Origin of the sequence: Amycolatopsis sp. NPDC004079, from assembly GCF_040610415.1 — a bacterium.
Taxonomy (GTDB): Bacteria; Actinomycetota; Actinomycetes; order Mycobacteriales; family Pseudonocardiaceae; genus Amycolatopsis; species Amycolatopsis halotolerans.
This window is the reverse complement of the sequence record NZ_JBEXMH010000012.1, coordinates 111,372-166,746: the sequence shown is the minus strand read 5'-3', so window position 1 is coordinate 166,746 and position 55,375 is coordinate 111,372. Positions and strand designations below refer to the sequence as shown.

General features: G+C 69.6%; 58 protein-coding genes and 2 riboswitches (2 of these 60 only partly in view). Of the genes, 31 read left to right on the top strand and 27 right to left on the bottom strand.

Features of this window, described 5'->3' with window-relative positions; translation table 11 throughout:
• A protein-coding gene (locus ABZX37_RS15945; protein ID WP_354740035.1) for a nitrate- and nitrite sensing domain-containing protein crosses the window boundary here: on the bottom strand, positions 1–537 show its start. It extends 2,181 nt beyond the left edge of the window; 537 of the gene's 2,718 nt are visible here — the first part of the coding sequence; its start codon is at positions 535–537; the stop codon falls past the left edge of the window.
• 259 nt (positions 538–796) lie between these two features.
• Between ABZX37_RS15945 and ABZX37_RS15940 the strand changes: the two genes are divergently transcribed.
• Positions 797–1,693 carry an ABC transporter substrate-binding protein gene (locus ABZX37_RS15940; RefSeq protein ID WP_354740033.1) on the top strand — a complete coding sequence of 299 codons (897 nt, stop codon included), beginning with the start codon at positions 797–799 and terminating at the stop codon, positions 1,691–1,693.
• 3 nt (positions 1,694–1,696) lie between these two features.
• Here ABZX37_RS15940 and ABZX37_RS15935 read toward each other — a convergent pair whose 3' ends face one another.
• Positions 1,697–2,317: a hypothetical protein gene (locus ABZX37_RS15935; RefSeq protein ID WP_354740031.1), complete on the bottom strand. Its 621-nt coding sequence runs from the start codon at positions 2,315–2,317 to the stop codon at positions 1,697–1,699.
• Positions 2,318–2,395: 78 nt separating this feature from the next.
• Between ABZX37_RS15935 and ABZX37_RS15930 the strand changes: the two genes are divergently transcribed.
• On the top strand, positions 2,396–4,042 hold the full coding sequence (locus ABZX37_RS15930; RefSeq protein ID WP_354740029.1) for a DNA repair helicase XPB: 1,647 nt from the start codon (positions 2,396–2,398) through the stop codon (positions 4,040–4,042).
• A 1-nt stretch (position 4,043) separates the two neighbouring features.
• On the opposite strand, the gene ABZX37_RS15925 is transcribed toward ABZX37_RS15930, so the two are convergent.
• Together ABZX37_RS15925 and ABZX37_RS15920 are read right to left on the bottom strand one after the other, a co-directional pair.
• Complete coding sequence (locus ABZX37_RS15925; RefSeq protein WP_354740027.1) at positions 4,044–4,688, bottom strand: response regulator transcription factor; 645 nt, start codon at positions 4,686–4,688, stop codon at positions 4,044–4,046.
• On the bottom strand, positions 4,679–5,806 hold the full coding sequence (locus ABZX37_RS15920; RefSeq protein WP_354740025.1) for a histidine kinase: 1,128 nt from the start codon (positions 5,804–5,806) through the stop codon (positions 4,679–4,681). The genes ABZX37_RS15925 and ABZX37_RS15920 overlap by 10 nt, the downstream gene beginning before the upstream one ends.
• 336 nt (positions 5,807–6,142) lie before the next feature.
• Between ABZX37_RS15920 and ABZX37_RS15915 the strand changes: the two genes are divergently transcribed.
• From ABZX37_RS15915 to ABZX37_RS15905, 3 genes are all read left to right on the top strand, one after another.
• Positions 6,143–6,784 carry a DedA family protein gene (locus tag ABZX37_RS15915; protein ID WP_354740023.1) on the top strand — a complete coding sequence of 214 codons (642 nt, stop codon included), beginning with the start codon at positions 6,143–6,145 and terminating at the stop codon, positions 6,782–6,784.
• Positions 6,785–6,917: 133 nt separating this feature from the next.
• Positions 6,918–7,679, top strand: a complete 762-nt coding sequence (locus ABZX37_RS15910) for a DUF4253 domain-containing protein (protein ID WP_354740021.1) — start codon at positions 6,918–6,920, stop codon at positions 7,677–7,679.
• Between the two features lie 946 nt (positions 7,680–8,625).
• Positions 8,626–9,477, top strand: coding sequence for a DUF72 domain-containing protein (locus tag ABZX37_RS15905; RefSeq protein ID WP_354740019.1), 852 nt, complete (start codon positions 8,626–8,628; stop codon positions 9,475–9,477).
• 572 nt (positions 9,478–10,049) lie between these two features.
• Here the strand turns inward: ABZX37_RS15905 and ABZX37_RS15900 are convergent.
• Positions 10,050–12,836, bottom strand: a complete 2,787-nt coding sequence (locus tag ABZX37_RS15900; RefSeq protein WP_354740017.1) for a BTAD domain-containing putative transcriptional regulator — start codon at positions 12,834–12,836, stop codon at positions 10,050–10,052.
• Positions 12,837–12,904: 68 nt separating this feature from the next.
• Between ABZX37_RS15900 and ABZX37_RS15895 the strand changes: the two genes are divergently transcribed.
• Together ABZX37_RS15895 and ABZX37_RS15890 are read left to right on the top strand one after the other, a co-directional pair.
• Positions 12,905–13,843: an o-succinylbenzoate synthase gene (locus ABZX37_RS15895; protein ID WP_354740015.1), complete on the top strand. Its 939-nt coding sequence runs from the start codon at positions 12,905–12,907 to the stop codon at positions 13,841–13,843.
• A gap of 85 nt (positions 13,844–13,928) precedes the next feature.
• Complete coding sequence (locus ABZX37_RS15890) at positions 13,929–14,138, top strand: PspC domain-containing protein (RefSeq protein ID WP_037807882.1); 210 nt, start codon at positions 13,929–13,931, stop codon at positions 14,136–14,138.
• A 94-nt stretch (positions 14,139–14,232) separates the two neighbouring features.
• On the opposite strand, the gene groL is transcribed toward ABZX37_RS15890, so the two are convergent.
• From groL to ABZX37_RS15870, 4 genes are all read right to left on the bottom strand, one after another.
• On the bottom strand, positions 14,233–15,861 hold the full coding sequence (gene groL, locus ABZX37_RS15885; protein WP_354740013.1) for a chaperonin GroEL: 1,629 nt from the start codon (positions 15,859–15,861) through the stop codon (positions 14,233–14,235).
• A 267-nt stretch (positions 15,862–16,128) separates the two neighbouring features.
• On the bottom strand, positions 16,129–17,895 hold the full coding sequence (locus tag ABZX37_RS15880; RefSeq protein WP_354740011.1) for a serine/threonine-protein kinase: 1,767 nt from the start codon (positions 17,893–17,895) through the stop codon (positions 16,129–16,131).
• Between the two features lie 71 nt (positions 17,896–17,966).
• A complete protein-coding gene (locus ABZX37_RS15875; RefSeq protein WP_009083993.1) occupies positions 17,967–18,170 on the bottom strand; it encodes a cold-shock protein in 204 nt (67 codons plus the stop codon).
• A 105-nt stretch (positions 18,171–18,275) separates the two neighbouring features.
• A complete protein-coding gene (locus ABZX37_RS15870) occupies positions 18,276–18,887 on the bottom strand; it encodes an AIM24 family protein (RefSeq protein ID WP_354740009.1) in 612 nt (203 codons plus the stop codon).
• Positions 18,888–19,021: 134 nt separating this feature from the next.
• Between ABZX37_RS15870 and glp the strand changes: the two genes are divergently transcribed.
• Positions 19,022–20,215, top strand: coding sequence for a gephyrin-like molybdotransferase Glp (gene glp, locus ABZX37_RS15865; protein WP_354740007.1), 1,194 nt, complete (start codon positions 19,022–19,024; stop codon positions 20,213–20,215).
• Between the two features lie 230 nt (positions 20,216–20,445).
• On the opposite strand, the gene cpt is transcribed toward glp, so the two are convergent.
• The 3 genes from cpt to ABZX37_RS15850 form a co-directional block, all read right to left on the bottom strand.
• Positions 20,446–20,964 carry a chloramphenicol phosphotransferase CPT gene (cpt, locus tag ABZX37_RS15860; protein WP_354740005.1) on the bottom strand — a complete coding sequence of 173 codons (519 nt, stop codon included), beginning with the start codon at positions 20,962–20,964 and terminating at the stop codon, positions 20,446–20,448.
• Between the two features lie 213 nt (positions 20,965–21,177).
• Positions 21,178–22,374, bottom strand: a complete 1,197-nt coding sequence (locus ABZX37_RS15855) for an MFS transporter (protein WP_354740003.1) — start codon at positions 22,372–22,374, stop codon at positions 21,178–21,180.
• 59 nt (positions 22,375–22,433) lie between these two features.
• Positions 22,434–22,979, bottom strand: coding sequence for a helix-turn-helix domain-containing protein (locus ABZX37_RS15850; RefSeq protein WP_354740001.1), 546 nt, complete (start codon positions 22,977–22,979; stop codon positions 22,434–22,436).
• 61 nt (positions 22,980–23,040) lie between these two features.
• Here ABZX37_RS15850 and ABZX37_RS15845 point away from each other — a divergent pair, with 61 nt between their 5' ends.
• From ABZX37_RS15845 to pssA, 3 genes are all read left to right on the top strand, one after another.
• Positions 23,041–23,331: a GlsB/YeaQ/YmgE family stress response membrane protein gene (locus ABZX37_RS15845; protein WP_116200394.1), complete on the top strand. Its 291-nt coding sequence runs from the start codon at positions 23,041–23,043 to the stop codon at positions 23,329–23,331.
• 441 nt (positions 23,332–23,772) lie between these two features.
• Positions 23,773–24,486: a phosphatidylserine decarboxylase gene (locus ABZX37_RS15840; RefSeq protein ID WP_354739999.1), complete on the top strand. Its 714-nt coding sequence runs from the start codon at positions 23,773–23,775 to the stop codon at positions 24,484–24,486.
• Between the two features lie 2 nt (positions 24,487–24,488).
• Positions 24,489–25,457: a CDP-diacylglycerol--serine O-phosphatidyltransferase gene (gene pssA, locus ABZX37_RS15835; RefSeq protein WP_354739997.1), complete on the top strand. Its 969-nt coding sequence runs from the start codon at positions 24,489–24,491 to the stop codon at positions 25,455–25,457.
• A 2-nt stretch (positions 25,458–25,459) separates the two neighbouring features.
• Here the strand turns inward: pssA and ABZX37_RS15830 are convergent, their stop codons facing one another.
• On the bottom strand, positions 25,460–26,095 hold the full coding sequence (locus ABZX37_RS15830) for a TetR/AcrR family transcriptional regulator C-terminal domain-containing protein (RefSeq protein ID WP_354739995.1): 636 nt from the start codon (positions 26,093–26,095) through the stop codon (positions 25,460–25,462).
• Positions 26,096–26,179: 84 nt separating this feature from the next.
• On the opposite strand from ABZX37_RS15830, the gene ABZX37_RS15825 reads away from it, so the two are divergent.
• From ABZX37_RS15825 to ABZX37_RS15815, 3 genes are read left to right on the top strand one after another with little or no spacing between them, the layout of a single operon-like run.
• Positions 26,180–26,788: a nitroreductase family protein gene (locus ABZX37_RS15825; protein WP_354739993.1), complete on the top strand. Its 609-nt coding sequence runs from the start codon at positions 26,180–26,182 to the stop codon at positions 26,786–26,788.
• Between the two features lie 41 nt (positions 26,789–26,829).
• The gene (locus ABZX37_RS15820) at positions 26,830–27,696 is read left to right on the top strand and encodes an alpha/beta fold hydrolase (protein WP_354739991.1); all 867 of its coding nucleotides are present in this window, start codon (positions 26,830–26,832) and stop codon (positions 27,694–27,696) included.
• A 51-nt stretch (positions 27,697–27,747) separates the two neighbouring features.
• A complete protein-coding gene (locus ABZX37_RS15815) occupies positions 27,748–30,036 on the top strand; it encodes an AAA family ATPase (RefSeq protein ID WP_354739989.1) in 2,289 nt (762 codons plus the stop codon).
• A 282-nt stretch (positions 30,037–30,318) separates the two neighbouring features.
• Here the strand turns inward: ABZX37_RS15815 and ABZX37_RS15810 are convergent, their stop codons facing one another.
• A complete protein-coding gene (locus ABZX37_RS15810) occupies positions 30,319–30,984 on the bottom strand; it encodes a LytR C-terminal domain-containing protein (RefSeq protein ID WP_354739987.1) in 666 nt (221 codons plus the stop codon).
• Positions 30,981–31,289, bottom strand: coding sequence for a DUF3263 domain-containing protein (locus ABZX37_RS15805; RefSeq protein ID WP_037807914.1), 309 nt, complete (start codon positions 31,287–31,289; stop codon positions 30,981–30,983). The genes ABZX37_RS15810 and ABZX37_RS15805 overlap by 4 nt, the downstream gene beginning before the upstream one ends.
• A 139-nt stretch (positions 31,290–31,428) precedes the next feature.
• Here ABZX37_RS15805 and ABZX37_RS15800 point away from each other — a divergent pair, with 139 nt between their 5' ends.
• The 4 genes from ABZX37_RS15800 (at position 31,429) to ABZX37_RS15785 (ending at position 34,943) form a co-directional block, all read left to right on the top strand.
• A complete protein-coding gene (locus tag ABZX37_RS15800) occupies positions 31,429–31,995 on the top strand; it encodes a peptide deformylase (protein WP_354739985.1) in 567 nt (188 codons plus the stop codon).
• A gap of 137 nt (positions 31,996–32,132) precedes the next feature.
• Positions 32,133–32,265: riboswitch (TPP riboswitch) on the top strand.
• The gene (gene thiC, locus ABZX37_RS15795; RefSeq protein ID WP_354739983.1) at positions 32,259–33,902 is read left to right on the top strand and encodes a phosphomethylpyrimidine synthase ThiC; all 1,644 of its coding nucleotides are present in this window, start codon (positions 32,259–32,261) and stop codon (positions 33,900–33,902) included. It overlaps the preceding riboswitch by 7 nt.
• Positions 33,899–34,723, top strand: coding sequence for a bifunctional hydroxymethylpyrimidine kinase/phosphomethylpyrimidine kinase (thiD, locus tag ABZX37_RS15790; RefSeq protein ID WP_354739981.1), 825 nt, complete (start codon positions 33,899–33,901; stop codon positions 34,721–34,723). Before thiC ends, thiD (ABZX37_RS15790) begins: the two co-directional genes overlap by 4 nt.
• A gap of 16 nt (positions 34,724–34,739) precedes the next feature.
• Entirely contained in the window at positions 34,740–34,943 is a 204-nt protein-coding gene (locus ABZX37_RS15785) for a hypothetical protein (RefSeq protein ID WP_354739979.1), read from the top strand.
• On the opposite strand, the gene ABZX37_RS15780 is transcribed toward ABZX37_RS15785, so the two are convergent.
• Positions 34,940–35,923 (bottom strand): phosphatidylinositol-specific phospholipase C domain-containing protein, encoded by a 984-nt coding sequence (locus tag ABZX37_RS15780; RefSeq protein WP_354740064.1) that lies wholly within the window; start codon positions 35,921–35,923, stop codon positions 34,940–34,942. The genes ABZX37_RS15785 and ABZX37_RS15780 overlap by 4 nt on opposite strands.
• A 136-nt stretch (positions 35,924–36,059) precedes the next feature.
• Between ABZX37_RS15780 and thiD (ABZX37_RS15775) the strand changes: the two genes are divergently transcribed.
• The gene (gene thiD / locus ABZX37_RS15775) at positions 36,060–36,893 is read left to right on the top strand and encodes a bifunctional hydroxymethylpyrimidine kinase/phosphomethylpyrimidine kinase (RefSeq protein ID WP_354739977.1); all 834 of its coding nucleotides are present in this window, start codon (positions 36,060–36,062) and stop codon (positions 36,891–36,893) included.
• Here the strand turns inward: thiD (ABZX37_RS15775) and ABZX37_RS15770 are convergent.
• On the bottom strand, positions 36,890–37,321 hold the full coding sequence (locus tag ABZX37_RS15770) for a MarR family transcriptional regulator (RefSeq protein WP_037718524.1): 432 nt from the start codon (positions 37,319–37,321) through the stop codon (positions 36,890–36,892). The genes thiD (ABZX37_RS15775) and ABZX37_RS15770 overlap by 4 nt on opposite strands.
• Positions 37,322–37,464: 143 nt before the next feature.
• Positions 37,465–38,088 (bottom strand): helix-turn-helix domain-containing protein, encoded by a 624-nt coding sequence (locus ABZX37_RS15765; protein ID WP_354739975.1) that lies wholly within the window; start codon positions 38,086–38,088, stop codon positions 37,465–37,467.
• A 57-nt stretch (positions 38,089–38,145) separates the two neighbouring features.
• On the opposite strand from ABZX37_RS15765, the gene ABZX37_RS15760 reads away from it, so the two are divergent.
• Positions 38,146–39,087, top strand: a complete 942-nt coding sequence (locus ABZX37_RS15760) for an NAD(P)-dependent alcohol dehydrogenase (protein ID WP_354739973.1) — start codon at positions 38,146–38,148, stop codon at positions 39,085–39,087.
• A 1-nt stretch (position 39,088) separates the two neighbouring features.
• On the opposite strand, the gene ABZX37_RS15755 is transcribed toward ABZX37_RS15760, so the two are convergent.
• From ABZX37_RS15755 to thiO, 3 genes are all read right to left on the bottom strand, one after another.
• On the bottom strand, positions 39,089–39,841 hold the full coding sequence (locus ABZX37_RS15755) for a thiazole synthase (protein ID WP_354739971.1): 753 nt from the start codon (positions 39,839–39,841) through the stop codon (positions 39,089–39,091).
• A gap of 2 nt (positions 39,842–39,843) precedes the next feature.
• Positions 39,844–40,044: a sulfur carrier protein ThiS gene (thiS, locus tag ABZX37_RS15750; RefSeq protein ID WP_344265038.1), complete on the bottom strand. Its 201-nt coding sequence runs from the start codon at positions 40,042–40,044 to the stop codon at positions 39,844–39,846.
• On the bottom strand, positions 40,044–41,132 hold the full coding sequence (thiO, locus tag ABZX37_RS15745) for a glycine oxidase ThiO (RefSeq protein ID WP_354739969.1): 1,089 nt from the start codon (positions 41,130–41,132) through the stop codon (positions 40,044–40,046). The genes thiS and thiO overlap by 1 nt, the downstream gene beginning before the upstream one ends.
• Positions 41,129–41,234: riboswitch (TPP riboswitch) on the bottom strand. Its footprint overlaps the gene before it by 4 nt.
• Positions 41,235–41,264: 30 nt before the next feature.
• Here thiO and thiE point away from each other — a divergent pair.
• A complete protein-coding gene (gene thiE / locus ABZX37_RS15740) occupies positions 41,265–41,930 on the top strand; it encodes a thiamine phosphate synthase (protein ID WP_354739967.1) in 666 nt (221 codons plus the stop codon).
• Positions 41,931–41,999: 69 nt separating this feature from the next.
• Here thiE and ABZX37_RS15735 read toward each other — a convergent pair whose 3' ends face one another.
• Entirely contained in the window at positions 42,000–42,803 is an 804-nt protein-coding gene (locus ABZX37_RS15735) for a hypothetical protein (RefSeq protein WP_354739965.1), read from the bottom strand.
• A 151-nt stretch (positions 42,804–42,954) separates the two neighbouring features.
• Between ABZX37_RS15735 and ABZX37_RS15730 the strand changes: the two genes are divergently transcribed.
• The gene (locus tag ABZX37_RS15730) at positions 42,955–43,899 is read left to right on the top strand and encodes a threonine/serine dehydratase (RefSeq protein WP_354739963.1); all 945 of its coding nucleotides are present in this window, start codon (positions 42,955–42,957) and stop codon (positions 43,897–43,899) included.
• Between the two features lie 109 nt (positions 43,900–44,008).
• Here ABZX37_RS15730 and ABZX37_RS15725 read toward each other — a convergent pair whose 3' ends face one another.
• A complete protein-coding gene (locus ABZX37_RS15725) occupies positions 44,009–44,689 on the bottom strand; it encodes an SDR family NAD(P)-dependent oxidoreductase (protein ID WP_354739961.1) in 681 nt (226 codons plus the stop codon).
• A gap of 80 nt (positions 44,690–44,769) precedes the next feature.
• Here ABZX37_RS15725 and ABZX37_RS15720 point away from each other — a divergent pair, with 80 nt between their 5' ends.
• Complete coding sequence (locus ABZX37_RS15720; protein WP_354739960.1) at positions 44,770–45,198, top strand: MarR family transcriptional regulator; 429 nt, start codon at positions 44,770–44,772, stop codon at positions 45,196–45,198.
• Here the strand turns inward: ABZX37_RS15720 and ABZX37_RS15715 are convergent.
• From ABZX37_RS15715 to ABZX37_RS15705, 3 genes are read right to left on the bottom strand one after another with little or no spacing between them, the layout of a single operon-like run.
• Positions 45,175–45,942 (bottom strand): NAD(P)-binding domain-containing protein, encoded by a 768-nt coding sequence (locus tag ABZX37_RS15715; protein WP_354739958.1) that lies wholly within the window; start codon positions 45,940–45,942, stop codon positions 45,175–45,177. The genes ABZX37_RS15720 and ABZX37_RS15715 overlap by 24 nt on opposite strands.
• Before the next feature lie 18 nt (positions 45,943–45,960).
• Positions 45,961–47,460, bottom strand: a complete 1,500-nt coding sequence (locus tag ABZX37_RS15710) for an MFS transporter (protein ID WP_354739956.1) — start codon at positions 47,458–47,460, stop codon at positions 45,961–45,963.
• A gap of 4 nt (positions 47,461–47,464) precedes the next feature.
• Complete coding sequence (locus tag ABZX37_RS15705) at positions 47,465–48,214, bottom strand: GntR family transcriptional regulator (RefSeq protein ID WP_009084055.1); 750 nt, start codon at positions 48,212–48,214, stop codon at positions 47,465–47,467.
• Between the two features lie 155 nt (positions 48,215–48,369).
• On the opposite strand from ABZX37_RS15705, the gene ABZX37_RS15700 reads away from it, so the two are divergent.
• Positions 48,370–49,413, top strand: a complete 1,044-nt coding sequence (locus ABZX37_RS15700; RefSeq protein WP_354739954.1) for an SIS domain-containing protein — start codon at positions 48,370–48,372, stop codon at positions 49,411–49,413.
• Positions 49,410–50,372, top strand: a complete 963-nt coding sequence (locus ABZX37_RS15695) for a BadF/BadG/BcrA/BcrD ATPase family protein (RefSeq protein ID WP_354739952.1) — start codon at positions 49,410–49,412, stop codon at positions 50,370–50,372. Before ABZX37_RS15700 ends, ABZX37_RS15695 begins: the two co-directional genes overlap by 4 nt.
• Positions 50,373–50,462: 90 nt before the next feature.
• Here the strand turns inward: ABZX37_RS15695 and ABZX37_RS15690 are convergent, their stop codons facing one another.
• Complete coding sequence (locus ABZX37_RS15690; protein ID WP_354739950.1) at positions 50,463–51,146, bottom strand: DUF3159 domain-containing protein; 684 nt, start codon at positions 51,144–51,146, stop codon at positions 50,463–50,465.
• Positions 51,147–51,422: 276 nt separating this feature from the next.
• Between ABZX37_RS15690 and ABZX37_RS15685 the strand changes: the two genes are divergently transcribed.
• The 6 genes from ABZX37_RS15685 to ABZX37_RS15660 all read left to right on the top strand — a co-directional run.
• The gene (locus ABZX37_RS15685) at positions 51,423–52,262 is read left to right on the top strand and encodes an SGNH/GDSL hydrolase family protein (protein WP_354739948.1); all 840 of its coding nucleotides are present in this window, start codon (positions 51,423–51,425) and stop codon (positions 52,260–52,262) included.
• Between the two features lie 148 nt (positions 52,263–52,410).
• Entirely contained in the window at positions 52,411–53,139 is a 729-nt protein-coding gene (locus ABZX37_RS15680; protein WP_354739946.1) for an OmpA family protein, read from the top strand.
• A 6-nt stretch (positions 53,140–53,145) separates the two neighbouring features.
• Positions 53,146–53,592 (top strand): LapA family protein, encoded by a 447-nt coding sequence (locus ABZX37_RS15675; RefSeq protein ID WP_354739944.1) that lies wholly within the window; start codon positions 53,146–53,148, stop codon positions 53,590–53,592.
• A 71-nt stretch (positions 53,593–53,663) separates the two neighbouring features.
• Positions 53,664–54,140: a hypothetical protein gene (locus ABZX37_RS15670; RefSeq protein ID WP_344265085.1), complete on the top strand. Its 477-nt coding sequence runs from the start codon at positions 53,664–53,666 to the stop codon at positions 54,138–54,140.
• Positions 54,137–55,021 carry a hypothetical protein gene (locus ABZX37_RS15665; RefSeq protein ID WP_067580198.1) on the top strand — a complete coding sequence of 295 codons (885 nt, stop codon included), beginning with the start codon at positions 54,137–54,139 and terminating at the stop codon, positions 55,019–55,021. The genes ABZX37_RS15670 and ABZX37_RS15665 overlap by 4 nt, the downstream gene beginning before the upstream one ends.
• Positions 55,022–55,262: 241 nt before the next feature.
• Positions 55,263–55,375, top strand: the 5' end (the start) of a protein-coding gene (locus ABZX37_RS15660; RefSeq protein WP_354739942.1) for a hypothetical protein. Its footprint extends 583 nt past the window's final position; the window shows 113 of its 696 coding nt (coding positions 1–113); the start codon lies at positions 55,263–55,265; its stop codon lies beyond the right edge, outside the window.

Sequence of the window (55,375 nt, the reverse complement as noted above, 5' to 3'; positions counted from 1 at the left end):
GAGGCCGGAGATGAGCTCGCTGTAGGAGCGCAGCACCGCGTCGGCCGGATACGCCGAGTGTTCGGCCGAGTACCGAAGGCCGCCAAGCACTCGCAGCCGGTCGTCGCTCTGCTGCAGATCGCCCGCCGCGGAATCGTCGAGCCGCGATTTGCTGTCGGCGAGCGACCGCTCGAACGCGCCGATCGCCAGGTCGACCCGGGTGCGCTGGCCGACGAGGACGTCGGTGGCCCCCTTTCGGTCGCCCGCGACGAACCGGACCGTGACGTCGCGTTCCCGCTGCAGCTGGTGCACGACCTCGGCGACCGTCGTGTCGACCCGGCAGCGGGCGGCGAACTCGGCGAGCTGGCGGGCGTCGCGCAGGTCGCTGTTGACCCGCAGGCCGACCAGCACGACCACGGCGAGCGCGGGGATCAGCAGGACGACGAAGAGCTTGGTGCGCAGCCGCCAGTTCCGCAGCCGCCAGCCGCCGCCGACCGGGCGCGAGGCAGCCGGATCCGTCGCGTCACCCGAACGGGGACGGTCGTCGCGACGGGTCACCTGTGCTTCCTTTTCCGCCGCGGGAACCTCTGCCCACGGACGTCCTCGGGCTCCGGCCGAAAACTACCAAGCGGTAGCTTCCGGCGAAAAGATCGGGAAGCCACCCTGGCGGGGGCACAGCCCTGCGGGCGATCGTATGGGCAGCGGCCCATACGATCCAGCACGAGGCAGAGATTCTCCCGGCAGGGGATGGCGAGTGAAAGCGACCGGTCTGAGGTTTGCGCTGGTGGCGACGTTGTTCGCACTCAGCGGTTGTTCCATGTTCGGATCCAGTGACGCCGGACAAGCTCAACCGCCGGAACGCGCGACGCTGCGGGTCGGCGTCGCGAGCCCGATCGACACCGCCCCGCTGCGCATCGCGGTCGCGGCCGGAAAGTTCCGCCAGGCCGGGTTGAACGTCCAACTGGTGGAACTCGGCGACAGCGACGGCGTGGAAAAATTGAAAGCCGGACAGGTCGATGTGACGTTCGGCAGCGACGTGTCCCTGTTCCGCGCCGCGGGATCGGGCACCGCGCTGCAACTGCAAGGCGAGGCGTACACCTTCGGCCGCACGACTATCGCGCTCGTCACGCTGCCCGGTTCCGACTACACCGAACCGACCGCGAAGAAGTCGCCGACGATCGCCGTGGACTCCCCCGACGACATCGGCGCGCTCACCGCGCGGGCAGTCCTCGGCACGGCGGGCGTCGACAAATCGAAGATCCAGTTCACGACCCGGCCGTTCGCGCAGATGCCCGCCGCGCTGCAGTCCGGCGACGCGGACGCGGCGCTGATGGTGGAGCCGTACATCACCCGCGCGGAGAAAGAGCTGGGCGCGCAGGTCCTCGCGGACGGCTCGACCGGCGCGACCCTCGACTTCCCGGCGTCGGGCTACGCCGCGACCGGTCAGTTCGCCGCCGCGAACCCGCGCACGCTGACGGCGTTCCGGAACGTCCTCACCCAGGCCCAGCTCGCCGCGTCCGACTCGGCGAAGGTGCGCGACGCGCTGCCGTCGTTCTCCGACATCGACCAGACCACCGCCGCGCTGATCTCGCTCGGCAGCTACCCGACCACGCTGTCGGCGACCCGGTTGCAGCGCGTAGCCGACCTCATGCACAGCTCCGGGCAGCTCGCCAACCGGCTGGACGTGGCGGCGATGCTGCCGAACGCGTTGTAAGCGTCAGATGCTCGCCCCGGTCGGCTGCAGGCAGATCGTGCGCACCGGCGGCCCCGCGTAGACCAGCGACAAGTCCTTGTCACCGCAGCTCGACGCCGACTTCGCGCCGTCGTGCACGACCGCGCGCGCTTCCGCCTTGGGGTCGTCGCACGCGACCTTGCCGACCTTCGATTCGTCCGAAACGTCGCGCACGCATTCGCCGGACACGACGTTCAACGCGAGGCACAGCGTCTGGGTCGGCCTGCCGCTGGTGCGGGACGACGACGAGTACAGCTCGAACCGCACGTAGTCCTCGCCGCGGCAGGAGGCCCGGCCCTTGACGACGGTGTCGACGCGGTAGGTGGCGGCCCGCTCCGAGCAGTCCGCGCCGGTGTAGGTCTGCGTCTCCGAGCCCAGCGACGAGAGGTAGAGGCAGCTGCCCGCGACCGGCGGTCCCGCCGAACGCGCGATCGCGGCGAACCCGAACGCGCCGAGCGTCCCGAGCCCGAGCGCCACGACGACGAGCCCGGCGAAGAGCGCTTTCTGCTTGCCCGACACCCGTTTCGGGCCGCCCTGGACCGGCAGCCGCGGGGGCGCCTGGTACGGGTTCGCGGCCGGCGGCACGCCGAACGGTGGTGTGGTCACTGGGTCCCCTCCCGCGGCTTCGTCCTGTCATCTTGGCATCCCCGGGCCGCGGTCTGAGAGGGAACGTATAAAGGAGAGGTGACTGATGGCCCCCTGATCGTCCAGTCCGACAAAACGGTGCTGCTCGAGGTCGACAATCCGCGTGCCGGCGACGCGCGGATCGCCATCGCGCCGTTCGCCGAACTGGAACGAGCGCCCGAGCACGTGCACACCTACCGGATCACGCCGCTCGCGTTGTGGAACGCGCGCGCCGCCGGGCACGACGCGGAACAGGTGGTGGACGCGCTCACCACGTATTCGCGCTTCCCGGTGCCGCAGCCGCTGCTGATCGACGTCGTGGACGTGATGGGCCGGTTCGGGCGGCTGCAGATCGCCAACGACCCCGCGCACGGCCTGGTCATGACCACGACCGACCGCGCGGTGCTGGAAGAGGTCTCGCGCAACAAGAAGATCAGCCCGATGCTGGGCTCGCGGATCGACGACGACACGGTGGTCGTGCACCCGTCCGAACGCGGGCGGCTCAAGCAGGCGCTGCTGAAGGTCGGCTGGCCCGCCGAGGACCTCGCCGGGTACGTGGACGGCGAAGCGCACCCGATCGACCTCGCCGAGGACGACTGGCACCTGCGCGACTACCAGCGGCAGGCGGCGGAAGCGTTCTGGGCGGGCGGTTCCGGCGTCGTCGTGCTGCCGTGCGGCGCGGGCAAGACGCTGGTCGGCGCGGCCGCGATGGCGCACGCCAAGGCGACCACGCTGATCCTGGTCACCAACACCGTCGCCGGGCGGCAGTGGAAGCGCGAACTGGTCGCGCGCACGTCGCTCACCGAGGACGAGATCGGCGAGTACTCCGGGGAGAAGAAGGAGATCCGGCCGGTCACCATCGCGACGTACCAGGTGGTCACGCGCAAGACGAAGGGCGAGTACCGGCACCTCGACCTGTTCGATTCGCGCGACTGGGGCCTGGTCGTCTACGACGAGGTGCACCTGCTGCCGGCGCCGGTGTTCCGGATGACGGCGGACCTGCAGTCGCGGCGACGGCTCGGGCTGACCGCCACGCTGGTGCGCGAGGACGGCCGCGAGGGCGACGTGTTCTCGCTGATCGGCCCGAAGCGGTACGACGTGCCGTGGCGCGACATCGAGGCACAGGGCTGGATCGCGCCCGCGGAATGCACCGAGGTGCGGGTGACGCTGACCGAGTCCGAGCGCCTGCAGTACGCCACCGCGGACTCCGACGAGCGGTACAAGCTCGCCGCGACGGCGATGACGAAGATCCCGGTGATCCGGTCCATTGTGGACAAACACGCGGGCGAGCCGACCCTGGTGATCGGCGCGTACCTCGACCAGCTGGAGATGCTGGGCGCGGAACTGGAAGCCCCGGTCATCCAGGGCGCGACGCGGAACAAGGAGCGGGAGGAACTCTTCGACAAGTTCCGCCGCGGCGAACTGCGCACGCTGGTGGTGTCGAAGGTGGCGAACTTCTCGATCGACCTGCCGGAAGCGTCGGTGGCGATCCAGGTGTCGGGCACGTTCGGCTCGCGGCAGGAGGAAGCACAACGCCTTGGCCGGCTGTTGCGTCCCAAGGGCGACGGACGGCAGGCGCACTTCTATTCGATCGTCTCGCGGGACACAGTGGACACGGAGTACGCGGCGCACCGGCAGCGGTTCCTCGCCGAGCAGGGGTACGCGTACCACATCGTCGACGCGGAGGACCTGCGCCGACCGCTGTGAGTTACGAACCGAGGTAACGGAGAACGGCCAGCACGCGGCGGCTGTACCCCTTCGCTTGCGGCAGGTCGAGCTTGTCGAAGATCGCGTTCACGTGCTTCTCCACGGCGCTCTGCGAGACGTACAGCAGCGTCGCGATGCTCGCGTTCGTGTGGCCCTGCGCCATTTTCTCCAGCACGTCGCGCTCGCGCGGGGTCAGCCGGGCGAGCGCGTCCTCGTGCGAGGTGCGGGCGACCAGCCTGCGCACCACCTCCGGGTCGAATGCCGCGCCACCGGCGCCGACCCGGTCCAGTGCGTCGAGGAAGTCGCCGACCTGCGCTACGCGGTCTTTGAGCAGGTAGCCGACTCGGCCGCCGTCGCCGCCGATGAGCTTGGCCGCGTAGCGTTTCTCGACGTACTGGGACAGCACGAGCACCCCGGTATCCGGCCAGCGTTCGCGGATTTCGAGGGCGGCGCGCAGCCCCTCGTCGGTGTGGGTCGGCGGCATGCGGACGTCCGTGACGACCACGTCAGGCTGGTGTTCGGCGGTCGCTTCGAGGAGCTTCTCGCCGTCACCCACCGCGGCGACTACCTCGTGCCCTTCCTCCGCCAGCAGCCTTACGAGGCCTTCTCTGAGCAAGGCAGCGTCCTCGGCCAGGATCACTCGCACGGCAACGTCACCCGCACCGTTGTCGGCCCGTTTACCGGACTCTGCAAGGAAAAATCGCCGTCCATTGCCGCCACTCGCCTTGTCAGCCCGGACAATCCGCCGCTCTCGCTCATGGTCGCGCCGCCGCAACCGTCGTCAGTGATCTCAGCGACGATCTTGGTTTCTTCACCGCGGACATCGATAGTGACCTTGTTCGCGCTGGCATGCTTGGCCGCGTTGGTGACCGATTCGGAAGCCACGAAGTAGACCACCGTCGCCACTTCCGGCGAGGGCTCGTCGAGCGCGTAACGAAGGTCGACCGGGATCGTGGCGCGCTCGGCCAATGACTCCAGCGCGGCCTCAAGACCGCTTTCGTCGAGCGCGATCGGGTACACGCGCCAGCTCACCTCTCGCAGCTCGCGCAACGCTTCCTGCGATTCTTCGTGCGCCTGCCGGACCAGCTCAGCCGCCCTCTCCGCGTCGCCCGCCCGACGCGCGCGGCCGAGCAGCACTCCGAGCGCGACCAGCCTTTGCTGCACCCCGTCGTGCAAATCCCGCTCGATGCGACGACGCTCGCCGTTGACCGCCTCGACCACTTCGCTCCGGGTCGTCGCCAGCTCGGACACCCTGCGCCGCAACAGTTCCTGGCCGCTGGGTCCGAAGAACCGCCTCGCCAGCCGCCGATCGAGTGCGGCTACGCCGATCAGACCCTGTCCACAAAGGAATACCGCGATCGCGCCGAGGGCCAGGACCGGGAGCCAGTCCAGGAGAGTCCCGTCCGGGGTTCCGCCAGGTGCCCTCCCGGTGACCAGTTGGGCGAAGTAGATCGCGCCAGCCGCTGCGCCCGCGCCGATGCACACCCACACGCCCAGCGCGAGAAGCCCGGTGAGACTGCGCGGAACGAGGTACTGCAGGGCACGGCGACCGTCGTAGTCGTCGCCGTTGCTGGCGTCGAAGAATCGCTGCAGGCGAGCGCGTTCGATCTCGGCGAGCCTTCGTCCGCCGCGGAGCACCTTCGGCCGTGCTTTTGGGATGGCGAGGAGCGGTGCGGAGAGGACCACGTACGGCACCTCGATGAGCGCCGTCAGGGCACCTAGGCCGACGCCCGCCGTTCGGCGCAGCACTCGCGGTCTGTTCACGTTGATCAGGCTAGCCAGCCTGTTGGGGGCGGAGTACTGCGGTTTTCCGCACTTCTCCCGGTCGGCAGGAGCGATGCGTCGATGCCTTGGTCCTTCGTCTCCGCGAGCCCGCACGACGCGACACCGGTGATCCAGCCACATCCGCCAGGCCAACCGGCCCGCCGCGTACTGCGGCTTCCCGCGTTCTCCGGGCGAGCGCAATGCGTCGATGCCGCTGCCTCCACCCCACCAGCCCTGCTGCGGTTTTCCGCATTTCTCCCGGTGGCCGACAGCAATGTGGTGCGCCCCTTGCCTTTCTACCTTCGACAACGTCGCATTCGAAGTGAAAGGACTCCCGTGAACCTCTTGCTAGCCGCCCCCGCCGAACCCCTCACCGGACTCGCGGGCTGGGCCGTCGGCCTCATGGACTCCCTCGGCGGGATCGGCGCCGCGATCGTCGTCGGCCTGGACAACCTGTTCCCGCCGATCCCGAGCGAACTCGTCCTCCCGCTGGCCGGTTTCTCCGCGAGCCGCGGCACCTTCAGCCTGGCCGGAGCCCTCTTCTGGACAACACTGGGCTCGCTGGCCGGAGCAGTGCTCGTCTACTGGCTAGGCGCCCTCCTCGGCCGCGACCGATGCCGCGCCCTGCTCAGCCGCCTGCCCCTGATGAACGCCGCCGACTTCGACCGGACCGAAACGTGGTTCACCCGGCACGGCGGCAAGGCGGTGTTCCTAGGCCGGATGGTGCCGATCTTCCGCAGCCTGATCTCCCTGCCAGCAGGCGTCGAACGCATGCCGTTCGGCCGATTCCTGCTGCTCACGACGGCGGGCAGCCTGCTCTGGAACACAGCGTTCGTCCTGGCCGGCTACCTGCTCGGCGAGAGCTGGTCGCTGGTGGACCGGTACGCGTCGGTGTTCCAGTACGTCGTACTGGCCGCAGTGGCGATCGCCATCGCCCTGTTCGTGACGGTCCGGGTGCGCCGCGTCTCCCGGCGCTGACTCTTTCTTCCCCTCGACCTGGGGTTTCTTCAGGTTCACTCGAACGGATGAGCGAGTGGCGCCCTGGAAATTGTCGGTGGTTCGAACTACTGTTCGATATGCAGGCACCGAACACCAGTTCGAGGGGAAGCTCATGACGATCGCACCGTTCCGCCCCGGCGTCGGGGCACCGCCGGTCCAGACCTTGCCGCCAGGGCGCTGGCACGGGCGTATCTGGGTGTCGGAGGAGCCGCTCACGCGGCCGCAGCGGTACCTGAGCTGTGTCGCCGAGTTCGAGCGCTCCGGGCTGTGGCCCGTGCTGATCCCGCCCGACCAGCGCTTCACCGCCCGCGGCGAAGACTGGCTGGACGACCGCGGCCGCCTCGCTCCCGCCGGCCACCGCGTCGGCAACGCCGACCCAGCCGAAGTCCTGGCCCGCTGGTGGGACGGTTCCTGCTGCGACGGAGCCTGCCTGCGCCCGTTCGGCACCCGCTTCCCCGGGTTGGCGAAACGCTCGCACCGCCGCTCAGACCCACTGGCCGAAGCAGGCAACACCGGCTCGATCCTGGCCGCCCGCACACCCCACCGGCTGGGCCTGGTGCAAGCCGACCGTCCAGCCGACGTTCCCGCTCTCATCGGCTGGACGGGAATGATCAAGTCGACGGATCAGGTCGCGGAACTGTCGGCAGTCCTCCGCAGCTGGGAAGACCGCTTCGGCGCGACCTTGGTGACGCTCGGCTTCGACACGCTGGAGCTGTCAGTGTCCGCCCCGCCCCGCACCCACGCCCGGGCGCTGACGGTGGCCGCCGAGCACCGGGCCTTCAGCCTCCCGACGTACCTCGCCCAGCCGGGAAACCTGCGGGAGTACGCGACTTCGTTGGTGCAGAGCCGCAGGTGGAGGTTCTCGTGGGCTTGAGGGAGTGAGGGACCGGGGTGCCGGGGGTGCCGGGCGGGGATGGTTTGCCGAGCGGGGCGGCCAGCCGGGCCAGGCAGTTTCCGCCAGGCCGTGCCGGGGGTGCCGGACGGGATGGCTTGCCGGGTGGGGGCGGCCTGCCGAGCGGGGCGGCCAGCCGGGCCAGGCAGTTTCCGCCAGGCCGTGCCGAGGGTGCCGGACGGGATGGCTTGCCGGGTGGGGGCGGCCTGCCGAGCGGGGTGGCCAGGCGGTTTCCGCCGGGCCGTGCCGGGGCGCCGGACGGGATGGCTTGCCGGGTGAGGCGGCCAGCCGAGCGGGGCGGCCAGCCGGGCCAGGCGGCTTCCGCCAGGCCGTGCCGAGGGTGCCGGATGGGATGGTTTTGCCGGGCGGGGCGGCTTCCACCGGGCCGCGCCGGGGCTGGGCGGCTGGCACTTGCGTCAGCACAGTCGGCAGGTTCGAAGAACCACGGCGCAGGCAGGACTTGGCTCGCCGACGGGGGAAGCGATGCCCGTCGCGCTCCTGCCGCCCCACAATGCCGCTCCGCCCTGCCGCTCCACCCCGCAGCTCCGCCCTGCGGCCCCGCCCCGCCGCTCCGCCCTGCCCCAGCGCCAGCGCCAGCGCCAGCATCCTCGCCCCGCACCGCGCTTCCGCCGCCCCGTCGCGTCGTATTTCCGTGTCGCCCCTCGGACTTCGCCTCATCGACCAGAGCCCTCCCCGCGTTCTCCCTTCCCTGCCGCGGTAATGGCCACCATCCGCCCATCCGCCCATGCGCCTTCGACGTCCCCTCCGCGTCCCGTCCCGACGGCCAGGCAACGGAGTCAACCCCATGAGACCCACGTCCCTTCGCTCAGGACGCATGTCCCAATTCTTAGCCCACCTGTCCGGAAAACGGCCGCGCGGAAGGGTTTACCGCAACCGTCCGCACGGGAATCCTCGGCGGCGAAAGGCGGTGAGCGAGATCGGCCAGATCCGAGTGGGCACGTCCGGCTGGCGATACCCGCCGTGGCGCGGCGCGTTTTATCCCTCCGGCCTTCCGCAGCGACGCGAACTCGAGTACCTCTCCCGCCGGACGAACGCTGTCGAGATCAACGGGTCCTTCTACTCACTGCAATGCCCCGAGCGATACCGCGCCTGGCACGCCGAAACCCCGGCCGAGTTCCTGTTCGCGGTCAAGGGCGGTCGGTTCATCACCCATCTCAAGCAGTTGCGCGACGTCGAAACCGCGCTCGCCAACTTCTACGCCTCCGGCGTCCTCGCGCTCGCCGACAAACTGGGCCCGTTCCTCTGGCAACTCCCGCCACGACTGGCCTTCGACCCCGACCGAGTCTCCACGTTTCTCGGCCAGCTCCCGCGCACCACCAGCGAAGCCGCCGCGCTCGGAGCGAAGCACGACGACAAGCTCAAGTCCGACGCCTTCCTGGAACCAGGACCCGATCGACCAGTCCGGCACGCGCTCGAAGTGCGCCACCCGAGCTTCACCACAACTGAAGCGATGGACCTGCTCAAAAAACACCGAGTCGCGCTGGTGACCGCCGACGCCGCCGCGCCGTGGCCGTACCGGGAGGACCAGACCACTGACTTCAGTTACGTCCGGTTGCACGGCTCGGAAGACCTCTACACCAGCAGTTACTCCGATTCAGCCCTGCGCGCCTGGGCCGCCAAGATCACCGAATGGCACGACGGCGGCTGCCGGGACGTGCACGTCTACTTCGACAATGACAGCAAAGTCGCCGCCCCGCACAACGCCGTCACGCTGACCCGCCTGCTCGACCTCCCCACCGAAACCGACCAGGCACAGTGAGCGGACAGTGAGCGCACTTCGGTTGGGTGGTGATACGGGCCGCCGGTGGTCTTCGTGCTGCCGCTGGGGGTCGGCACGCGGACCACCGCGCCCGGCTGCCCTCCGGTGCCCAACGGGGGAACCGTTCCGCCGAACGGCCGAAGCCATCCCCGCACCAAGTCGGCCAGCCGCGGCCACGCGTTGGGATGGTTCAACCAGTCCCGCGCCGCATCGGCACGGCCGGAACTAACCCGCACCACGCCAGCGAACACTGGCCGCGCTCGATCCGGACCGTGCAGCCACAACCCCGCGCCACGGCAATGCAGCCAAGCTAACGCCTTGCCGCTCCAGATAGCTGCGCCCTCGCCCGGTCCGCGCAGCCGACAGCCCGTGCCACGGCAACGCAGCCGAAGCCACTCCCCGCGCAGAGCCCGCCAGTTGCGCTCGAACTCTGTGTGCGCCGGGATGATCCGGGCAAACTGCTCGCAACCAGCAGTCCCGAGCGGCCGCGGTGCCGACGCGTCAAACCGGCCGACTCCACTCGAACCACATCAGGATGATTCAGCCGCCCCACCGCAGCGACAAGGCCGGAACTACCCCCGCACCAACCCAGCCAACTGTGCCCGCACCCGGTCCGCGTCCGGGTGGTCCAACCGGGTCAGCAACCGCACCGCGCGCAGCCAGCAGTCTCGGGCGGCGGCGGTTCGGCCGTAGCGCAAGTGCGCCGTCCCCAGTTCCGACAGGACGTCCGCGGCCTCGTATTCCTCGTCCATCGCGAAGAACATGTCGACCGCTTCCGACAGGCACTCGATTCCTTCCACATGCCGACCCAGGCCCAGCAGCGCGCGGGCGCGGGCGGCCAGTGAGAAGCGGCCCTGCGGCAGGTCGTCCGGCGGGACCAGTGCCAGTGCCTCGTCCGCCAGCGACAGCGCTTGCGGATAGTCGCCCATCATCGCGCACAGGTCGCCCAAAGCGCGCAAAACGTTCGCCTCCACCGAGGTGAAACCCAGTTCCCGGGTGATTTCCAGCGAACGCAGGCCATGCCGGTAGGCCTCCGGGAAATCTTCGATGCTCTGCGCGGTCATCGCCAGGTTGTAGCGCGCCCGCGCCTCCCCCGGCAGTGAGCCCAACTCCAGCTGCACGGTCAGTGCCTGCTCCAGATATTCGCGCGCCAGCCCGTAGTTCCGGGCGACTCCTTCGATCACGCCCAGTCCATTGAGGATTGCCGCTTCGCCGGGTCGTTCGCCGGAATTTCGCGCTGCCCGCAGGCCGATCTCGAAGACGTAGCGCCATTCGTCCACCCGGGCGCGTCCGGCGAAATAGGTGAACAGCGACCAGGCCAGCCGCCAGCATTGCGCGTATCGGCCGATCCGGAACGACCACTGGATCACCGAGATCAGATTCCCGTGTTCTTCGCTGAACCAGGCCAAAGCACGGTGGAAGTCCGAGAATTCCGGTGCGCCGTCCTCAAGAACGGGGCCGATTTCGTCCAGCAGCTGGTTCGGGCGCATCGCCAAACCCGCGTTCCGTGCCGACGCGATGAACCAGTCGAGCAGCCGCGAGCTGGCTTCCGCGCGCTCGGCGTCGTCGTCCTCCTGCTCCGACAATTCGTTCGCATACGCGCGGATCAGGTCGTGGAACTGGTACCGGCCCGGTTTCGGCTGGATGAGCAGGTGAGTCGAGACCAGGGTGTCGAGAGCGCCGCGAGTCTCCTTTTCGGACCGTCCGCTGAGTGCGACTGCCATGCCCAGTGACAGATCTGGGCCAGCCGACAGGGCCAGCAATCGCAGAAGCCGGGCTGCGGCTGGGCACAGAACCCGATAGGAGTAAGAGAAAACTGTGCGGATGTTCGTTTCGTCGCCGTCGCCCAGGTCGAACGTGCTCAACCGGCCAGCGTCCGAAGGCAACGCTGCTACGAACTCGTCCAGCGGCAGCCGGGGGAACTGGGCCGCGCGGACGGCGAGGATTCGGATCGCCAGCGGGAGTCCGCCGCAATACCGCACGAACCGACCAGCCGCGGCCGGGTCCTCGTGCACCCGTTCGACGCCGATGGCCGACGCGAGAAGCTCTACCGCCTCTTCGCTGTCCAATTCGGACAGTGCGATCCGCCGGGCGCCGTGTGTCGCGACCAGTCCGCGCAGTTGCCAGCGGCTCGTCACTACGACCAGGCATCCGGGGCCAGGCAGCAGTGAACGCACTTGTTCGGTGCTGTTCGCGTTGTCCAGCACTACCAACAGCCGTCGGCCGGTGGTGTAGGTGCGCCAGGTAGCCGCGCGTTCGTCCAAACCGGACGGGATCCGGTCGGCGGGGACGCCCAGTGCGATGAGCATTGTCTCCAGCGCGGCGATCGGCGGCACCGGTGCGCCTGGGCCGTAGCCACGCAGGTCCAGGAATACCTGGCCGCCGGTGAAACGGTCCGCGATCTGATGTGCGAAGTGGACAGACAGGGTTGTTTTCCCTTGTCCGCCCATGCCTTCCACTGAGGCGATCGGCGTGGAGGTGCCGTCGTCCAGGGCTTCCGGAAGCAACGCGCGCAGGGCTTTCAAATCAGCCGCCCGACCGGCGAACGCGCCGAGGTCGGCCGGAAGCTGGTGCGGCACATGAGGTTCCAGAGGAGTCCGGAATCTTGTGCCCTGGTCGCCGCCCAGCACTAGCCGGTGTGCGCGCTGCAGTCCGGCACCGGGATCCAGGCCCAGCTCCTCGGCGAGAAGGCCGCTGATCCGCCGGTAGACGTCCAAAGCTTCGGCTTGCCGTCCGGAGCGGAGCAGCGCGTACATCAGCTGCTCGTGCGGCCGTTCGCGCAGCGGATGTTCGCGCGTCAGACGCTCCAGCTCAGGCACGACGGTGTCGTACTCGCCGACGGTCACCAGCGTCTCGGCCCACAGCTCACGCACCCGCGTGCGTTCCTCCGCAAGCTGCCCGACCTCGTCCCGGTGCAGCGCGTCCGACTCCACGTTCTGCAGCGCCGTACCCCGCCACTGTCCCAACGCGTCCTCGAAGTACCCCGCCGCGCGCCGATGTTCGCCTCGTTCCGCCGCACTGCGGCCGCGCGCCGCGAACTGCCGGAACCTGCCGAGGTCCACCGCGTTCTCGTCGACTTCCAACAGGTAGCCGCCGCGTTCGGTGCGGATCGCCGCGCCGTCGCCGAGCGCCCGGCGCAGCCGCAGGACATACGTCTGCAGCGCGCCCTTCGACCGCCGCTGGTCGTCGCCCCACAGCCAGTGGCTGAGCACGTCGACCGACACCAGCCGATTCGCCCGCAGCAGCAGTCCGGCGAGCACGATCAGCGGGCGGCTGCCGCCCAGCGGCACCACCTGGTCCCCGGCCAGCACCTCGGCCGGGCCGAGCACCCGGAAGTCGAGGCCGTCCACACGTTCCATTGTGGCGTTGAGACGGCCCCCGCGGCACCTCGGTTCCCGTCACCGCGGCGATGGCATGATCGGCAGTCATGCAGGTTTACGCGCTCCCGCTGCACACCCGGTTCCGGGACATCACCGTCCGTGAAGGACTGTTGCTCCGCGGTCCCGCCGGCTGGGGCGAGTTCTGCCCGTTCGCTGACTATTCGGACACCGAGAGCGTGCCCTGGCTCGCCGCCGCGCTCGAAGCGAGCGAAGAAGGCTGGCCCGCGCCGGTCCGCGACCGTATTGAGGTGAACACGACAGTCCCGATCGTGTCGCCGGAACGCGCGTTCGAACTAGTCCGCGCCTCCGGTTGCCGCACGGCGAAGGTCAAGGTCGCCGACAAACGCGCGACGCTCGCCGAGGACTGCGCGCGCATCGAAGCGGTGCGCGACGCCCTGGGTCCGTCCGGCGCGATCCGGGTCGACGCCAACACCGCGTGGGACGTCGACACCGCCGTGCACGCGCTCGGCGAACTGGACCGCGCGGCCGGTGGACTGGAGTACGCCGAGCAGCCCTGCCCCACGATCGACGACCTCGCCGCCGTCCGGCGTCGCGTGTCGGTGCGGATCGCGGCCGACGAGTCGATCCGCCGCGCGGAAGATCCGCTGAAGGTCGCCGTCGCCGGGGCCGCCGACATCGCCGTGCTCAAGGTCGCGCCGCTCGGCGGAGTGCGCCGGGCACTGGAGGTCGCGGAGGCGTGCGGGCTGCCGTGTGTCGTGTCGTCGGCAGTCGAGACAAGCGTCGGGCTGGCCGCCGGGCTCGCGCTCGCCGGGGCGTTGCTGGAGCTGGACTTCGCCTGCGGACTCGGCACGATGTCGTTGCTGCGCGGGGATGTCTGCACCGAAACACTGTCCCCTGTGGACGGTTACCTGCCGGTGCTGCGCCAAGCCCCGGAACCCGACGCGTACGCCGGATTCGCGGCGTCGTCCGAGGTGGAATCGGCGTGGCTGGACCGGTTCGAGCGGGTCCGCCGGATCAGCGGGTAAGGGAGACTTCAGGGTCGCGGCCCCGGGACTATCTCCGGGGCGATCCCGGATGTGCGGCGGGCCCCGGTCGCGGAGTATTGCTGGCATGACGGACAACGTGCAGGCCGCACCGGCCAAGAAGATCTTCCGCAGCCGCTCCGACCGCATGCTCACCGGCGTGTGCGGCGGATGGGCCAACTACCTCAACGTCGACCCCTCGATGGTGCGCATCGCCGCGGTCGCCGGGGCCGTGCTGTCGGCCGGGGTGATCCTCCCGGTCTACGCCGCCGCGGCCGTGCTGACGCCCGAAGACTGATCGCCCGGCGGCGTGCCCCGGGAGCTAGTGCGGAAACGAGCGAAGCCCGGCCCACCGCGAGGGTGAACCGGGCTTCGCCGGAAAGCAGCCGAACTCAGAAGTCCATGCCACCCATGCCGCCGGTCGGGTCGGCCGGAGCGGCAGCAGCCTTCTCCGGCTTGTCCGCGACGACAGCCTCGGTGGTCAGGAACAGCGCCGCGATGGAAGCGGCGTTCTGCAGCGCGGAGCGGGTGACCTTCGTCGGGTCCGGCACGCCGGCCGCGAGCAGGTCCTCGTACTCGCCGGTGGCGGCGTTCAGGCCGTGGCCCTGCGGGAGGGACTTGACCTTCTCCGCCACGACGCCGCCCTCGAGGCCGGCGTTGATCGCGATCTGCTTGAGCGGAGCCTCGACGGCGACCTTGACGATGTTCGCGCCAGTGGCCTCGTCACCGGTCAGCTTCAGGCCCGCGAAAGCGGCCTCGGCAGCCTGGATCAGGGCCACGCCGCCGCCGGCGACGATGCCCTCTTCCACAGCGGCCTTGGCGTTGCGCACCGCGTCCTCGATGCGGTGCTTGCGCTCCTTCAGCTCGACCTCGGTCGCGGCGCCGGCCTTGATGACGGCCACGCCGCCGGCCAGCTTCGCGAGCCGCTCCTGCAGCTTCTCGCGGTCGTAGTCCGAGTCGGAGTTCTCGATCTCCGCGCGGATCTGGTTGACGCGACCCTGGATCTGGTCGGCGTCGCCCGCACCCTCGACGATGGTGGTCTCGTCACGGGTGATGACGGCCTTGCGGGCGCGGCCCAGCAGCGACAGGTCCGCGTTCTCCAGCTTGAGGCCGACGTCCTCGGAGATGACCTGGCCGCCGGTCAGGATCGCGATGTCCTGCAGGATCGCCTTGCGGCGGTCGCCGAAGCCCGGGGCCTTGACGGCGACGGACTTGAAGGTGCCGCGGATCTTGTTGACGACCAGGGTCGCCAGGGCTTCGCCCTCGACGTCCTCGGCGATGATCAGCAGCGGCTTGCCGGACTGGATGACCTTCTCCAGCAGCGGCAGGACGTCCTTGACGTTGGAGATCTTGGAACCGAAGAGCAGGACGTACGGGTCCTCCAGCTCGGCTTCCTGGCGCTCCGGGTCGGTCACGAAGTAACCGGACACGTAGCCCTTGTCGAAGCGCATGCCCTCGGTGAGCTCCAGCTCGAGCCCGAAGGTGTTGCTCTCCTCGACGGTGACGACGCCTTCCTTGCCGACCTTGTCCAGCGCCTCGGCGATCAGCTCGCCGATGGTGCGGTCAGCGGCCGAGATCGAGGCGGTAGCAGCGATCTGCTCCTTGGTCTCGATCTGGACGGCGGCCTTGTGCAGCTGCTCGGTGATGGCCTCGACGGCCGCCTCGATGCCCCGCTTGAGCGAGATCGGGTCGGCGCCGGCCGCGACGTTGCGCAGGCCCTCGCGCACGAGCGCCTGGGCGAGCACGGTGGCGGTGGTGGTGCCGTCGCCCGCTACGTCGTCAGTCTTCTTGGCAACTTCCTTGACGAGCTCGGCCCCGATCTTCTCCCACGGGTCCTCGAGCTCGATCTCCTTGGCGATGGAGACACCGTCGTTGGTGATCGTCGGCGCGCCCCACTTCTTTTCGAGCACGACGTTCCGGCCCCGCGGGCCGAGGGTCACCTTGACGGCTTCGGCGAGGGTGTTCAAGCCGCGCTCAAGACCGCGGCGGGCGTCCTCGTCGAACGCGATCAGTTTGGCCATTGCGGTGTGGTCCTCCGGTATTGGGCGCCACCGCCGCGCTGTCTCCAGCGGCGGCAGCAGGACACGTCCTCGGCCAGGCTCGGTGCCCGCGACGGACGACTGACCGGTGGGTCAGCCTCACCGTCCCGACCTTCAGGCAGGCGGTCGGTGACCGCTCGCCTAGCACTCGACGGCGTCGAGTGCCAATGCCGTGTTTAGCACTCTCCGGGGTCGAGTGCAAGGAGCGCAGGTCAGCGTCGGTGCTCTTCGAAGAGCAGGTCGGCCGCGTCAGTGGCTCGGCTGGATGTGGATCGACGACGGCGGCGGGCGCAGCGACGACGGACCGGCGGACTTCGAGCCGCCCGGGCCGACCGGGATGTTGGGCGCCGACGACGTCGGGGCGGTGCCGCCGTTGCCGTTGTCGTCCCCGCCGAAGAGGAAGATCGCGCCGACGACCAGTCCGGCCACGACGAGCACGCCCAGCGCGATCCACAGCCACCTCAGGCCGCCGCTCTTGGACTGCTTCTCGAACGCGCCCGCGCCGCCCGCCGGGGACGGCGGGCGCAGCCGCATCGGGTCGCCGAAGGCCTGGGTCGGGTGGTTCTGCTGGCCGGGGTAGCCGGGCTGGTTCGGGTAGCCGCCGTAGCCGGGCGGGGGGCCTTGCTGAGGTTGCTGACCTGGCTGACCTGGCTGGCCCGGGTAGCCGTAGCCGGGCGGGGGACCTGCCGGGGCTTGGCCGGGGTAGCCCTGCTGGCCTGGCTGGGGCTGGCTTGGCTGGGGCTGACCGGGCTGCGGCTGGCCGAGTTGTCCGGGCTGCGGCTGACCCGGCTGGGGCTGGCCGGGCTGTGCTGGATAACCGGGCGGGGGCTGGTTGCCGTAACCGGCGGGGCCGCCGTAGCCGCCCTGGGCGGCGTATCCGGGCTGGCCGGGCTGGGCCCACGCGCCGGGAACGGCCTGGCCGCCGGGCGCACCCGGTGCGCCGACGCCGGGAGCGCCAGGACCTTGTCCCGCAGCCCCGGGGCCTCCCGGCTGCGCGACTGGCCCGCCAGGACCGGCCGGTCCACCGGTGCCAGGTCCACCAGCACCGGGACCACCAGCTCCGCCCGGACCGCCGGGAACACCGGGTCCGGCCGCACCGCCAGGTCCTTGCTGCATGCCCGCCTCCGGAAGTCCGTTCGGCCGGGCGGGGCCCGGCGGGGTGTCCGAGGTCGCGAGCGGGCCGAGCGCCACCCTGGCCGCGGCGATCATCGCGACGCAGTTGGGGTAGCGGTCGTTCGGGCTTTTCGCCATGCCCTTGCGGATGACCTCGTCCACGGCGGCCGGGAGCGCGACCACGCTCGCCACCGACGGCGGCTCGCCGCCGAGGTGGCCCTTGATGACGGCGGGGACGTCGCCGCGGAACGGCGGGTTGCCGGTCAGGCAGGCGAACAGCACGCAGGTGAGGGCGTACTGGTCGGTGCGGCCGTCGAGCGGTTCGCCGCGCAGGTGTTCCGGGGCGGCGTAGGTGGGCGAGCCGAGGAAGTCGCCGCCGCGGGTGCGGTGGCCGGTGGCGCCGCGGCGGGTGAGGCCGAAGTCGGCGACGTAGACGTGCTCGCGCGAGGTCTCGCGGCTGGTGACGAGGACGTTGGCCGGTTTGACGTCGAGGTGCACGAGGCCGTGGTTGTGCAGGGTGTCGAGGGCGTCGGCGACCTGGTCGAGCAGGCTGAGCGCGCGCGACGGGCTGATCGGGCCCGCGGACATGAGGCCGGCGAGGTCGCCGCCGTCGACCATCCGCATGGCGATGTAGAGCATGCCGTCGAGTTCGCCGAAGTCGTACAGCGGGACGACGTTGGCGTGGTCGATCGCGGAGGTGTTGCGTGCCTCGTCGACGAACCGTTCGCGGAACTCGGCGTCCGCGCCAAGGTGGTCGCCGATGACCTTCAGTGCCACCTTGCGGCCGAGCCGCGTGTCCGTGGCCTGGTAGGTCACGCTCATGCCGCCCTTGCCGAGCACCGAGTCGATGCGGTAGTGGCCCAGCTGGCGACCGGTGAGGTCCCCCGACACGTCGCCTGTCACGCAGCGCAGCTTAACGCGCCGGTATCCGCTGCCACTGCCGGTTCGCCCAACCGGTCAGCGGACCTGCCTCGCTAGACCTTGCGGACGTCCGCGGCCTGGCTTCGGCCGTCGCGGCCGGACTGGACCTCGAACTCCACCCGATCGCCCTCGTCGAGAGTGCGGAATCCGTCGGCCTGGATGGCCGAATAGTGGACGAAGACGTCCGGACCCTCGGGGGATTCGATGAACCCGTAGCCCTTTTCCGAGTTGAACCACTTGACGGTGCCGACTGCCACGGCGCCCTCCCTCGGGACAAGAATCCGCTGTCCATCAGCGTGCGAAGTGGAGTTCACGCTACCGGAATCAGCGCTCCCGGCAATGGGGTAATCGGCAGATTCCCCTTACGCCTGCGACACTCTCCGGTTGCGCGATTGGACGAGCACGGTTCCCGGTCCGGCGAAATCGAGGACGAGTCCCTCACCGGTTCGCAGCGACTGCGGACCGCTCGGATCAAGCGCGCGCAACCGGCATTGCACGGTGTCGGGATAGGCGAGGAGATAGTCCGGGCGCACGGTCACGATCTCGCCGCGGCCGAGGTCGAACGAGTCCACCGGGCCGGGCGCGGTGAGCAGGAGCGGGCCGCGGCCGCTGTAATGCTCGAGGAACCCGGAATCGGCGCCGAACAACTGCTGCAGCGGGGCCCAGTTCTGGTCGACGCGGACCGTGCCCGGCCGGGCGAGCACGCCTTCGCGGTGCACCGACCAGCCGGTGGAACCGGTCAATTCGAGCGGATAGACGTCGCCGGGCCCGAGCGGGGCCAGATCGACCCAGCCGCCTTCCTGCGGCGCGGTGAACACCGAAGGTCCGCCCTTGCGGCCGCGGTTCTGGTTCGTCTCGGCCACGTTGAAGCTGCTGGCCAGCAACGATTCCGAGGCGGCCTGCACGGCTTCGCCGGGGGCGAGCAGCACGCGGGCGACGCCGAACCCCGGCGTGTGCCTGGTGTGGACGCGCATGTCAGCGGGGGTTCGCGAGCGCGGCGCGCCCGGGCTGGTTGCGGACCCGAAACTGCATCAGAACTCTCCCCGTACTCCCCGGCTTGTGCCGGGAGAGTGTTGCACGACGGGCAGCAAGAGGGAGGATGGTCCGCGTGATCTCCGTCGACGCCTACCGCGAGACCGTGACCGAACTGCTCGGCCGCGCGCCTGTCCGCACTGTTCCGGTGGCCGAAGCCGCCGGGCTCGTCCTGGCCCGCGACGTGCTCGCTGACGTGGCCCTGCCGCCCTTCGACAACTCCGCGATGGACGGGTACGCCGTGCGCGCGGCGGACGTCGCCGAGGTCCCGGTGACGCTGCCGGTAGCCGACGACATCCCGGCCGGCCGGGTCGACGTCAAGCCGCTCGAATCGGGTACCGCTCAGCGGATCATGACCGGCGCGCCGCTGCCGCCGGGCGCGGACGCGATCGTGATGGTCGAGGACACCGACCGCGGCACCACGGACGTCCAGATCTCCCGCGCGGCCACTGCCGGCAACCACATCCGCCGGATCGGCGAGGACGTCACGAAGGGGACCGTCGCGCTGCACGCGGGCACCGTGCTGAGCCATGCGCACCTGGGCCTCGCCGCCGCGGTCGGTTTGGCGGAGCTCGAGGTGTTCCGGCCGCTGTCGGTGCTGGTGGTGTCGACCGGCACGGAACTGGTGGAAGCCCCGAACCCGTTGCAGCACGGGCAAATCTACGAATCGAACAGCGTGATGCTGGCGGCGGCTTTGCAGGGTCTTGGTTGTCGGGTCGAGGTCGTGCGCAGCGTGGTCGACGACGTGGAGGAATTCCGCAAGATCATCGAGCCGCGGCTGGAGTCGGTGGATCTGCTGCTCACGTCTGGCGGGGTGTCGGCCGGGGCGTATGAAGTGGTGAAGGACGCGCTGACCGGACAGGGCGTGGAATTCCAGAAGATCGCGATGCAGCCGGGCGGGCCGCAGGGGTGCGGTCGATGGAATGGCGTGCCGGTGGTGACTTTGCCGGGGAATCCGGTGAGTGTGCTGGTGTCGTTCGAGGCATTTTTGCGACCGGCGGTGCTTTCGGCGATGGGCCATTCGGACGTCGATCGGCGTCGGGTGCGGGCGCGGTTGACTGAGGACATGACGTCCCCAGTTGGGCGACGGCAGTTCCGGCGGGGGTTTTATACGCCGGTTCTTGGTGAGGTGACTGGGGTTGTCGGGCCGCGGGGCGGGCCGGGGTCGCATTTGCTGGCGGCGTTTACGCAGGCCAATTGTTTGATCGTGTTGCCGGAGGAGGTCGCGGCGGCTTCGGAGGGGGATGAGGTTGAGGTGCTGCTGCTTTAGCGGTGGCCTGTTCGGCGGTTTTGCTTGCCGGGCGGTCTGTTCGGCCGATGCTGCCGTGCCCCACGGTGCCGATCGCGCTCGTGCCTCAAGGCCGTGTTCTGGCGGCGCAGCAAGTTGATGCCGCTGTCCGGCGATTTTCTCTGTCGCCCAGCCCCGCCCTTGGAGCATTCGCGGAGTCGTCGCAACCGGATTCGGCGAGAACGCTCGGCTGAGGTTTCCCAGCCCGCCGATCAGCTGACCTGTGCGGCGATGGTCCGTGCGCACTCCAACGACTCGGTACGCGTGGTGTCCACCTCCAGGTCATAAACCATGCCCCGGTGGACCATCTCCGCCTGGGACGCCGCCATGCCGATGACCCGATCACCTCGTGCGACCTCGCGGCCCGCGGCAACCGCACTGTCGCATCGGACGCCGACCCACAGCACCCGCAGTTCGCCCAAAGCCTTCTGCCATCGCTTCTGCGAGTCCGCTCCGCCGAGGAAGACCTCGTCAACGATGACCCTGGCACCCGCACGGGCCATCGCGGCGATCCCCTCGATCCATGCCGCTTCCAGCCTTCGGAACTCCGGCCCGACAATCACCTGTCCGTCCGGCGCGAACTCGATCCCGGCATTCGACGCGGGCATCGCCTCAACCAGTGTGTCGGTCCCCAAGGCCAGCCACGGATCCGGCAGGACTGCCTGCAGACACCGAACGATCCCGGATTTCCCCGAACTGGAACCACCGTTGAGAAGGATCACCTCAGCCATCACCACGCCACGGTAGAGGCCCGACAGCAACGCTCGAAACGGATTTCCGCGAATGCCGCACCGCCTGCCACAACCCGGTGACTCTCCCCGCCAGAACACCAGCCCCGCAGTCCTCGCGGATCCATCCCGGGCCTCAAGCCGAGACCTTGCAACACCGCCCCAGCCCCCGCCAACGCAGCCCCCGCCCTCTCCGGGGGACGGCCCTTGTCCAGTCTATCCGCCCCCACCGACAGCCCCGCTCACTTCGGCCGGGTTGTCCACAGCGAGTGCGACTTGGGGAAAGTCCCGTGCCCGCCGCAACGGCCCCAGCAGCAGCACCACAAGCGACGCCAGCTGAATGCCCACCATCGCGAACATCGCCGCCCGTACCCCGGCCGCCTGTCCGAGCGCGCCGCCCAGCAAGGCGCCCAGTGGGATGGTGCCGTAGTTGACCATCGCCGAGCTCGCGCTGATCCGGCCATAAAGATGGCGCGGGCAATACCGCTGCCGGAACGTCGCGCCCAGCACGTTCGATCCGACCACGCCCGCCGCGATTCCCGCCCCGGCGAGGACGAACAGCGTCAGACCCCACCCTGGTCGGGCCAGCGGGCCGAGCAGCATCGCGGGCACCACCAGCGCCTCGCACCACAGGAATCCCCACGCGGTGCCGGTTCGCCGGGCGACCCGGCTCACCAAGGTCGCACCGAGCACTCCGCCGACTTCGCCCAGGGCGAGCACAAGTCCGACGGCACCCGGGCCCTGGCCGAGCACATCGACCAGGAACACCACTGCCACCGCGTAAAAGCCGTTCAGGGCCAGGTTCGCGACCCCGCCGGACAGGACCAGCGCCCGCAAATACGAATCCCGGGCCACGATTCGCATGCCTCCGGCGATTTCGGCGCGCAAGCGCGTACGCGGGCGGGGAGGCGGGTCGTCCGCACGCAGGAAACCTAGGCACAGCGCGGAAAAACCAAAGCTCAACGCATCCACGAGCACGCCGCTGACCGGTCCGAACGCTGAAGCCAGCAGTCCGGCCAAGCCAGGGCCGCCGACTTGAGCAGCGGATTCAGCGCCCTGAAGCCGGACGTTCGCATCCTGAAGATCCGCATCGTCCACAACGGACGGAAGGAAAGCCCGATAGGCAAGGGAAAAGAACACCGCCGCGGAGCCACCAACCAAGGCGGCAGCCAAGAGCAACCCGACAGAAAGAAACCCTAAAGTCCACGAGATAGGCACAACAAGGAAAGTCGCCATCTGAATGACGTCGCAGACCAGCATCACCCGGCGCTTAGGCCACCGGTCAACCCAAGCCCCGGCAGGCAAGCCAACCGCAAGCCAGGGAATCCACGCCGCAGCGGTCAGCGAAGCGACCTCGAACGTCGAGGCATGCAGCACCAGCAACGCCACCAACGGAACCGACGCACTGGCCACCGCGCTGCCGACTGTGCTGACCGTCTGCCCAGTCCACAAGAGACGGAACGCGGCACCCCTCACGGCTCAGCTCTGAAACCGCGCCCGAACACGAACACCGACTGCCGCTCCACCGAAGGATCAGAAGCCGCTTTGGCGCCGAATTCCGCGAACAACGCAGCCATCCGCTCGTTCAGCTCCGCCAATTCCGCGGACGTCAACCGCATCCACGCATCAGAAGAGAACCACGCATCACGCCATTCCGCGGGAGCCGTCTCCATTTCCGAAAGCCAGCCCCGGGACAACGTCATCTGCCGATCGAGGCTCACCGTCTCCGCGACCTCCGCCACCGGATCCCCGACGAAATCCGAAGTGGCCCAGGACAACGCCTCGGAAGGACGCCGCCACCACCGCTCCCGCCGGTCCCGCGCCAGTTCCGGCGCTTCGACCACCAGACCGGCCCCGGAAAGCACCTTCAGGTGGTGGCTCACATTGCCCACCGCCTGACCGGTTTTCTCCGCGAGCACCGACGCGGTGGCCGGGCCGTCGAGTTTCAGCATGTCCAGCAGGCGGCGGCGCAGCGGATGCGACATCGCGGCCAGCACTTGGGAATCGCGGACCTCCATGATTCACAATAGTAGTTGTACAACAGCTCTTGTGCAATAGGGCGAAGGTATCCTCGCGAGCATGGGCATCATCCTGTGGATCGTCTTCGGCGCGCTGGTCGGCTGGATCGCGAACCTCGTGGTCGGCGGCCGGGAGCGGCAGCGGCAGGGCTGTCTCGTCAGCGTGCTGGTCGGCGTGGTCGGGGCGGCCCTCGGCGGGTTCGTCTACCGGCTCGCGACCGGCGAGCAGCAACACTTCGAGTTCGATTTCCCGAGCTTCGGCGTCGCCATCCTGGGCGCGATCGTGCTGCTGCTCGTGTTGCGGCTGGTCAGCGCCGCGACCGCGAGCCGCCGCGATCGTGACCGTTGGTAACGGTTTCCCGACGATCTGTCAGAACACCCCGGTCGCGGACTAAACTGACCCGTTCCGCGCCCGGGTGCGTGCTTCGTCGGGGGACGCATGCACCCGGGCCGCGTCCCGCACGAGCCGGGCGGCGTGAACAGGGTCGACGAGCTGGGGAACGGGTGCCGAGAGGACATCCCGGCGCCAGGCGCGCAACAGCTGCGCGAGCAGATCGGGTACCGCCATCGTCTCCCTCGCCAGGTCGGCCCGGGCACCGGTCCCGAGCGGCGTCAACTACCCGGTGTTATCGGATTGTTCGACGCGTCGTTACCGGTTTGTGGTCGCGCCCACCCGCGCCGGGGCAACCCTTACGACCAGGGGCCGCCGGGTCCGCCGCAGGCGGGCGGTAGCGTGGGGAAGCCCAAATCGGACCCTTACACCGACCGAGACGAACAGCGGGGAACTCGACCCATGAGCGGCCAGCCCACCGGTAACCCCCTCGCGCACGCTGTCCAGCTGGCCCGCGAGACGTTCCCGCCGATGCACCCGGCAGGACGGCCGTTCCTCCTCGGCGGTCTGGCCGCGACGATCGTGGCGCGCCGGTTCTCCAAGCGCCTCGGCGTGGTCGGCGCGCTCGCCACGGCGGGCATGACGGCCTTCTTCCGCGAGCCTAAGCGCGTGCCCCCGCTGCGGGACAACGTCGCGATCTCGGCCGCCGACGGCACCGTCTCGCTCATCGAAGAAGCGGTTCCGCCCGCCGAGCTCGGCCTGCCCGCCGAGCCGCGGATGCGGGTGAGCGTGTTCCTCTCCGTCTACGACGTGCACGTCCAGCGCACGCCGGCGGCGGGCGTGATCTCGAAGGTCGCGTACAAGCCGGGCAAATTCCTTTCCGCGGACCTCGACAAGGCGAGCGAGGTCAACGAGCGCAATTCGCTGGTGCTGCACACGGTCGACGGCCACGAGCTCGTCGTCGTGCAGATCGCCGGGCTGGTCGCGCGCCGCATCCGGTGCGACGTCCGCGAGGGCGACAAGGTGGCCGCCGGCGAGACCTACGGCATCATCCGCTTCGGCTCGCGCGTCGACACCTACCTGCCGCCGGGCAGCCGGGTCGTGGTGGCCAAGGGCCAGCGGACCGTCGGCGGCGAAACCGTGCTCGCCGAACTTCCTGCGCTGGGAGAAAGCTGACCATGGTCCGCGTGACCACCCCGGGCGTCCGGCTGCTGCCGAACGCGATCACCGTGCTCGCGCTCTGCGCCGGTCTCTCCTCGGTGCAGTTCGCCCTCACCGGCAACTACGCGATGGCGATCGGCTCGATCGGCATCGCCGCCGTCCTCGACAGCCTCGACGGCCGCATCGCCCGCCTGCTCGACGCGACGTCCAAGATGGGAGCCGAACTCGACTCGCTGTCGGACGGCATCTCGTTCGGCGTCGCGCCCGCGCTGGTGCTCTACATCTGGCAGGCGCACGGCGACCGCATCGGCTGGGTCGCGTCGCTGATCTTCGCGGTCTGCATGATCCTGCGGCTCGCCCGCTTCAACACACTGCTCGACGACACCGACCAGCCTGCGTACGCCGCCGAGTTCTTCGTCGGCGTGCCCGCGCCGGCCGGCGGTCTGGTCGCGATGCTGCCGCTGATCGCCACGCTGCAGTGGGGCGAGGGCTGGTGGTCGGAGCAGTACGTGGTGCTGGTGTGGACCATCGCGGTCGCCGCGCTCCTGATCAGCCGCATCCCGACGCTGTCGCTCAAGACCGTGAAGGCCCCGGCGAAGGCGATCGCGCCGCTGCTGGTGGGCGTCGGCCTGCTGGCCGCCGCGATCATCGTGTTCCCGCTGGTGGCGCTGGCGGTCGCGCTGGTGCTGTACCTGCTGCACATCCCGTACTCGGTCTACCGGCACCGCTGGCTCGCCGCGCACCCGGAGGCCTGGGAGGTGCCGCCGCGGGAACGCCGCGCGATCCGCCGGGCCCGCAGCCACCGACGGCTGCGGTTGCGTCCGGCCTCGGGCCGGGTCGCCGGTGCGGCGATGCGCGCGGTGCGGCGCACGAACTCGGACCTGGTGCGGAGCCGGAACCTGCGGGAGCGGGACCACAGCTCAGCCACGTCCGGGCCGACCCAGCGGCGTCGCAGCTGGCGTCGGATCGGCATTCGCCGCCGGTAGTTTCAGGCCTTTCCCAGCGCGGACACCAGCAAGTTCAGTTGTGCCTCGAAGTCCTGTCGACAGTCGGCGTCGGTCAGCACCGGCAACAGGCGGTGCAGGTGCGGCGTTTCGCTGGGCGTCGCCATGCGGCGGAACCAGTCGTCGACCGGCTCGGCGCGGTCTAGCGGTGCCCCAGCGAGGCCGGTTTCCTCGGTGAGTGCGGCACCGAACGTGAGGCCGGTCAGCGAGCGATACGCGCGCACGGCCTCGGTGTCGTCCAGTCCGGCGTCCAGCAGGGCGCCGAGCATGCTGTCGATCACCTTCAACGCCCCTGGCGACCGCGGATTGGCCTCGTCCGCGACCAGAGTCCGCAGCACCGCCGGATGCCGCCGGAACTGCGCGTAAAGCCCCTCAGCCAGGCCGCGGACCCGGACGTCCCACGGCGCGGCCGGGTCAGGCACGGGGACCGCCTCGAACATCCGGGCCACGAGACCGTCCAGCAGATCGCCCTTGTTCCGCACGTGGTTGTAGAGCGACATCGCTTCGACGCCCAGCTCCGCGGCGAGCTTGCGCATCGACAGGGCCGCCATGCCGTGCTGGTCGACGAAAGCGAGCGCCGCGTCGAGCACCTTCTCGCGCGTCAGGGTTTCCCGGACCATCCCGCCAGCTTACGGCGTAAGTCCTCGACAGCCCTGTACTTACACCGTACGCTTACATTGTAAGTAAGGCCTGGGAGGTCCACAGTGGATGCCGTCACCCTGCTCACCACGACCCGTTCCGTCCGGCGCAAGCTCGACCTTGAGCGACCGGTACCGAAGACCGTGCTCGAGGAATGCCTGCGGATCGCCCAGCAGGCCCCGGCCGCCGGTTCCCTGCTCGCCGCCCAACGCTGGGTCGTCGTGCTCGATCCCGCGATGCGCAAGGAAATCGCGGCCGTCACCCGGGAAGCCGCGGAGGAATCGTGGCGGAAGTACGGCCACCTCGTCGACAAGCGGATGCTGGACTCGGCTCGGTACCTCGTCGAGCACCTCGACCAAGTACCCGCGCTGGTGCTGCCGTGCATGCCCGGGCCGGTGCCGACGGGCAGCGCCGAGCTTTCCGCCTACGGCTCGATCTACCCGGCGATCTGGAGCTTCCAACTCGCCTTGCGCACGCACGGGCTGGCCAGTTCGCTGTGCAGCTACCACCTCGGCGGCAGGGAGGCGGATGTCGCGCGGATTCTCGGGATTCCGGAGGACGTCACGCAGATCGGCCTGCTCGCGGTGGCGTATTCGACCCAGCAGGAGTTCTCCCCCGCCGTCCGCCCGCCAGTCGATGACATCCTGTCCTTCGACGGCTGGGCGAAGCAGTAGCTCGGGCGTCGAAGGACAGGCGACGAGTTCGAGGGGCCGAGATGGCTGAGAGCATGCGTCCCGCCTGGGTCGACGACGACCTGTTCCCGTTCGAGAGCCGCTTCGTCGACATCGACGGGCACACCGTGCACTACGTCGACGAGGGATCCGGCCCCACGCTGCTGCTTCTGCACGGCAACCCGACCTGGTCGTTCCTCTGGCGCGACGTGATCCGCGCCCTGCGCGACGACTTCCGGTGCGTCGCCCTCGACTACCCGGGCTTCGGGCTCTCGACGGCAAAGCCCGGCTATCGCTGCCTGCCCGAGGAGCACGCCGACGTGGTCACCGGGTTCGTCGACGCGCTCGGCCTCAGCGGGGTCACGCTCGTCGGACAAGACTGGGGCGGCCCGATCGGCTTGGCCGCCGCACAGCGCCTGCCGGGAGTTTTCGAACGGCTGGTGCTCGTCAACGCCTGGGCCTGGCCGGTCAACGGCGACCCGTATTTCGAGGCTTTCGGCCGCATCGCCGGCGGACCTCCGATGCGCTTCCTGGCGCGTCGGCTCAACCTCGTCGTCAAGGCGTTTCTCCCGATGGGCCACCGAAAGCGGAAGCTGACCGAGGCTGAGATGGCCCACTACCGCCGTGCGATGGACACGCCCGAGCGTCGCCAGGCCTCCGGCGTGCTCCCCGGCCGGATGCTCGCCAGCCGGGCCTTCTTCGCCGAGCTCGAGGCCGGCCTTCCCGACCTGCCGACGCTGATCGTGTGGGGCAACGCTCAAATCGGTTTCCGGCCCCGCGAGCGCGAACGGCTGGAAGCGGCCTTCCCGAACCATCAGACCGTAAGCCTTGACGGCGTAGGGCTTTACGTGGAGTCCGACGCGCCCGAGGAGTTCGTCGCCGCGATCCGCGACTGGCCAGCAATGCCGTAAGCGGCCTTTCGTTCGCCCACAACCGCCCGTCGGTTCATTAGGGTGAGCAGCGTGAGCGATCCGCAGATCACCCTGACCGTCCGGCACACGCCGTCCGCGCTCGACGCGCGGCGGGGGGTTGTCCGGCTGCACCCCGAAGTGCTCGACGCGCTCGGCCTGCGGGCCTGGGACGCCGTGTACCTCACTGGCGCGCGGCGCAGCGCCGCCTTGGCCGCGCCCGCCGCCGAGGAAGCGATGCCGGGTGTCGTGCTGACCGATGACGTCACCATGTCGAATCTCGGCGTCGCCGAGGGCGGCGAGGTCGTGGTCTCGCCGGCAGAGGTCACCGCTGCCCGCACGGTCACTGTGTCCGGGTCTCGGCTGGCGTCTGTTTCGGTGTCGCCGCAGACGTTGCGGCTCGCGCTCACCGGCAAGGTTTTGACCCGTGGCGACGCGGTTTCCCTGTTGCCGCAAGACCTCGCGCCCGCGCCGGGATCGGACGTCGCCGCTGTCCGTGGGCAGTTGTCTCGCGTAATCGGGGCGACCTGGACCAACGAACTGCTGACCGTCACGGCGACCGAACCGGCTGGCGTTGTCGTGGTCGGACCGTCCACTGTGGTCAGCTGGCGGGACGGTGCCCGCACTGGCGCGCCAACTAGCGAACCGTCGGTGCGCACCGCGACCGCGCTCGTCCGCACCACCGCTGTCACCGCGGCCGAGGACTACCTCGATGCGGAGATCGTCGAGGAGGTCGTCACAGAGGCTCGCGAGGAGGAGCTGGACGAGCCGGTGCCGGTCGCTGACCTGGTCGGGGCCGAGGGCGCGGCGCGCAAGCTGGCCGAGTGGTTCGACCTGGCGTTCCACCGGCCGGAGCTGCTGGCGAAACTGGGCACTTCGGCGCATCTGGGCGTGCTGCTGTCCGGGCCGGAAGGCGTCGGCAAGGCCACGCTGGTGCGGTCGGTCGCCGCGGCGGAGAAGGTGCGCGTGGTGTCGGTGACCGCGCCGAATATCGCTGTGCTGGAACCGAATGCGGCACACCGTTCGCTGCGCGAGGCCATCGACCGGGCCACCGGCGGCGACGGTCCAGGCGTGCTGTTGATCAACGACATCGACGCGCTGCTCCCGGCCACCCAGCCGCCTCCGGTGGCGACGGTGGTGCTGGAAGAACTGCGCGCCGCACTGCGTCAAGACGGGCTGGCGGTGGTGGCGACGACCGCGCGGGCCGAGTCGGTGGATCCGCGGCTGCGCGGCGCCGACCTGCTCGATCGCGAGCTGGGCCTGCCGTTGCCGGAAGCGAAAACGCGCGTCGAACTGCTGCGGATCCTGCTCCGCGACGTGCCGGTCGAATCCGGTGCCGACCTGGGCGTGCTCGCCGAACGGACGCCCGGTTTCGTCGCCGCCGACCTGCTCGCGCTGCGCCGGGACGCGGCGTTGCGGGCCGCGTTGCGCCAGCGGGACGTCGAGGAACCCAGGATCTCCCAGCAGGATCTGCTCGACGCGCTGGCCACCGTCCGGCCGATCTCGCTGTCCACTTCGGACAATCTGGCCACCGGCGGGCTGACGCTGGACGACGTCGGCAACATGACGTCGGTCAAGGAAGCGCTCACCGAAACCGTGCTGTGGCCGCTGCGCTACCCGGACTCCTTCGCCCGGCTCGGCATCGAACCGCCGCGCGGCGTGCTGCTGTACGGCCCGCCCGGCGGCGGCAAGACGTTCCTCGTCCGGGCGCTCGCGGGCACCGGCGCGCTGAACGTGTTCGCGATCAAGGGCGCGGAACTGCTGGACAAATGGGTCGGCGAATCGGAACGCGCGGTCCGCGACCTCTTCCGTCGGGCCGCTGACGCCGCTCCCTCGCTGATCTTCCTCGACGAGATCGACGCGCTCGCCCCGCGCCGCGGCCAGTCGTCCGACTCGGGCGTGGCCGACCGCGTGGTCGCCGCGCTGCTCACCGAACTGGACGGCGTGGAGCCGATGCGCGAGGTCGTCGTGCTGGGCGCGACGAACCGGCCCGAGCTCGTCGACCCGGCTTTGCTGCGTCCCGGACGCCTGGAGCGGCGGATCTACGTCCCGCCGCCGGACGCCGAATCCCGCGCCGCGATCCTCGCCGCGACGGCCAAGCACACTCCGCTGGCGTCCGATGTGGACCTCGCGGCCACCGCGGCGGCGCTGGAGGGCTACTCGGCCGCCGACTGCGCCGCGTTGATCCGCGAGGCGGCGCTGACGGCGATGCGCGAGTCGCTGGAGGCGCGCGAGGTGACCGCGGCGCATCTGGACAAGGCTCGCGAGGCGGTGCGTCCTTCGCTGGACGCGGCGCAGTTGGCGACTCTGGAGGCTTACGCGCAGGCGCAGCAGGAGCGGTGAGCTGCTCGTGACTGTTGGCGCCGGTTAGAACCGGCACCAGCGCTCACGACCTACTCCGCCCGTCGTGCCGAACCGCACGCCCTCCGCAGCCGCCGATTTCGCCCGCTCGGAACCGACCGAAGCGGCGCGGCGCGCGATGTCGAGGTCCGTGAGGGCCACCCTGAGGGACTCTGATTCCCTCAGGGTTCCCCTCACGGACCTCCGCAGGAGCGAAGCCACGCGGCTCGGCGGACATGACAAAGCCCGCGCCGTAGCGCGGGCTGTCATCGGTATCGGAGAAGGTCAGCTGCCCTTGTGTCCGCCGGGCTGGTAGTCCTTCGTGATGATCACGATCACGCCGGGGTTCGAGTTCTGGATGCCGTCGAACCGGGGCTGGGCCTGGAAGCCGAACTCCTTGGCCAGTTGCTTCGCGGCGGCTTCCTCGTCGGTGCCCGGCCGGAAGTAGGCCGTGGTCGCCGGGATGTTGCCCTGCGAGTAGTTGCCGACCTCGGCGACGTTCCAGCCCGAACCGCGGAAGTCGGCGGCGGCCTGTTCGGCGAGGTGCTTGACCAGCGAGTTGTTGTAGACGCGCAGCGTGACCCACTTGTTCGAGGCCTGCTGGTCCGGACCCGCCTGGCCCGGCTGCCCGGGCTGCTGGCCCGGCTGGCCGCCGGGCTGTCCGGGCTGGCCCGACGCCGGAGCCGACGACGCGGCGGACGACGAAGCCGGGGCCGACGAGGCGGGCGCCGACGAAGGCGCGGAGCTGGGCGCCGCCGAGGACGACTGTTCCGGCGCGGACGACGAGCCGCCGGGTGCGGTGGGCTCGCCGGACGTGCTCGGTCCGGCGTTCTGGTCGCCGCTCGTGTTGAGCACGGTGACCCCGCCGATGACGGCCGCGACCACCGCGATCCCGATCAGCGCGACTCCCGCGGCCTTCAACGGCCGGGACAGTCCCGAGAAGACGCTCATGACAGCTCGATCCCCAACCGCCGGGCCCCGCGTTTGCGCTGACGGGCGGCGCGCGTTTTGCGCAGCCGCTTGACCAGCATCGGATCGGCCGCGACGGCCTCCGGCTTGGCCAGCAGCGTGTTCAGCAACTGGTAGTAACGGGTGGAAGACAGTCCGAAGCGCTCCCGGATGGCGTTCTCCTTCGCCCCGGCGTGGCGCCACCACTGCCGCTCGAACGCGAGAATGTCCAGTTCGCGCTCGGTCAGGCCACCGACATTTTCCGGCGGCGACGGCTGGTTTTCAGCCATCGACTCCGCGGCGTCCATGCGGTCCTCGCAATCGGTGTCGGCAGTCCTTCCGCGGGCGTCATTCAACCACGGAACCCATGCTCGACATGGGCATCCGACCCGGCGCGTCACGGTCCGATCCAGGTGTACCAGAAGGGTCCGACTAAACTCGGCGTCCGTGACCGTCCACCCCATCTGCATCGCCGGCGAACCCGTGCTGCACCAGCCCACGCGCGAGATCACCGAGTTCGACGACAAGCTCGCCACCCTCGTCGAGGACATGTTCGAGACCATGTACGCGGCCGAGGGCGTGGGCCTCGCGGCCAACCAGATCGGGCTCGACCTGCGAGTGTTCGTATACGACTGCCCGGACGACGAGGGCGTCGAGCACAAGGGCGTGGTGGTCAACCCCAAGCTGGAGACCTCCGAGATCCCGGAGACCATGCCCGACCCGGACGACGACTGGGAGGGCTGCCTCTCCGCCCCGGGCGAGTCGTACCCGACCGGGCGCGCCACGTGGGCGAAGGTGACCGGCTTCGACGTCGAGGGAAATCCGATCGAGGTCGAGGGCACCGGTTACTTCGCGCGCTGCCTCCAGCATGAGACCGATCACCTAGACGGCTTCATCTACTTGGACCGTCTCGTCGGCCGCCACGCGCGCGCGGCGAAGAAGATGCTGAAGAAGAACAAGTGGGGCACGCCCGGCCTGACCTGGCTGCCGCCCAAGGAACCGGCAGACGCCTGACCCGCACCGCGTCTCTTCATTTTCCCGAAGGCCTCCCCGAATTTCGCCGGGGAGGCCTTCGTTTTGTTTCGGCCAGACGGGCGGCAGGGTTGTGCCGAACCGACACGGCATGGCATCGTCGGACGAGCAACCTCAACCGAATGCAACGCGGGAGCTCGCGCCTTGGCGGGCTGAGAGGGTGGCTGGTGTCCATCTCGCGGACACCCGGCGTCACCGACCGCATGAACCTGACCGGGTAATGCCGGCGTAGGGAGTGAACGTCGTTGACGACGCTGGAAAATCAGGGTGCCATCGCCCCGTCCGTCACCACCGGGCCGATCACCGGCTCGCACAAGGTCTATCACCGCACCGAATCCGGGCTGCGGGTTCCGGCGCGGCGGATCGACCTGTCGAACGGGGAGCATTTCGACGTGTACGACACGTCGGGGCCCTACACCGATCCGGACGCGAACATCGATGTCCACAATGGACTGCACCCGCTTCGGTCCGGCTGGGCTGACGGGCGGGAACACAACACCCAGCTGGGCTGGGCGAAAGCCGGGGTGATCACCCGGGAAATGGAGTTCATCGCCGCGCGCGAACGCTGTACTCCGGAGTTCGTGCGGGACGAGGTCGCCCGCGGGCGCGCGGTGATTCCGGCCAACCGCAAGCACCCGGAGACCGAGCCGATGATCATCGGCAAGAACTTCCTGGTGAAGATCAACGCCAACATGGGAAATTCGGCCGTCTGGTCCTCTGTGGAGGAAGAGGTCGACAAGATGGTGTGGGCCACCCGCTGGGGCGCCGACACGATCATGGACCTCTCCACCGGCAAGCGGATTCACGAGACGCGCGAGTGGATCGTGCGCAACTCGCCGGTCCCGGTCGGCACCGTGCCGATCTACCAGGCGCTGGAAAAGGTCAACGGGGAGCCGGAAAAGCTCACCTGGGAGATCTACCGCGACACCATCATCGAGCAGTGCGAGCAGGGCGTCGACTACGTCACGGTGCACGCCGGCGTGCTGCTGCGCTACATCCCGCTGACCGCGCGCCGGGTCACCGGCATCGTCAGCCGCGGCGGGTCGATCATGGCCGCCTGGTGCCTCGCGCACCACCAGGAATCCTTCCTGTACACGCATTTCTCCGAGCTGTGCGAGATTCTGCGCGAGTACGACGTCACGTTCTCCCTCGGCGACGGCCTCCGTCCCGGCTCGATCGCGGACGCCAACGACCGCGCGCAGTTCGCCGAACTGGAAACCCTCGGCGAACTGACGCACATCGCCCGCGAGCACGACGTGCAGGTGATGATCGAGGGCCCCGGCCACGTGCCGATGCACAAGATCAAGGAAAACGTGGAGCTGGAGGAAAAGCTCACCGGCGAGGCTCCGTTCTACACGCTCGGCCCGCTCGCCACGGACATCGCTCCGGCGTACGACCACATCACCTCGGCGATCGGTGCGGCGCAGATCGGCTGGTACGGCACGGCGATGCTGTGCTACGTCACGCCGAAGGAGCACCTCGGCCTGCCCAACCGCGACGACGTCAAGACCGGCGTGATCACCTACAAGATCGCCGCGCACGCCGCCGACCTCGCCAAGGGCCACCAGTACGCGCAGGACTGGGACGACGAATTGTCCAAGGCCCGCTTCGAATTCCGGTGGAACGACCAGTTCAACCTGTCGCTCGACCCGGACACCGCGCGGGCTTTCCACGACGAGACGCTGCCCGCGGAACCGGCGAAGACCGCGCACTTCTGCTCGATGTGCGGGCCGAAGTTCTGTTCGATGCGGATCACGCAGGACGTGCGCAAGTACGCCGAGGAGCACGGTCTGTCCTCCGTGGAGGCTATCGAGGCGGGCATGGCCGAGAAGTCCGCGGAGTTTTCCGAGCAGGGCAACAAGGTCTACCTGCCCGTGGTCAACCAGTGACAGTCACGCCCCGTACCGCCCTCACCATCGCCGGGTCCGATTCCGGCGGTGGTGCGGGCGTGCAGGCGGATCTGCGCACGTTCTTCGCCAACGGAGTGCACGGGCTCGTCGCGCTCACCGCGGTCACCGTGCAGAATTCGCTTGGCGTGCAAGGGTTCTCCGAGATTCCGGTCGACGTCGTCACCGCGCAGATCAAAGCGGTCGCCGAGGACATGGGCGTCAACGCGGCGAAGACCGGCATGCTCGCCACCGCGGAAATCATTCAGGCGGTCGCGAAAACGCTCGACGAAGTCCACATCGGACGAAGCACGGACACGCCGTTCGTGGTCGATCCGGTGGCCGCGTCGATGACCGGCCACGCGCTGCTGCGCGAAGAAGCGCTGGAAGCGATCCGGACGGAATTGTTCCCGCGCGCCACGCTCATCACGCCGAACCTCGACGAGGTCCGGCTGCTGACCGGCGTCAGCGTTACCGACACAAAGAGCCAACACGCAGCCGCGGAAGCGTTGCTGGAGTTCGGTTCCCAGTGGGTCCTGGTCAAGGGCGGCCACCTCTACGACGCCGCCGATTGCGTCGACCTGCTCACCGACGGCTCAGCGGTGATCGAGCTGAGCGGCCCGCGCATCGACACGGAAAACACCCACGGCGGCGGCGACACCATGGCGTCGGCGATCACCTCGTCGCTCGCGAAGGGCGCGGACGTGCCCACCGCGGTCGCGGAGGCGAAGCGGTTCATCGAACGCTGCGTCCTGGAGGCTTATCCGCTCGGCGCGGGCGTCGGCCCGGTTTCCCCGTTCTGGCGGCTCGCGAACCCGCAGTGAATGCGACACTGGCCGGATGAGCGAGACACCGGAAGCGTTGTGGGCGAGGCTGCCGCTTGAGGTTCAGCACGAGGTCGACGGTCTGGTCACCGAGCACCGCACCGCTTCGGCGGTCAAAACGATCCGCAAATCGGGCGTCACGCCGCGACCGGGGATCGCCGAAGCGCAAGCGGTGTACCAGCATCGGATGTCAGTGCTGAAGCCGCCGCCGCGGTTCTAGCCGCGCGAATCCACCGTTGGCAGCACGGTCGTGAGGCCGGTCCAATCGGACGTCACCACGGAAGCGTGCTGCTTGGCCAGCTCAGCCACTCGCTGAGTCGCCTGGTCGACGGTCGGATTGTGGTCGTCGATAGCGGGCGCGACGTTCTGCCCGTCCGTCATCACCACGTAGTAGTGGTTTTCGTCGTACCAGGACATCCCGGCCTTCGCGAGCCATTCGCTCGCGTCCCCGTCGAAAACGACAAACCACGGTTTCTGCTCCGCGGAGTATTTGTCGCGCGGGTCGCCGCCCGCGGCGCCGTGCACGGTCGGGAAGATCTGCACTGAATCCAGCTTTCCGGCGGCCTTCTGATCCAGCAGGTAACCGGCGTACTCGACGTCGGTGTGCAGCGTGTCCGTCGGGTTTCCCTCTTCGACCGTGCCGGGGATGATCTCGGTGAGCACCTTGCCCCGCAACGCGTCCAGTGTCGGCCAATTGTCCGCTTTGGACGCTTCGTCGAGCGTGGCGTGGCTGCCGAGGAGATCGGCGGGCTTGAACACGGCATCGCCCAGGTGGTCGCGGAAGGCGGCGTCGAGCTGGGCCGGGCCGAGGCCGGTATTCGCCGAGAAGCCGGTCTTCATTTCGATCTTCAGCGTGAGCGGCGCGCGCCCGGGATGCGCGCCGAGCCAGATCCGGATGTCGTCCAGGCACGATTCGAGGTCCTTGTTCGTCCCGCCGGAGTAAAGGTCCGCCGCCGAATGCGCGTCGACGCAATTGTTGCTGTTGCCCAGCGGGTTGGGGTGGCTGACCTTCCACTCGTGGGTGAAGAAGTCCGGCCAGACGTCGAGTTCGAGCAGCGACGAGCCGTTGTCCAGCGCCTGGGCGAGGTACGGGTACGCGGCCGGGTCGTAGGTGTTGTGCACGCCGACGGTGGTCACGTGGGAGAGCTTGGGGCTGTCCGCGCTGGCGACCCCCGGTACCGCCAGCGTGGACAGGAGCAGGAGACCGGCCGCGGCGAGCTTCACTGATGTCTCCTTCGTCACGGGGACCAGCACGAACACTTACTGTGCCATCGTGGTGGACTGTGAATGAAGCACAGTTGCCTCAATGGACCAGACCAGAAGTCGGAACGCGCACATGACTGAGAACCCGAGCCCGCCCTCCGCGCTCACCATCGCCGGATCGGACTCCGGCGGGGCCGCCGGGCTGCAGGCGGACCTGCGGACCTTCCTCACCTGCGGGGTGCACGGCCTGGTCGCGGTCACCGCGGTCACCGTCCAGAACACGCTCGGCGTGCACGACCGCGCCGATCTGCCGCCGCACATCGTGGCCGGGCAGATCGAGGCGGTCGCGGCGGACATGGGCGTCGGCGCGGCGAAGACCGGCATGCTCGCGTCCGCGGAGATCATCCACGCGGTCGCGGCGGCCTGCGACAAGGCCGGGATCGGGCGCGACGGCGCGATTCCGTTCGTGGTCGACCCGGTGGCCGCGGCGATGACCGGCCAGTCGCTGTTCGACGACAACGGCCTCGCCGCGCTGCGCGACGAACTCCTGCCGCGCGCCACCGTGCTCACGCCGAACCTGGACGAGGTGCGGCTGCTGACCGGCATGACCGTGACCGACCGCGATGGCATGCACACCGCGGCCGTCGTGCTGCACCAGCTCGGCCCGAAGTACGTGCTGGTGAAGAGCGGCCACCTGCAGTCCGACCCGGAGTGCGTCGACCTGCTCTTCGACGGCACGACGTTCGTGGAGCTGCCCGGACCGCGCTGGAAGACCCCGCACACGCACGGCGCCGGCGACACCATGGCGTCCGCGCTGACCGCCGGGCTGGCGAAGGGCATGTCAGTGGTCGAAGCGGCACGCTACGGCAAGTGGTTCGTCTCGCAGGCCGTCGAACACTCGTACCCGATGGGTGCGAAAGTCGGCCCGGTGTCGGCGTTCTGGCGGCTGGCCCCGGAGGAGCGCTAGCCCTCGTCGGAGATCAGGGCCTCCAGCGCGGGCAGCGCGGCGATGATCGACTCGCGGGCCTCGGGCGTGAGTCGGTCGAGGCGGCGGTTGAGCTCCTGCACGCGGGTGGAGCGCACGCCGGAGACGAGGCGTTCGCCTTCCTCGGTGGCGCGGGCGAGCCAGGCGCGGCGGTCGACCGGGTCGGACTCGCGGGTGACGTAACCGGCCTCCACCAGCGTGGCCACGATCCGCGACATCGTGGCCGCCGCGACGCCTTCCTTCGCGGCGAGGTCGCCGAGGCGCAGCTCGCCGAAGTGCACGAGCGTGGCGAGCGCCGAGATCGACCCGTGCCCAGGCCCGGGCGCGCCGGCCTGGCGCAGCGAGCGGGAAAGCCGTCCCACCGCTAGGTACAACCGGCCCGTTACGTCCTGGACCGAGGAAAGAGTCACGATCGGCTCCTTCTGACGCTGGTGCCCGCCGCTGGGTGCGCCGGAAAGGGTGCCGTCAACCATACGGCGTACCCGTGCACAATCCGCGTCAAGCGCGGGCGAAATCACCATTACCCCGCCATTTGTGCAGCTTGCCCGCCCATTTAGAGCACTGACACGTCGAGCGGAAGCTCCGCGGGCGGCGGCAGCGGCGCGGCCGTCTCCGCACGGAACGACTGCAGCAGATAGCCCGCGAGCCGAAGCGACGCCGCCGGTGCCGCGGCCCCCGCGCCCGACCGCAGGCCGCCGTTCGCCAGCAAGACCAGCGACAGGTCGGAAACCGCGAAGTCCGCCCGCAGCGCACCGGCTTCTTGCGACCGGCGGATCAACTCGACGAAGCCCCGCAGCGCCCGGTCCCGAAACTCCGCGAAACGCGCCTGATCCGGCAGCGCGGTCACGATCGCGGCGGAGAAACCGTGGTTGCGCGCCTGCATCGCGCACACTTCCTCGATCACCCGGCAGAAGCCGCGCCACGGGTCGGGGTCGGCGAGCGCCTCGTCGAGCATCGCCGCGCATTCGGCCATCGGCTCGGCGAAGGCTTCGGCGACCAGGTCGTCCTTGGTCGGGAAATGGCGGTACACCGTGGCCACGCCGAGACCCGCGCGGCGCGCGAGTTCGCTCATCGACACGTCCAGGCCCTCGGTCTCGAAGGTGCGCTTCGCGACGTCGAGAATCCGCGCGCGATTGTGGGCGGCGTCGGTGCGCAACCGAGTCGGTTTTTCCGGCACTCTCTCACTTTACGCGAATCGGAAGACCCTTTCCACTTTCCGTGCTAGAAGTGGAACATGCCTTCCACTTCGATGCGAGCCATCACCTACGACCGCTACGGACCGCCGGAAGTCCTGCGCGAGACCACTGTCCCGACACCGGCGCCCGGCCCCGGCGAAGTCCTCGTCCGGGTGCGCGCGCTCTCGGTCAACGGCGGCGAACTCTCCATGCGGTCCGGGAAGCTGCTTCCGTTCAGCGGCAAGCGTTTCCCCAAACGGATCGGCGTGGACCTGGTCGGCGAGGTGGCGGAACCCGGAACGAGCCGGTTCGCCGCCGGCGACCTCGTCTGGGGCGGCGGGCGGCGGATGGGCACCGCCGCCGAGTACTACGTGATGGCCGACGATCGGCTGGACCACGTGCCTGCCGGGCTGGATCCCGCGCAGGCCGCGTCGCTTGCGGTGGGCGTCACCGCGATTACCGCGCTGCGCGACAAAGCCCATCTGAAGCCGGGCGAACGCCTGCTGATCCGCGGCGCGACGGGCGGGGTCGGTTTTGTGGCGACGCAGCTCGGCAAAGCCATGGGCGCACACGTGACCGGACTGACGAGCGCCAAGAACCTAGAACTGGCAAGGGAACTCGGGGTGGATGTCGCGCTCGATTACCGCGATCCTGGTGATCTGGGGAGGTTCGACGTCATTCTCGACACCGTCGGCCGCGACCTCGACGCGTTCCGGCGGCTGCTGACCCCGCGCGGGCGGATGGTCGCGATCGCATTCGACCTCGACCGTCCGGTCCGCACGCTGGGTTATGTGGCGGCGAACTCGCTGCGCCCGAACCGGTGGGTGCGCGGTTTCAGCGGGAACCCGAAGGCGGATCTGCTCGCTGATCTGAGCCGGTGGGTGAATGCCGGGTTGGTACGGCCGTTGGTGGACCGGGTGTTTCCGTTAGCGGACATCGCCGACGCACACCGCGCGCTGGAAAACGGCGGTGTGCGCGGCAAAATCGTCGTCGAGGTGTAGGTCAGCGAGGCGGACTGGAGGCCTGCGCCCAAAACCGCTGCGGCACCCGTCCCGCGCCGCGCGCCAAATACCCGGCCTCCACCGCACTCCGCATCGCCAACGCCATTCGCTCCGGATCCGCCGCCCGGGTCACCGCCGTTGACAGAAGCACTGCCGAGCAGCCGAGTTCCATCGCCAGCGTCGCGTCCGACGCGGTACCGATCCCCGCGTCCAGCACGATCGGCACCGACGCGCGCGAGACGATCAGTTCGATGTTGTGCGGGTTCCGGATGCCCAGCCCGGTGCCGATCGGGGCGCCGAGCGGCATCACCGCGGAGCAGCCCGCCTCCTCCAGGCGGAGGGCGAGGACCGGGTCGTCGTTGGTGTACGCGAAGACCGTGAATCCGTCCGCCACCAGGCGTTCGGCGGCGTCAAGGGTCTCCAGTGGATCGGGCAGCAGCGTCCGGTCGTCGGCGTGCACCTCGAGTTTGATCAGGTTCGTTTCCAGCGCCTCGCGGGCCAGTTGGGCGGTGAGCACGGCTTCGGCCGCCGTCCGGCAGCCCGCGGTGTTGGGCAGCAGCTCGATGTCCAAGCGCCGCAACAACTCCAGCACTCCGGAGCCGCCCTCGGCGTCGGCTCGGCGCATTGCCACGGTGGTCAGCTGGGTGCCCGACGCGACCAGCGCGCGTTCCAGCACTTCGAGATTCGCCGCGCCACCGGTGCCGATGATCAATCGCGACGACAGCTTGTGTTCGCCGATGATCAGGTCGTCCATGCTCAACCTCCTTGAACCGCGGTCAGCACTTCGAGGTTCGCGCCCTTCGGCACGACCGCTTCTTCCCATTCGCCACGCCGCACGACCTCGCCGTTGACCGCGACGGCGACACCCCGACGTTCCGCTCCCAGCGCGTCGAGGACCGCGGAAACGGTGCTGTCGTCGGGAAATTCCCGCCACTCGCCGTTGACCTTGATCTCCATCAGACTCGCTCCTTCTCGACCAGACGGGCGGGCGTCGCCGCGGCGACCTCCGGCGACGGGGCTTCGCCGGCAAGCCACGCGACCACGGCGTCCGCCGTCGCGGGTGCCATCAGCAAACCGTTGCGGTGATGCCCTGTCGCCGCGTACACGCCTTCGCTCACTTCGCCGATGTACGGCAAAGCGTCGCGGCTCGCGGCACGCAGTCCGGCTGCGACTTCCACCAGCTCGTACTCCGTGATGCCGGGCAAAATCCGCTCCGCGTTCTCCAGCAGCTCGCGTACGCCACGCGCGGTGACAGCTTGGTCGAAACCCGCTTCGTACTGCGTCGCGCCAAGGACCAGTTCGCCGTCTTCTCGCGGTACCAGATAGATCGGCCGTCCCTCGACCATCGCGCGCACTGTGTACGGCGGAGGCGGCAGACAGCCCCGACGCGGACGCAGTCGCAGAATCTCGCCCTTCAGCGGGCGTACGGCGTGCTCCAGCAACGGATGCAGCTGACCGGTCCACGCACCCGCGGCGAGAATCACCGGTCCGGACACTTCGGAGAGGCTCTCGAGCCGCTCGCGACGGAACTCGACCCCACGCTTCGTAGCCGCTTCGCTCAGCGCCGTAAGCAGTTTCCGGTTGTCCACGGCTAAATCGCCCGGCACATGCAGGCCGCTGCGAACCGCGCCGAGGCCCGGCGCGAGCCGCTTCGCCTCGCGCCCGGTGAGCGTCTCGACGTCGCGGCCGAGCGAACGCAGGTACCCGGCGAGGATGTCGAGGTGCCCGGCGTCGGCGCTGTCGAACCCGACGACGATCGTGCCGTGCTCGGCCAGCCCGGGATCGGTCCCTTCGGCGGCGAGCTCCCGCGCGAAGCCGGGCCAGCGCCGCAGCGACGCTTCCCCCAGGCTGAGCACGGCTTCCTCGCCCGGCCACGCCTCGGTGACCGGGGCGAGCATCCCGCCGGCCAGCCAGGACGCGCCGCCGCGCACGGGATCCGGGTCGACGACCGTGACGCGCCATCCACGGGCGGCCGCGCGCCAGGCCGCGGACAGCCCGATGACGCCGCCGCCGACGACAGTGACGGTTGTGGTGCTGGTGTTCACAGTGGAATCACGCTCCCTGCGCCGGCATGACCCGGATCAGGTTCCACGGTCGGAGCGGCAGCTCCCTCTCAGCCCGTGCCTCGGGCTCCCGTGCGGACTCCCACACCGTAGCGCGCGGGTAACGTCACCGCCATGCCTGCCTTGACCGGAGACCAAATTCGCACCCGTCTCGCCGACGCCCGGCTGTACTTGTGCACCGACGCGCGCGCTTCTCGTGGAGACCTCGCGGAGTTCGCTGACGCTGCGTTGGCCGGGGGCGTTGACATCGTGCAGCTGCGGGACAAGACCGGCGGTGCGCCGCTGGAGGCTAAGCAGGAGATCGCGGCACTGGAGGTGCTGGCGGAGGCTTGTGCGCGGCACGGGGCGTTGCTGTCGGTGAATGACCGGGCGGATGTGGCGCTGGCCGTAGGCGCGGACGTCTTGCACTTGGGCCAGGACGACATCCCGGTCTCGCTGGCGCGCCGCGTCCTTGGCGACGACGTGGTGATCGGCCGTTCCACCCATTCGGAGCAGCAGGCCGCCGCGGCCGCGGCGGAGACCGGCGTGGACTACTTCTGCACCGGCCCGTGCTGGCCCACCCCGACGAAACCCGGCCGGTTCGCGCCGGGGCTGGGCTTGGTCCGGTCCACCTCGGCTCTCGGGACGGAGCGGCCCTGGTTCGCGATCGGCGGGATCGACGAGGCTCGGTTGCCGGAGGTGCTGGACGCGGGGGCTTCTCGGGTGGTCGTCGTTCGGGCGATTACCGAGGCGGAGGATCCGAAGGCTGCCGCGGAGGGGCTGAAGGCGCGGCTTTCGTAGAGGGCCGTGAGGGGAACCCTGAGGGACTCAGAGTCCGTGAAGGTTCCCCTCACGAATCGCCGCAGGGAGCTACTCGCCACCGTTTGACGGGACGGCGGGAGCGGTCGGCGTCTGACTCGTGGCGGGAGCCTGCGAGCTCGTGGTCGGGTTCGAGGACGTGGACGGCGGGCGCGTCTGCTGTGTGGGCTGCTGTGAGGACGGCGGAGCACTCGGCGTCGTGGTCGGAGTGGACGTCGGATTGTTCTGCTTCGACTCGCCGGGCGGGGGCGTCTGCGGTGCGGTACTCGGCGTGTTGTCCGGGTGATCATCCCGCTGCTGGCTGGTATCCGGCTGCCGAGGAACCAACCCGGTCGACACGTTGCCCTTGGTAGTCAAGTCCAGACCGACCAGAACAATCAACGCGACAACGAACGCAGCCACGCTAGAAGCGATGATCAACGGCCACCGCATCTTCCGCAGCTTCTCACCCAGACTGTCGGACTTCTCCGGTTCAGTCGGCTTCAGTTCGGACAACCGAACCGTAGGCATGTTCGCTAAATCGGCCGGGAGATACACCGTTGGCGCATCGCCAGGGCCAGCCGACGCCACGTCCTCAACCGGCACCCGCACCGGAGCGAGCCCGGCCCGGCTGCGTCGTGCGGCCGTCTCCATCGCCTTCCGCGCGGCATCACGAGTTCGCTGCAGGGAACGCAGATACAACTCGCCGCCGACCGTGCTGACCACGCTGGCCACCCCGGCGCCGATGACTGTTCCCGCGACCCCCAGCGTCGAGCCCAGCAACGCGGCGGTGACCGCCGCCAGCGCCGCGGCGAGCACCGAGGTCGTCCGGAGTTTCTTCTTGTCCTCCGCGGTTTCCTTCTGCTCCTCGCTCATGATTCCGATCTGATCGTTCCCGGCCGTGTCCTGTTTCTTCAACGGTTAAGTCGCTTGAGACGCTCCCTTCGTTGCCCAGGCGTGAGGGACGCCACGTTGACTGTCCAAAATGGATAGACTAAAGCTCACACTTTCCTGACATACTCGCCGCATGCACCTCGTGACGATCTCCGACATCGAAACCGCGGCCGGGCGGGTGAAGGGCACCGCGGTGCACACTCCGCTGCTGCGCCAGCTCTGGGTTCCCGGCGAATTCTGGGTGAAACCCGAGAGCCTGCAACCGATCGGCGCGTTCAAGATCCGCGGCGCGTACAACGCGATCGCCGCACTCACCGACGCCGAACGGAAACGCGGCGTGGTCGCGTATTCAAGCGGCAACCATGCGCAAGCGGTCGCCTACGCCGCGCGCGAATTCGGGATTCCCGCGGTGATCGTGGTGCCGGACGTCACTCCGCGGCTGAAGGTCGAAGCCACCCTCCGCTGGGGTGCGGAAGTCCGCGAAGTGCCGATCGCGGAACGGGAATCGGCGGCGCTCGCGCTCGCGGAGGAACGCGGTCTCACGCTGATCCCGCCGTTCGACCACCCGGACATCATCGCCGGGCAGGGCACGGTCGGCCTGGAAATCGCCGAGGACCTGCCGGACGTCGAGACCGTGCTGGTCCCGGTCAGCGGCGGCGGCTTCGCTTCCGGGGTCGGCACCGCGATCAAGGCGAAGTGCCCGAACGCGAAGGTCTACGGCGTCGAACCGGAACTGGCCGCCGACACCGCGGCCAGCCTCGCCGCGGGCGAGATCGTGGACTGGCCCATCGCCGAACGCGCCCGCACCATCGCGGACGGTCTGCGGGCGCAACCGTCCGAGCTCACGTTCGCGCATCTGCGGCACGTCCTGGACGGCGTGATCACCGTGACCGAGGACGAAATCCGCGACACCGTCCGTGCGCTGGCCCAGCAGGGCCGTCTAGTGACGGAGCCCAGCGGGGCCACCGCCCCGGCCGCTTACCTGCACCACGCGGACGAACTGCCCGGCGGTCGCACGGTGGCGATCGTCTCCGGCGGGAACATCGATCCGGCGATGCTGGCCGAACTGCTCGCCTAGACCCGAGCGCCCCAACGCCACATTGGGTGCATCTGACGCACCCAATGTGGCGTTCGGTGCATCCCACGCACCCAACGCCACATTGGGGCGCTTAACGGGACCGCTGCGGTCACCAGTTGACGGTCTGGCCCTGGCGGTCCAGGTAGTGCAGCCCGCCCTTGCCCGCCCAAGCCTCGATCGTGTCGGCGACGCCGGGGATGCTCTCGTCGATAGTCAGCCGGGCACCCGGCCCGCCCAGGTCCGTCTTTACCCAGCCGGGCGCCATGAGCAGCAGGGTGCGCGGGTCGTCGGCGTGCCGGGCGGCGAAGCTGCGCATGAGCTGGTTGAGCGCGGACTTGCTCGCCCGGTAGACCTCGAAGCCGCCCTTGGTGTTGTCGGCGACGCTGCCCTGGCCCGACGACATCACGCCGATGGTGCCCGTCGCGGGGACCAGGTCCCGCAGAGCCTCGACGACGCGCATCGGGCTCAGCGCGTTGGTCACCATGACCTGGGCGAAGTCCTCGGTGGACACGTCGGCGAAGGTCGCCGAGGGGTCGGTCGTGCAGTTGGTTCCGGCGTTGACGAACAGCAGGTCGAACGCCGATCCGGCCAGCCGTTCGCGCAGCGCCGCGACTTGATCGGGCACCGCGATGTCGACGGTCTCCACCGCGAGCCCGGCCAGCTCGTGCAGCGGGGAGGGCGTCCGCTCGGTCGCAGTGACCTGCCAGCCGCGGCCGAGGAACTCGGCGGCCAGTGCGTAGCCCAGCCCCCGCGACGCCCCGATGATCAGCGCGCTCTTGGTTTCGGTCATGACCGCCTCCTTAGCTATCAATTGATAGCTAAGCTACGCCGCCGAGGAGATACCTGTCAAAAGATAGCTATGCTGACCGGGTGAAAGACGACCAGCTTTTCGAGCTCGCCGACCTGATCCTCGCGGTGGCCCGGCACATCAACGCCGCCAAGGAGGCCAACGCCGAGTCGGGGACGCCGCTGGAAGGCGCGGTGATGCGGTTCGTCGACCGGCACCCGGGAACCACGGTCAACGCAGCGGCCGAGGCGACTCAGATGATCTCCAGCAACGTCAGCCGGGCCGTCCGGGGCCTGGAAACCAAGGGGCTGCTGCGCCGGGAAGCCGACCCCGACGACGCCCGCCGGGTACGCCTCTACCCCACCGAAAAGGCCGCGGAGAACCTGCGACGGCTGCGCGACACGTGGTCCGCGCTGCTCGACGGGACGTTCACGGACGCCAAAGAGATCGACACCTTGATCACGGCGCTGCAAAGCATCGAGACCCGGCTAGTCGCCCGATCCCGCGGCTGATCCGCGCAACCGGGCCAGCACCGCGTCCAGCCCCTGTCGCACCGTCTCCGGCATTCCTTCCGCCCGAAGATGCCTCAGCAACTGCTCGTTGATCCCGCCCGGAGTCATGTGCCGGGCAGTCAGCTCCGCCAATGGCCCGCCGCCGGCCAGTGACTTCCCGACCTGCGCGAATATGTGCGTCACGTACGCCGAAGCAACGTCCGCCTCGACGCCCTGCGCGGCCATCCACCCGGCAATAGTCGCCAGGTAATCCAGGTGCGCGGCGAACGTCGACGTAGCCGCACTGAACGCTTCCAAACCCGGCTCGTCGCGAGGCACCACGACGCCGCCCACGCGCTCGAACAATTCGCGCGCGACGCCGTCCTCCGGGTACATCGCAGTCAGGCTCTGCCGCTGCGCCGCCTGCGGCAACGGAATCGACCGCACCACTCGCGAAGCCGGAGCGACCAACTCCCGCAACTGCTCCACCCGCACCCCGGCCACCGCGCTGATCACCACGTGCTCCGGCCGGAACGACAGCTCAGCCGCCACTTCACGCAGCACCGGCGGCCGCACGGCCAGCACCACCGTGTCCACTTGATCAAGCACTTCCTGGTTGCTCGCGCACACCCGCACGTCCGGATACCGCGCGGCCAGCCCCGCGCTGATCTCCCGCGAGCGCGGCGACAACGCGACCGGCAAGCTCCCGTCGAGCCCGGTCACGATGGCAGCGGTCAGTTCCCCCGCACCAACAAACCCCAGCACACTTCCCCCACCGAAAGATCAGCTACGCCCGCCTGGATGGACGTGCGTGGGCGGTCCTTCCACCCCGCAATGCAGACAATCCCCGGGATGCGGCGAGTCGTCCGGCTCAGCGGCGCCGAGCACCCCGTTGTGAATTCCCAACGCGATAAGCCCGCCGACGATCGCGAGCACCGCGCAGATCACCAGCGCCGTCTGCCATCCGGCAGTCAGCGCGGCCGGATCCCGATACGCCGAACCAGTCAAACCAGCCGCGGCGGGCAATACCGCCACCGCCAGAAGTCCACCCGATCGGGCGATCGCATTGTTGACCCCGGACGCGACCCCGGCATACCGGTCCGGCGCGGCGGCCAGCACCGTCGCGGTCACCGGAGCGACCACAGTGGCCAGCCCCAGCCCGAACACCACGACCGCGGGCAGCACCGACCCGAGGTACGACGAACCCGGCCCGACCCGAGTCAGCAGCAACATCCCGACGCCGACCACGATCGGCCCGACCACCAGCTGCAGCCGCGGCCCGATCCGCTGCGCGAGCGCCCCCGACCGGCCGGAAAGCAGCAGCATGATCACCGTGATCGGCAACCCGGCCAGCCCGGCGAGCGTCGGCGAATAACCCAGCGACACCTGAAGCTGCAGAACCAGCAGCATCATCACGCCGCCGAGCGCCGCGTAAACCACGAACGTCAGCGCATTCGAAAGCGTGAACGTGCGGTCGCGGAACAACGAAGGCGGCACGAGCGGTTCGGCAGCACGGTGCTGGAGCCAAAGAAACAACCCCAGCCCGGCGACGCCGACCACCAACGCGACCAGCACGACCGGATCGCCGATCCCGCGCACCGGCGCCTCGACCAGCGCACCGGTGACCCCGGCCAGCCCGAGCGCCCCGACCGCCGCGGCGACGTAGTCCGGATGCCCGGTCGCCGCGGTATCCCGCGACTCCGGCACGAACCGCCGCGCCATCAGCACGACGACCACTGCGAGCGGCAAGTTGATCAGGAACGCGAGCCGCCACGACCACGCCTGCACCAGCAGTCCGCCGAGCAACGGCCCGACCGCCGCCGCGATCCCGCCGAGCCCGGACCACGAGCCGATCGCGCGCGCCCGGTCCTCGTGCGAGAACGACGACTGCAGGATCGCCAGCGAACCCGGCGTCAGCAACGCCCCGCCGATTCCCTGCAGCACGCGGAACAGCACGAGCAGCTCGGTCGACGTCGCCGCCGCGCACAGCCCGGACGCGAGCCCGAACCACACCACGCCGACCAGGTACACGCGCCGCCTGCCGTAGCGGTCGCCGAGCGACCCGGCGACCAGGATCAGCGCGGCGAGCGCCAGCAGGTAGCCGTCGAGAATCCACTGCAGACCGGCGACCGACGCGCCGAGTTCCTCGCCGATCCGGGGCAGCGCGACGTTCACGATGGTGCCGTCGAGCATCGCCATCCCCGAACCGAGGATGGTCGTCCAGAGCACGCCGCGAGCCGCGGGCGTGCCCCAGCGGATACCGCTGTCCCCCGCGATGCTCACGCGGTCAGGGAAGCAGCGTGGTGACGAACTTGTACCGGTCGCCGCGATAGACCGCGCGGGCGAACTCGACCGGCTTGCCGTCGGTGGCGAACGAATGCCGGGTCAGCATCATCACCGGCATGCCGACGTCCGCGCCGAGGATCTCCGCTTCCTGCGGCCCGGCCAGCGACGTCTCGATCGTCTCCTCCGCGCGCTCCAGCTCGACGCCGTAATGCTCGCGCAGCACCGCGTACAGCGAACCGCCCGCGGTGATGTGCTTGCGCAGCCCGCGGAACCGGCCGAGCGGCAGGTGCGTGGTCTCGAGCGCCATCGGCTGGCCGTCGGCGAGCCGGAGCCGGCGCAGCCGCAGGATCTTCGCGCCGTTGCGCAGCTGCAGGAGCTTCGTCATCTCGCCCTCGACCGGCAGCTCCTCGAGCTCCAGCAGCTGGGACGACGGCTTCAGGCCCTGCTTGCGCATGTCCTCGGTATAAGAGGACAGCTGCAGCCGCTGCGCGAGCTTCGGCTCGGCGGCGAACGTGCCCTTGCCCTGGACGCGGTGCAGTCTGCCCTCGGCGGTGAGATCCGCCAGCGCCTGGCGCACGGTGGTGCGCGAAACGGTGAACTCGCCCGCCAGCGCCCGCTCGGTCGGGATCGGCGATCCCGGCGGCAATGCGTCGAGCAGGTCCAGCAGATGCTGCTTCAGCGCCCAGTACTTGGGTTCGCGCTGCCCTCGCGCAGCAGTCCCCGCCTCGCTCGCGGGGGGTGTCTCCAGCATGCCCGGCTCCCTCAGTCTTCCCACATTAAACGCGCCACTGCCCCGTGAGGAAACGTACCCTTCTCCCGACCCGCTCCGCCCGGCTAGCATTGGTCTAGACCTGACCGGACGCCGCTCAGCACACCGGGACACCCGTCCCGGCGGAGAGGAAAGTGATGACCCAACTACGTCCCGGCGAGCACATGGCCGCGGAAATCTCGGAGCAGCCCAGCGTTCTCGCCGGGCTGGTCGAGCGGCGGTCCGGCATCGCGGAAGTGGCGGAAAAGATTTCACAGAACCCGCCGCGGTTCGCGCTGCTCGCCGCTCGCGGTTCGAGCGACCACGGCGCGCTGTACGCGAAATACCTGATCGAGGTACTTCTTGGCCTGCCGGCGGGGCTCGTTTCGCCGTCCACCGCGACGCTCTACGGCGCTCGCCCGGACCTGCGCGACGTGCTCTTCATCACGGTCAGCCAGAGCGGCGGTTCGCCCGACTTGATCGAGGTCACCGAGGCCGCTCGCCGGCAGGGCGCGCTGACCGTGTCGGTCACCAACACCCCGGACTCGCCGCTGCGCGCGACTTCGGAGCTGGGTGTCGACATCGGCGCCGGCGTCGAAAAGGCAGTGGCGGCTACCAAGACGTACTCCGCGACGCTCATGGCGCTGTACCTCTTCATCGACGCGATCCGCGGCGGCAAGGGAGAGGACGCCGGGAAGATCGGCGAACTGGCCCAGCAGACGCTCGACGGCGCGGCCGAAGGCGTGCAGCGTGCGGTGGACCGGTATCGCTTTGTCGACCGCGTTCTCACCACCGGCCGCGGCTACTCCTACGCCAGCGCGCTCGAAGCGTCGCTGAAGCTCGCGGAGACGAGCTACCTCGCGGCCCGCGCGTACAGCGGCGCGGACCTGCTGCACGGTCCGGTCGCGGCGGTCGACGGCGAGACCGCCGTGCTCGCCGCCACCAGCCTCGGCCGCGGCGGCGAAGCCATGCGCGAGGTTCTCGAAGCGGTCGGCGAGCGCGGCGCAGACGTGCTCGCGGTCGGCTCGGCGGCGCAGGACGTGCCTGCCGCGCTGCGCATCCCGGTCGCCCCGACGGTCGAGGAATTGGCTCCAGTACTGGAAATCCTGCCGATCCAGCGGATCGCGCTCGGGCTGTCGCTCGCTCGCGGCGGCAACCCGGACAACCCGCGCGGTCTGCTGAAGGTGACCAAGACCCGGTGAGTCTCGTAGTAGGCGTGGACGCCGGCGGCACCTCGACGCGAGCGATCGCGATCGACGCCGCCGGCGTCGTGCACGGCACCGGAGCCGCGGGCGGCGCGAACCCCAATTCGCATCCGCCCGCGGAGGCGGCGGCCCGGATCGCCGGAGCCATCGAATCCGCTTTGGACGGACGGACCGACGTGCTCGGCGTCGTGGTCGGCATGGCCGGCGAGAGCAAGCTGTCCGACCCGGCGGTCGCCGCGGAGTTCGCCGCGGCGTGGGAGCGGATCGGTCTCGGCGGCCTGGTCCGGATCACCGGCGACGCCGAGGTGGCTTACGCCTCCGCGACGGCCGAGCCGGACGGGACCGTGCTCGTCGCGGGCACCGGCTCGATCGCCGGGCGCATCCGCGGCCGCCGGATGGTCAGCACGGCGGGCGGCCACGGCTGGCTCCTCGGCGACGAAGGCTCCGGATTCTGGCTCGGCCGCGAAGCCGTGCGCGCCACGCTCGCCGCGCTCGAAGGCGACGGCCCGCTCGGCGGATTGGCCGAGGCGGTCCTCGCCGAAGCGTTCGGACCGTCCGCAGTGGACTTGTCGGACCGCTCCAAAGTCATGTGGGCACTGGTGACCCATGCCAACGCGGAACCCCCGGTCCGGCTCGCCCGGTACGCGCCGCTGGTGAGTGCCGCGGCCGCCGCCGGAGAGCCCGTCGCGGAGGAAATCGTCGCGCGCGGCGCCCGGCATCTCGTGCGCGTGGCTCGCGCCACGCGCGAGCCGGGAGAAAAAACTCCGATCGTGCTCGTGGGCAGCGTGCTGGCCGAAAACAGCCCGGCCGGGGCTCGCGTGCGGGCCGAATTCGCCGGGCTCAACGTTCTGACCAGCTCCGATGGCGTGCTCGGCGCGGCGTGGCTCGCGGCGGTGGGGGCGTGGGGCGAGGACACCCCGCGACCATCCCGACGGGTGAATGCCACCAAAACTTGAGTGGAAGAGTCGAAACCGTCGACTCAACCCCTCCGGGCCGGGTACCGTAGGAACCGGCCCCCGGACCCTCCCCCCTCGCCGGGGGCCGCCTTAACTTCCGGGTCCGTTTTCGGACTCGCCCGCACCCGGGTCTTTCGCCAGGCGAAGGCCCGGGTGTTCTGCTGGGAGGCTCCGGTAAAGGACCCAGCCGCTCACCGCCACCGTCGCCGCCACCAGCGGCCAGGAGAGCACCGTGCGCGCCACTCCGAGCGCCACCACCTGCCCGGTCCACCACAACAGGCCGTAAACGACCACGCGCAGCAAGTACTGCAGCACCCACACGCCGCTCGCCCACGAGTACGCGCGCAGCAGAGCCGGATCGCGCCGCCAGCGGGTCTTCTGCCCGAGGAGCAATCCCACGATCACGCCGAGCAACGGCCAGCGCACCGCGACGCTCGCCGCGAACAGCAGCGCGCTCGCCGCGTTCGAGAACAGCTGCAGCAGGAAGAAGTCCTCGGCCCGGCCGGTGTGCATCGCGATCAGCGCGGCGATCACCACCGCGGCGAGGCTCACCACCACCGCGCGCGCCTTGTCGCCGCGGATCAGCCGGTACGCGCCCAGCAGCACGGCGACGCCGATCGCGACCCCGGCTCCCCAGGCGATCGACTGGGCCGACACGAGCCAGCCGACGACGAACGCGGCGGGCGGGATGCTGGCGTCGATCGCGCCGCGCCGCCCGCCGAGGATCTGCGTGAGCGACTCCCGCGCCGGCCCCTTCGCAGTCTCGTCTGTCACAGCTTCCAGCCTGCCGCAACTCGCGGCGGACCCCCAGGTCGGGAGACCTACCCCACACGGCGCCCGGTACCGGCCCGATCGTGAGCTTCGTCCCGGTGAAAATGCCGTAATAGGGAGGCGGCAACCCCCGACAAGGTAAGAGACTGTGACATCGGCGGGAACCGGTCGTGTCCGGCGGGAAGGATATGGGGATATCCGACTGTTAGTTGGGGTGTACAACTACATCCGGGACTTCACGGGGAACAGGCGCGCACCAGCGGGAAAGGGGAACCCAGCGTGTACGGGATCAACAGCTACGTAGCCATCGGGGACAGCTTCACCGAGGGACTCAACGACCATCGGGGCGACGGGACGTTCCGGGGCTGGGCCGACCGGCTCGCCGAGATGCTGGCGGGCGGGGAGCCCGGTTTCCAGTACGCGAACCTGTCGCTGCGCGGCAAGATGCTCGACGAGATCATGGACGAGCAGGTCCCGATCGCCCTCGAGCTGAAGCCCGACCTGGTCACGCTGTGCGCGGGCGGCAACGACGTGATCGTGCCGGGCGCGGACGTCGACGCCATCGCGGCGCGCTTCGAGGCGGGGGTGGCGAAGCTGCGCGCGGCCGGGATCCCGGTGGTGATCTTCAACGGGCCGGACACCAAGCAGCTGTCGGTGATGAGCGTGCTGCGCGGCAAGGTCGCGATCTACAACACGCATCTGTGGGCGATCGCGGCCCGGCACGACGCGAAGATGGTCGACATGTGGCACATGGAGCCGCTGCACGACCGCCGCGCCTGGAGCGACGACCGGCTGCACTTCACGCCGGACGCGCACCGCCGGATCGCGCTGCTCACCGCCGAGGTGCTCGGCGTCCCGGTCGACGAGGACTGGCGGGAGCCGTACCCGGCGAGCAGCGAGCCGGCCACCTGGATGACGTCGCGGCGGTCCGACCTCGCGTGGACCAAGATGCACCTGCTGCCGTGGATCCGCCGCCAGCTGCGCGGCGAGTCCATGGGCGACGGCCTGTCGCCGAAACGGCCGGAGCTGGCTCCGCTCGTCCCGCTCGTGCCGGACAACCCGGCGAGCATCGACCTCGACATGCGGGGCGACGTACGGGGCAACGCGACCGCCTCCTGACCGCCATTCGCTCGACCGTGCCGGTACCGGTGACCACCGGTACCGGCACTGCTGCGAGAGCCACCCGAACGGCGGCCGTCACCAGGTCGCCAAGCGGAGCGGCCCGGCATAGGGTCCCTTTATGTCCGGTGCACGAGGGTGGCTTCGCTTGATCCCCGTCGCAGTGGTGGTCACGGCGCTGCTCGCGGGCATCGTCACTTGGCTGCAGGGCAGCGGAATCCAGGACGACCTCGCCGCGCGATCACGCTCCGCGCTCGACGCGGCCGGTCTCCGCGGCGGCGACGTGAAGTTCTCCGGACGGCAGGCGACCCTCGAAGGGTTCCCGGCCGAAGACGCCGGCCGCGCGCTGGGCATCGTGCAGGGAGTCGACGGGGTCGAGTCGGCGCAGGCCTCCGGCGGCGCCGGGCCGGTGCAATCCGCGCCCTCGCCCTCGCCCGAACCGTCGTCGACACCGCCCGCCAGCCCGCCGCCGAGTTCGTCCGCCCCGCCGTCCGCGCCGCCGACCGACCGCGACGGAATCCAGGCCGAGCTGGACCGCAAACTCGCTGCCGCGCCGATCACCTTCGATCCGGACACCGCGCAGCTCACCGATCAAGGCGAGCAGGCCGCGCGCGACCTCGCGCCGTTGCTGCGCGCCGCACCGGACAACTTCCGCTACCGCCTCGTCGGCCGGGTCGCCGACGGTCCAGGCGGGCGCAGCGCGGCGCTGAAGCTTTCCCGCAACCGGGCGCTGGCCGTGATCCGGTTGCTGATCCGCGAGGACGTGCCGCCCGACCGATTGCTCGCGGTGGGCAGCACGAGCGCGGGCGGCACGAGCGGTTCGGACAGCGGGAACGACAGCGACCGGCGGGTCGAGATCACAGTGGAACAGAGGTGATGGCGGATGCTCTGGCTCTTCGGGCAGATCTGGCTGTGGCTGCTCGTCTCGTTCCTGCTCGGGGCGGCGGTCATGTGGCTGTTCACGCGCGCGTCCCGGCCGAAGGCCGACGCTGACGCCGAGGCAGAGCCGTACCGGCCCGCCGTCGCGCCGGTCGAGACGCCGGCCGAGGAGACCCGGCACATCCCGCCGGCGAACCCGTACGAGGACTACGAGGAACCGGCGTACCCGCACTACGACGACCAGCCTGAGCGCGTCTACAACGACTATCCGGACGTCGACCCGGACGAGCCGTACAACGGGCAGCACGCGACGCACGACCCGGCCGGGCATCCGCTGCCCGATCCCGAGCCGAGGCTGTCCGGCGAACTGAGCTGGCCCGAGGACGACCAGCGGAGTCCGCACTGGCCGCACGACGAACCCGCGCCCCGCCGACCTGGACGCAGTGGCTGACACCCACCTGGTAGATTCGGCTACGCACGGTAAGCGGGCGCCGAGGGCCCCGGACGACGTCAGGAGGTCCGATGGCGCTTCCGCACTGGACGCCACAGAACCTGCTGCCGCCCGGCCGCCACCACGCCGACCTCGCCGACGTCTACGAGCGGCTGGTCTACGACGCGCCGCACCAGAACGAGCGCGAGATCCTCTTCAGCGCGCTCAACAGTTACCTCGGGGTCGCCCAGCGGGTGATCACGTCCGGGCGGGCCTGGCTCGGCGGCGCGTTCGTCACCCGCACGGCGCATCCGCCGCGCGGGCTCGACGTGGTGCTGCTGCCCGACGAATGGGGCGCGTTGAAGCGGCTCGACGACAGCGGCCGCACCGCGCTGTACGGCCTGCTGACCCTGCGCGGCATCATCGTCGGCCAGCCCGCGATGTACCTCGACCAGATCCAGCCCGTCGGCGGCATGCTCGACGGCTTCCTGTGCCGTCCCGGCGACGAGGACGTGTGGGAATCGGTGTGGGCAGAAGGCGGCAGGGGCGTCCCGGAGATGGTGTGGTGAGGAACGAGTTCCGGCGGATCGCCGACGAGATTCCCGGCGGCACGTGGCTCGACGACCTCGCGCGCGCCTCGGCGATGGCGGCGAACGCGAAGTTCGAGCGCACCTGCCGCGCGCCGCTGCTGCACGTGTCGGTGATCGGCGAAACGCACATAGACGCCTACACCTTTTCCGACATCAGCCGCGCGCTGCAGGACGCGACGGCGAAGATCGGCCACATCATCCGCAATCCGTCGAATGAGGTCACGTTCGTTCAGCAGGCGGACCGCGACAAGGCCCCGTTGATCCAAAAAGGACAGGCGGGCAACGCGATCTTCTTCGGTTTCCCGGAACCGGCGGTCGACGACGCGCTGATCCACGACGGCATCGAAACGCTTTCCGAGCGCGCGGTGAAGGAACTCTGCGATTTCCTGCCCGCCAACGGTTCCGACGACGGCGCGCTCGACGCGGTGCTGCTGCAGCGCGACACGGTGCGCAACGCGGTCAGCGACGTCGTCAACGCGGTCAGCAAGCACGCGGGCATCGGCATGGCGCTCACGCCCACCGCGGGCGAGCAGGTGACCCGGAGCATGACCACCGAACAGGCTCGGGTGCTGCAGGGCAGCCTGCGCGAATCGCGCGAGGCGGTCGGCTACGAAACGGTGACCGGACGCCTCGACGGCGTGCGCACCCGGCGGCGGATTTTCTATCTGGAGCGGGAATCCGGCGGAACCATTCAGGGCGCGGTCGCCCCGGATCTGCTCGACCAGATCAAGGAGAATCTCGATCGCCCGGTGACCGCGCGGTTGCGCGTGGTGCGCACGACGACCATCGACGGGCGGCGCGGCAGGCCGGTGCACGAACTTCTCGAGATCACTCCGGAAGTCAGCCTTTTCGATCAGTGAATGGCGCGCGGGGACGACCGCGTCGCCAGGTCAGGGCCGTCGGGTAAGCGCGCGGTCGCTCTTCGGAATCATCGGCGGGTCCTTTTCGGCCAGTAAATGGCGCCACTTCGCGCAATCCGGCGGGAAATGACCCCGATTGGCCGAACGCGGTAAATGAATGACATTATCTCTCGATAACGATTATTCCAACTTCGCGGGCATCTGCGTTAGCGTCTTCGCCAACACAGCGGAAGAGGCACGCATGACGACCGAGCAGCCGTATCCGGCCGCACCCGCACGACACAGCCGGACCACTACTCGCCCTGGTCCGCACCGTCCAGCACCGCAAACGCCCTCCGGGACGCCCCAGCAGGC

Bases quoted from the DNA above. Each gene is read 5' to 3' on its own strand.
- ABZX37_RS15940 (WP_354740033.1), top strand. From the start codon at position 797: ATGTTCGGATCCAGTGACGCCGGACAAGCTCAACCGCCGGAACGCGCG.
- ABZX37_RS15910 (WP_354740021.1), top strand. From the start codon at position 6,918: ATGACGATCGCACCGTTCCGCCCCGGCGTCGGGGCACCGCCGGTCCAG.
- ABZX37_RS15900 (WP_354740017.1), bottom strand. From the start codon at position 12,836: ATGGAACGTGTGGACGGCCTCGACTTCCGGGTGCTCGGCCCGGCCGAG.
- ABZX37_RS15895 (WP_354740015.1), top strand. From the start codon at position 12,905: ATGCAGGTTTACGCGCTCCCGCTGCACACCCGGTTCCGGGACATCACC.
- ABZX37_RS15890 (WP_037807882.1), top strand. From the start codon at position 13,929: ATGACGGACAACGTGCAGGCCGCACCGGCCAAGAAGATCTTCCGCAGC.
- groL (WP_354740013.1), bottom strand. From the start codon at position 15,861: ATGGCCAAACTGATCGCGTTCGACGAGGACGCCCGCCGCGGTCTTGAG.
- ABZX37_RS15870 (WP_354740009.1), bottom strand. From the start codon at position 18,887: ATGCGCGTCCACACCAGGCACACGCCGGGGTTCGGCGTCGCCCGCGTG.
- cpt (WP_354740005.1), bottom strand. From the start codon at position 20,964: ATGGCTGAGGTGATCCTTCTCAACGGTGGTTCCAGTTCGGGGAAATCC.
- ABZX37_RS15850 (WP_354740001.1), bottom strand. From the start codon at position 22,979: ATGGAGGTCCGCGATTCCCAAGTGCTGGCCGCGATGTCGCATCCGCTG.
- ABZX37_RS15845 (WP_116200394.1), top strand. From the start codon at position 23,041: ATGGGCATCATCCTGTGGATCGTCTTCGGCGCGCTGGTCGGCTGGATC.
- ABZX37_RS15840 (WP_354739999.1), top strand. From the start codon at position 23,773: ATGAGCGGCCAGCCCACCGGTAACCCCCTCGCGCACGCTGTCCAGCTG.
- pssA (WP_354739997.1), top strand. From the start codon at position 24,489: ATGGTCCGCGTGACCACCCCGGGCGTCCGGCTGCTGCCGAACGCGATC.
- ABZX37_RS15830 (WP_354739995.1), bottom strand. From the start codon at position 26,095: ATGGTCCGGGAAACCCTGACGCGCGAGAAGGTGCTCGACGCGGCGCTC.
- ABZX37_RS15820 (WP_354739991.1), top strand. From the start codon at position 26,830: ATGGCTGAGAGCATGCGTCCCGCCTGGGTCGACGACGACCTGTTCCCG.
- ABZX37_RS15810 (WP_354739987.1), bottom strand. From the start codon at position 30,984: ATGAGCGTCTTCTCGGGACTGTCCCGGCCGTTGAAGGCCGCGGGAGTC.
- ABZX37_RS15805 (WP_037807914.1), bottom strand. From the start codon at position 31,289: ATGGACGCCGCGGAGTCGATGGCTGAAAACCAGCCGTCGCCGCCGGAA.
- ABZX37_RS15785 (WP_354739979.1), top strand. From the start codon at position 34,740: ATGAGCGAGACACCGGAAGCGTTGTGGGCGAGGCTGCCGCTTGAGGTT.
- thiD (WP_354739977.1), top strand. From the start codon at position 36,060: ATGACTGAGAACCCGAGCCCGCCCTCCGCGCTCACCATCGCCGGATCG.
- ABZX37_RS15760 (WP_354739973.1), top strand. From the start codon at position 38,146: ATGCCTTCCACTTCGATGCGAGCCATCACCTACGACCGCTACGGACCG.
- ABZX37_RS15755 (WP_354739971.1), bottom strand. From the start codon at position 39,841: ATGGACGACCTGATCATCGGCGAACACAAGCTGTCGTCGCGATTGATC.
- thiS (WP_344265038.1), bottom strand. From the start codon at position 40,044: ATGGAGATCAAGGTCAACGGCGAGTGGCGGGAATTTCCCGACGACAGC.
- thiE (WP_354739967.1), top strand. From the start codon at position 41,265: ATGCCTGCCTTGACCGGAGACCAAATTCGCACCCGTCTCGCCGACGCC.
- ABZX37_RS15735 (WP_354739965.1), bottom strand. From the start codon at position 42,803: ATGAGCGAGGAGCAGAAGGAAACCGCGGAGGACAAGAAGAAACTCCGG.
- ABZX37_RS15730 (WP_354739963.1), top strand. From the start codon at position 42,955: ATGCACCTCGTGACGATCTCCGACATCGAAACCGCGGCCGGGCGGGTG.
- ABZX37_RS15725 (WP_354739961.1), bottom strand. From the start codon at position 44,689: ATGACCGAAACCAAGAGCGCGCTGATCATCGGGGCGTCGCGGGGGCTG.
- ABZX37_RS15705 (WP_009084055.1), bottom strand. From the start codon at position 48,214: ATGCTGGAGACACCCCCCGCGAGCGAGGCGGGGACTGCTGCGCGAGGG.
- ABZX37_RS15700 (WP_354739954.1), top strand. From the start codon at position 48,370: ATGACCCAACTACGTCCCGGCGAGCACATGGCCGCGGAAATCTCGGAG.
- ABZX37_RS15675 (WP_354739944.1), top strand. From the start codon at position 53,146: ATGCTCTGGCTCTTCGGGCAGATCTGGCTGTGGCTGCTCGTCTCGTTC.
- ABZX37_RS15670 (WP_344265085.1), top strand. From the start codon at position 53,664: ATGGCGCTTCCGCACTGGACGCCACAGAACCTGCTGCCGCCCGGCCGC.